This is a genomic window from Microbacterium sp. C23T (assembly GCF_053345975.1).
In genome coordinates, this window is record NZ_JBKFBD010000006.1 from 113,954 (window position 1) to 164,655 (window position 50,702).

At 71.8% G+C, this 50,702-nt stretch carries 45 protein-coding genes (1 of these 45 cut by a window edge); 25 read left to right on the forward strand and 20 right to left on the reverse strand.

The window, feature by feature from the left end:
• The 3 genes from ACLBXX_RS05270 to ACLBXX_RS05280 form a co-directional block, all read left to right on the forward strand.
• Positions 1-2,142 carry the 3' portion of a hypothetical protein gene (locus ACLBXX_RS05270; protein ID WP_447657134.1) on the forward strand. It extends 69 nt beyond the left edge of the window, so only the last 2,142 of its 2,211 coding nucleotides appear in the window; its start codon lies off the left edge, out of view; it ends in the stop codon at positions 2,140-2,142.
• A gap of 104 nt (positions 2,143-2,246) precedes the next feature.
• A complete protein-coding gene (locus ACLBXX_RS05275; protein ID WP_447657135.1) occupies positions 2,247-3,143 on the forward strand; it encodes an IclR family transcriptional regulator in 897 nt (298 codons plus the stop codon).
• 10 nt (positions 3,144-3,153) lie between these two features.
• Complete coding sequence (locus ACLBXX_RS05280) at positions 3,154-3,933, forward strand: DUF1932 domain-containing protein (protein WP_447657136.1); 780 nt, start codon at positions 3,154-3,156, stop codon at positions 3,931-3,933.
• 316 nt (positions 3,934-4,249) lie between these two features.
• Here ACLBXX_RS05280 and ligM read toward each other — a convergent pair whose 3' ends face one another.
• Complete coding sequence (gene ligM, locus ACLBXX_RS05285; protein ID WP_447657137.1) at positions 4,250-5,659, reverse strand: vanillate/3-O-methylgallate O-demethylase; 1,410 nt, start codon at positions 5,657-5,659, stop codon at positions 4,250-4,252.
• Positions 5,660-5,809: 150 nt separating this feature from the next.
• Between ligM and ACLBXX_RS05290 the strand changes: the two genes are divergently transcribed.
• Genes ACLBXX_RS05290 through ACLBXX_RS05305 form a run of 4 tightly spaced genes read left to right on the forward strand, consistent with a single transcriptional unit; the run spans position 5,810 to position 9,355 of the window.
• Entirely contained in the window at positions 5,810-6,568 is a 759-nt protein-coding gene (locus ACLBXX_RS05290; RefSeq protein ID WP_447657138.1) for a PIG-L deacetylase family protein, read from the forward strand.
• 16 nt (positions 6,569-6,584) lie between these two features.
• The gene (locus ACLBXX_RS05295) at positions 6,585-7,301 is read left to right on the forward strand and encodes a 4-carboxy-4-hydroxy-2-oxoadipate aldolase/oxaloacetate decarboxylase (RefSeq protein ID WP_447657193.1); all 717 of its coding nucleotides are present in this window, start codon (positions 6,585-6,587) and stop codon (positions 7,299-7,301) included.
• Entirely contained in the window at positions 7,288-8,367 is a 1,080-nt protein-coding gene (locus tag ACLBXX_RS05300) for a 4-oxalomesaconate tautomerase (RefSeq protein WP_447657139.1), read from the forward strand. The genes ACLBXX_RS05295 and ACLBXX_RS05300 overlap by 14 nt, the downstream gene beginning before the upstream one ends.
• 22 nt (positions 8,368-8,389) lie before the next feature.
• On the forward strand, positions 8,390-9,355 hold the full coding sequence (locus tag ACLBXX_RS05305; RefSeq protein WP_447657140.1) for a VOC family protein: 966 nt from the start codon (positions 8,390-8,392) through the stop codon (positions 9,353-9,355).
• A gap of 42 nt (positions 9,356-9,397) precedes the next feature.
• Here the strand turns inward: ACLBXX_RS05305 and ACLBXX_RS05310 are convergent, their stop codons facing one another.
• The 3 genes from ACLBXX_RS05310 to ACLBXX_RS05320 all read right to left on the reverse strand — a co-directional run bounded on the left by ACLBXX_RS05310 (position 9,398) and on the right by ACLBXX_RS05320 (position 13,610).
• On the reverse strand, positions 9,398-10,510 hold the full coding sequence (locus tag ACLBXX_RS05310; RefSeq protein WP_447657142.1) for a 5-methyltetrahydropteroyltriglutamate--homocysteine S-methyltransferase: 1,113 nt from the start codon (positions 10,508-10,510) through the stop codon (positions 9,398-9,400).
• A 159-nt stretch (positions 10,511-10,669) separates the two neighbouring features.
• A complete protein-coding gene (locus ACLBXX_RS05315; RefSeq protein ID WP_378904830.1) occupies positions 10,670-11,581 on the reverse strand; it encodes a serine hydrolase in 912 nt (303 codons plus the stop codon).
• Positions 11,582-11,645: 64 nt separating this feature from the next.
• Positions 11,646-13,610 carry a M13 family metallopeptidase gene (locus tag ACLBXX_RS05320; RefSeq protein ID WP_447657143.1) on the reverse strand — a complete coding sequence of 655 codons (1,965 nt, stop codon included), beginning with the start codon at positions 13,608-13,610 and terminating at the stop codon, positions 11,646-11,648.
• Between the two features lie 219 nt (positions 13,611-13,829).
• Between ACLBXX_RS05320 and ACLBXX_RS05325 the strand changes: the two genes are divergently transcribed.
• The 3 genes from ACLBXX_RS05325 (at position 13,830) to ACLBXX_RS05335 (ending at position 17,510) form a co-directional block, all read left to right on the forward strand.
• A complete protein-coding gene (locus ACLBXX_RS05325; RefSeq protein ID WP_387141804.1) occupies positions 13,830-15,149 on the forward strand; it encodes an MATE family efflux transporter in 1,320 nt (439 codons plus the stop codon).
• 91 nt (positions 15,150-15,240) lie between these two features.
• Positions 15,241-16,302: a semialdehyde dehydrogenase gene (locus tag ACLBXX_RS05330; RefSeq protein WP_447657145.1), complete on the forward strand. Its 1,062-nt coding sequence runs from the start codon at positions 15,241-15,243 to the stop codon at positions 16,300-16,302.
• Positions 16,299-17,510, forward strand: a complete 1,212-nt coding sequence (locus ACLBXX_RS05335) for an NAD(P)/FAD-dependent oxidoreductase (RefSeq protein WP_447657146.1) — start codon at positions 16,299-16,301, stop codon at positions 17,508-17,510. Before ACLBXX_RS05330 ends, ACLBXX_RS05335 begins: the two co-directional genes overlap by 4 nt.
• Positions 17,511-17,532: 22 nt before the next feature.
• On the opposite strand, the gene ACLBXX_RS05340 is transcribed toward ACLBXX_RS05335, so the two are convergent.
• Together ACLBXX_RS05340 and ACLBXX_RS05345 are read right to left on the reverse strand one after the other, a co-directional pair.
• Complete coding sequence (locus ACLBXX_RS05340) at positions 17,533-18,192, reverse strand: TrmH family RNA methyltransferase (RefSeq protein ID WP_447657147.1); 660 nt, start codon at positions 18,190-18,192, stop codon at positions 17,533-17,535.
• Between the two features lie 44 nt (positions 18,193-18,236).
• The gene (locus tag ACLBXX_RS05345) at positions 18,237-18,380 is read right to left on the reverse strand and encodes a hypothetical protein (RefSeq protein WP_447657148.1); all 144 of its coding nucleotides are present in this window, start codon (positions 18,378-18,380) and stop codon (positions 18,237-18,239) included.
• Between the two features lie 110 nt (positions 18,381-18,490).
• Here ACLBXX_RS05345 and ACLBXX_RS05350 point away from each other — a divergent pair, with 110 nt between their 5' ends.
• The 6 genes from ACLBXX_RS05350 (at position 18,491) to ACLBXX_RS05375 (ending at position 24,537) form a co-directional block, all read left to right on the forward strand.
• Positions 18,491-19,735: a PP2C family protein-serine/threonine phosphatase gene (locus tag ACLBXX_RS05350; protein ID WP_447657149.1), complete on the forward strand. Its 1,245-nt coding sequence runs from the start codon at positions 18,491-18,493 to the stop codon at positions 19,733-19,735.
• Positions 19,732-21,690, forward strand: coding sequence for a glycosyltransferase family 2 protein (locus tag ACLBXX_RS05355; RefSeq protein ID WP_447657151.1), 1,959 nt, complete (start codon positions 19,732-19,734; stop codon positions 21,688-21,690). The genes ACLBXX_RS05350 and ACLBXX_RS05355 overlap by 4 nt, the downstream gene beginning before the upstream one ends.
• Positions 21,687-22,019 carry an STAS domain-containing protein gene (locus ACLBXX_RS05360; protein WP_447657153.1) on the forward strand — a complete coding sequence of 111 codons (333 nt, stop codon included), beginning with the start codon at positions 21,687-21,689 and terminating at the stop codon, positions 22,017-22,019. Before ACLBXX_RS05355 ends, ACLBXX_RS05360 begins: the two co-directional genes overlap by 4 nt.
• Positions 22,009-22,422, forward strand: coding sequence for an ATP-binding protein (locus tag ACLBXX_RS05365; RefSeq protein ID WP_447657155.1), 414 nt, complete (start codon positions 22,009-22,011; stop codon positions 22,420-22,422). The genes ACLBXX_RS05360 and ACLBXX_RS05365 overlap by 11 nt, the downstream gene beginning before the upstream one ends.
• A 141-nt stretch (positions 22,423-22,563) precedes the next feature.
• Positions 22,564-23,877, forward strand: coding sequence for an Nramp family divalent metal transporter (locus ACLBXX_RS05370; protein WP_447657195.1), 1,314 nt, complete (start codon positions 22,564-22,566; stop codon positions 23,875-23,877).
• Positions 23,878-23,901: 24 nt separating this feature from the next.
• Complete coding sequence (locus ACLBXX_RS05375; RefSeq protein WP_447657157.1) at positions 23,902-24,537, forward strand: metal-dependent transcriptional regulator; 636 nt, start codon at positions 23,902-23,904, stop codon at positions 24,535-24,537.
• 101 nt (positions 24,538-24,638) lie between these two features.
• On the opposite strand, the gene ACLBXX_RS05380 is transcribed toward ACLBXX_RS05375, so the two are convergent.
• Positions 24,639-25,331, reverse strand: coding sequence for a VIT1/CCC1 transporter family protein (locus tag ACLBXX_RS05380; RefSeq protein ID WP_447657159.1), 693 nt, complete (start codon positions 25,329-25,331; stop codon positions 24,639-24,641).
• Between the two features lie 141 nt (positions 25,332-25,472).
• Positions 25,473-26,417, reverse strand: coding sequence for an SDR family NAD(P)-dependent oxidoreductase (locus ACLBXX_RS05385; RefSeq protein WP_447657161.1), 945 nt, complete (start codon positions 26,415-26,417; stop codon positions 25,473-25,475).
• 40 nt (positions 26,418-26,457) lie between these two features.
• Here ACLBXX_RS05385 and ACLBXX_RS05390 point away from each other — a divergent pair, with 40 nt between their 5' ends.
• Complete coding sequence (locus ACLBXX_RS05390; RefSeq protein WP_447657162.1) at positions 26,458-27,267, forward strand: HAD-IIA family hydrolase; 810 nt, start codon at positions 26,458-26,460, stop codon at positions 27,265-27,267.
• Between the two features lie 542 nt (positions 27,268-27,809).
• Here ACLBXX_RS05390 and ACLBXX_RS05395 read toward each other — a convergent pair.
• Entirely contained in the window at positions 27,810-28,823 is a 1,014-nt protein-coding gene (locus tag ACLBXX_RS05395; protein WP_447657163.1) for an aldo/keto reductase, read from the reverse strand.
• A gap of 69 nt (positions 28,824-28,892) precedes the next feature.
• Between ACLBXX_RS05395 and pdxR the strand changes: the two genes are divergently transcribed.
• Positions 28,893-30,332 carry a MocR-like pyridoxine biosynthesis transcription factor PdxR gene (gene pdxR / locus ACLBXX_RS05400; RefSeq protein WP_447657164.1) on the forward strand — a complete coding sequence of 480 codons (1,440 nt, stop codon included), beginning with the start codon at positions 28,893-28,895 and terminating at the stop codon, positions 30,330-30,332.
• A gap of 9 nt (positions 30,333-30,341) precedes the next feature.
• Positions 30,342-30,914 (forward strand): YdeI/OmpD-associated family protein, encoded by a 573-nt coding sequence (locus tag ACLBXX_RS05405; protein WP_447657166.1) that lies wholly within the window; start codon positions 30,342-30,344, stop codon positions 30,912-30,914.
• 150 nt (positions 30,915-31,064) lie between these two features.
• Here the strand turns inward: ACLBXX_RS05405 and ACLBXX_RS05410 are convergent, their stop codons facing one another.
• On the reverse strand, positions 31,065-31,928 hold the full coding sequence (locus tag ACLBXX_RS05410) for a helix-turn-helix domain-containing protein (RefSeq protein WP_447657167.1): 864 nt from the start codon (positions 31,926-31,928) through the stop codon (positions 31,065-31,067).
• A 93-nt stretch (positions 31,929-32,021) separates the two neighbouring features.
• On the opposite strand from ACLBXX_RS05410, the gene ACLBXX_RS05415 reads away from it, so the two are divergent.
• Both ACLBXX_RS05415 and ACLBXX_RS05420 read left to right on the forward strand, forming a co-directional pair.
• A complete protein-coding gene (locus ACLBXX_RS05415) occupies positions 32,022-35,297 on the forward strand; it encodes a DUF5107 domain-containing protein (RefSeq protein WP_447657168.1) in 3,276 nt (1,091 codons plus the stop codon).
• Positions 35,294-36,598, forward strand: coding sequence for a cellulase-like family protein (locus ACLBXX_RS05420; RefSeq protein ID WP_447657169.1), 1,305 nt, complete (start codon positions 35,294-35,296; stop codon positions 36,596-36,598). Before ACLBXX_RS05415 ends, ACLBXX_RS05420 begins: the two co-directional genes overlap by 4 nt.
• 24 nt (positions 36,599-36,622) lie before the next feature.
• Here the strand turns inward: ACLBXX_RS05420 and ACLBXX_RS05425 are convergent, their stop codons facing one another.
• The 6 genes from ACLBXX_RS05425 to ACLBXX_RS05450 all read right to left on the reverse strand — a co-directional run bounded on the left by ACLBXX_RS05425 (position 36,623) and on the right by ACLBXX_RS05450 (position 42,177).
• The gene (locus ACLBXX_RS05425; protein WP_447657170.1) at positions 36,623-37,510 is read right to left on the reverse strand and encodes an RNA polymerase sigma-70 factor; all 888 of its coding nucleotides are present in this window, start codon (positions 37,508-37,510) and stop codon (positions 36,623-36,625) included.
• A 10-nt stretch (positions 37,511-37,520) separates the two neighbouring features.
• A complete protein-coding gene (locus tag ACLBXX_RS05430) occupies positions 37,521-38,111 on the reverse strand; it encodes a carboxymuconolactone decarboxylase family protein (protein ID WP_447657172.1) in 591 nt (196 codons plus the stop codon).
• A gap of 76 nt (positions 38,112-38,187) precedes the next feature.
• The gene (gene pyrE / locus ACLBXX_RS05435; RefSeq protein ID WP_045299293.1) at positions 38,188-38,766 is read right to left on the reverse strand and encodes an orotate phosphoribosyltransferase; all 579 of its coding nucleotides are present in this window, start codon (positions 38,764-38,766) and stop codon (positions 38,188-38,190) included.
• Between the two features lie 38 nt (positions 38,767-38,804).
• Positions 38,805-39,101, reverse strand: coding sequence for a hypothetical protein (locus ACLBXX_RS05440; protein WP_447657174.1), 297 nt, complete (start codon positions 39,099-39,101; stop codon positions 38,805-38,807).
• 28 nt (positions 39,102-39,129) lie between these two features.
• On the reverse strand, positions 39,130-39,882 hold the full coding sequence (locus ACLBXX_RS05445) for a hypothetical protein (protein WP_447657176.1): 753 nt from the start codon (positions 39,880-39,882) through the stop codon (positions 39,130-39,132).
• Between the two features lie 39 nt (positions 39,883-39,921).
• On the reverse strand, positions 39,922-42,177 hold the full coding sequence (locus tag ACLBXX_RS05450; RefSeq protein ID WP_447657178.1) for a hypothetical protein: 2,256 nt from the start codon (positions 42,175-42,177) through the stop codon (positions 39,922-39,924).
• A gap of 197 nt (positions 42,178-42,374) precedes the next feature.
• Between ACLBXX_RS05450 and ACLBXX_RS05455 the strand changes: the two genes are divergently transcribed.
• Positions 42,375-43,214, forward strand: coding sequence for an exodeoxyribonuclease III (locus ACLBXX_RS05455; protein ID WP_447657179.1), 840 nt, complete (start codon positions 42,375-42,377; stop codon positions 43,212-43,214).
• A gap of 220 nt (positions 43,215-43,434) precedes the next feature.
• On the forward strand, positions 43,435-45,318 hold the full coding sequence (locus ACLBXX_RS05460; protein ID WP_447657180.1) for a sigma-70 family RNA polymerase sigma factor: 1,884 nt from the start codon (positions 43,435-43,437) through the stop codon (positions 45,316-45,318).
• Positions 45,319-45,327: 9 nt separating this feature from the next.
• Here ACLBXX_RS05460 and ACLBXX_RS05465 read toward each other — a convergent pair whose 3' ends face one another.
• The 4 genes from ACLBXX_RS05465 to ACLBXX_RS05480 all read right to left on the reverse strand — a co-directional run bounded on the left by ACLBXX_RS05465 (position 45,328) and on the right by ACLBXX_RS05480 (position 48,092).
• A complete protein-coding gene (locus ACLBXX_RS05465; RefSeq protein WP_447657181.1) occupies positions 45,328-45,945 on the reverse strand; it encodes a dihydrofolate reductase family protein in 618 nt (205 codons plus the stop codon).
• Positions 45,946-45,973: 28 nt separating this feature from the next.
• The gene (locus ACLBXX_RS05470) at positions 45,974-46,693 is read right to left on the reverse strand and encodes a winged helix-turn-helix transcriptional regulator (RefSeq protein ID WP_447657182.1); all 720 of its coding nucleotides are present in this window, start codon (positions 46,691-46,693) and stop codon (positions 45,974-45,976) included.
• Positions 46,694-47,131, reverse strand: coding sequence for a VOC family protein (locus ACLBXX_RS05475; RefSeq protein ID WP_310286497.1), 438 nt, complete (start codon positions 47,129-47,131; stop codon positions 46,694-46,696).
• A 103-nt stretch (positions 47,132-47,234) separates the two neighbouring features.
• Positions 47,235-48,092 carry an oxygenase MpaB family protein gene (locus tag ACLBXX_RS05480; protein WP_447657184.1) on the reverse strand — a complete coding sequence of 286 codons (858 nt, stop codon included), beginning with the start codon at positions 48,090-48,092 and terminating at the stop codon, positions 47,235-47,237.
• Between the two features lie 122 nt (positions 48,093-48,214).
• Between ACLBXX_RS05480 and ACLBXX_RS05485 the strand changes: the two genes are divergently transcribed.
• Both ACLBXX_RS05485 and ACLBXX_RS05490 read left to right on the forward strand, forming a co-directional pair.
• Positions 48,215-49,498 carry a sensor histidine kinase gene (locus ACLBXX_RS05485; protein WP_447657185.1) on the forward strand — a complete coding sequence of 428 codons (1,284 nt, stop codon included), beginning with the start codon at positions 48,215-48,217 and terminating at the stop codon, positions 49,496-49,498.
• Complete coding sequence (locus tag ACLBXX_RS05490) at positions 49,495-50,244, forward strand: response regulator (protein ID WP_447657187.1); 750 nt, start codon at positions 49,495-49,497, stop codon at positions 50,242-50,244. The genes ACLBXX_RS05485 and ACLBXX_RS05490 overlap by 4 nt, the downstream gene beginning before the upstream one ends.
• Positions 50,245-50,702 lie beyond the last annotated feature (458 nt).

The following is a 50,702-nucleotide window of genomic DNA, read 5'->3' on the forward strand; positions in this document are numbered from 1 at the left end:
GCCACCGCTGCGACCGAGCCGGAAGAGAACGTCTTCCTCAAGCCCTTCGTGCTGGACGCCTGGGCGCAGTACGCCGCCTCCGACACCTACGCCCTTCTCGAACAGCAGGGCAAGATGGCGACGCCGAACGTCTACCTCGCCGACGTGGCACGCGGCACGGACCAGACCGGGGCCGACCCGGCGGACTACTGGTACGTGCGCAACGGCGTGCCCGACGACGGCGTGACGCTCGCGCCCGAGGCGATCCTCTACGCCAACCTCGAGAACCTGAAGGCCGCCGGCAAGATCGACGATTTCAACTTCACGCTCGTGATGAATCTCCCGCACTCCGAGAACGTCAACACGGCCGAAGCCCACGCATGGATGCGGCAGATCCTCGCCGAGGCCGGGCCGTCCGTCCCCGCCGACATCGACCCCGCCACCGGATGGTGGGACGTCAGCACCTACGAGGGCGGGTCGATCACCGAGACCGCCGCCGGAGCCGTCTCGGCATCATCCGACACCGGCAAGAGGACGATCACGGTCACGCTGAACGGCCAGCCGTTCACGGTGACGCACTACTGGGGCTGGTACGCCGCGACGCCGAACAGCCCGAAGCAGAAGGTCAGCATCTACGTGCCGCAGAACGTCCGGCCCGACAGCCCGACCTACTTCCGCACGAACAACGGCGGATGGACGTCGAACAACTTCATCTCGACCGTGGTCCCCGGGGGTGCGTACACCACGGGCAACCTGGCGTTCAACACCGTCCAGGGCGGCGGGAACAACAACCCCAACGTCATCGGCGAGGTGCTCGACCAGGGCATGATCATGGTGTCGTACGGCGCCCGCAGCATGAATGACGCTCCGGTCGACGGCCAGTATCAGGGACACTCGCCGGCCACGATGACCGACACCAAGGCGGCGATCCGGTTCGTCAAGTACAACCAGGTCTACGGCAGCCTTCCCGGCGACCCGGAGCGCGTGATCATCACGGGCATGAGCGGTGGCGGCGGTCTCACCACGGCGGTGGCCGCCGGGGGCAACAGCTCCGACTACTACGACTCGCTCGCGCAGATCGGCGCGCTCGGCCTCACGCAGACGGGCGGCGCGTACGCGGATGACCCGGCCGTCGGCGACGACGTCTTCGCGACGTTCTCGAGCGCACCCATCATCGACTCCTTCCGGGCGGACCACCTCGCGGAGTGGATGTACAACCCCACACGCCAGAAGATCCGTGACGGCGTATACGCCGCCGAGACCGGGATCACGAGCGGGCGCAACAACCCCGCGGCCCTGGCGGAGTGGCAGTACCTCAGCGCCGCGGTCCTCGCGCAGAAGGGCGACGACTACACGTACGAACTCGGCCTCACCCCCGACCACGTCAAGCGGACCCTCCTCGACATGATGGAGACCTCGCTCGAGCTCACGGTGAACGAGAACAAGTCCTACCGGCCGACGCTGGCCGACGTGTCCTCGGTGACCACGCCGGAGCAGGCGAAGGCGGCGCTCGACACGTTCCTGCGTCAGCAGGACGCGAACCGCGCGGCGGCCTGGGCCGGGCTCCCGCTCGACTGGTACACCGTCTCCGGGAGCACCGGAGCCTTCGAGGTGACCATCGCCGACGCCGGCTGGGACCGCCTCACCGAGTACCTGTACTGGGTGTCGCAGTGGACCAAGGGCACGCCGATCTCGACCGCGCAGGGCCTGCCGGCCGGGCTCGGCAAGGGCGGGGCGTTCGCCGGCGGCGAGGGCCTGCTCTTCGGGGCGCTCGACGCCCCGTACAGCCACCTCAACCAGGTGTCGTGGGCGATGGATCCGCTGAACTGGCCGCTGTTCGGCGTCACCGCCAGCACGAACCCCAACACCGCCGCGCGACAGGCTGAGAACCGCGAGATCGCGAAGACGCTGTTCGACGTGCTCCCCGGCCCGAGCATCGAGGTCGTACTCCGGCACGTGGACCAGGCCGAGCGTGACGGCACGCTCACCGGCAAGGCGCTGAGCGAGGTGCGCAAGCACCTGGCTCAGGCCGAGAAGCTCGCCGCCGGCTCCGCCGCGAGCCGGGCCGTCGTGGCGCAGCTCGACAACGCCTCCCGCAAGTCGGGCCTGCCCGCCGACTCGAACGTCGTGAAGGCGATCGCGGCGCTCGCGGCCGCGAGCTGACACACCGGCGGAGGGGGAGGTCGGCGCGCGCCGGCCTCCCCCTCTGCACGGTCCGACAGGGTTCCGGCGCGGTTTAGCATGGCCGCGTCGTCGAGGAGGATGCTGTGGCACGAGGATCGGCCGGAGAGTCGGTGCTTCACCGGCACCTGCGCGTGCTCGAGAGCTTCGATGCGTGGCATCCGTTCCTCACCCTGACGGAGATCGCCGACGCATCGGGCATTCCGCCGTCGAGCGCGCACCGCCTCATCGCCGAGCTCGAGCACGAAGGGCTTCTCGAGCGCCTGCCGGATCGCACCTACCGCCTGGGAGTGCGACTGTGGGAGTTCGCGAGCCGCACGCCCGGCGCGGTCGGGCTGCGCGAGATCGCCCGCCCGTGGCTGGGCGCGGTGCACGAGCGAGTGCGGCAGCACGCGCAGCTGGGTGTGCTGAGCGGGCGGGATGTGCTCTTCATCGATCGGATGTCGACCCGCGACGCCGTCGTCAACGCGACGCTGATCGGGGGCCGCATCCCGCTGCACGCCTCGTCGAGCGGGCTGGTGCTGCTGGCCTATGCCGATGCGGCGCTCGTCGCCGACGTCATCGCCGGCGGTCTGCGGAGGTACACCGACCACACCATCCGCACCGGCCCCGAGCTCCGCGCGGTGCTGCGCCGGGTGCGGGAGGAGGGCTACGCCGTCACCGAGGGGCACATCCACCCCGAGTCGCGCGGGATCGCCGTGCCGGTCACCGGACCCGGCGGCACGGTGTACGCGGCGATCGGCGTCGTCCTGCCCAACGACGGCGGCCCGACGCACGCGTACGCCGAGCTGCTGCGCCGCGCAGCGGCTGGGATCGCCCGCGACCTCGCCGTCGCCTACCGGCCCGACGTCGACGAGCGGACCCATGGCATCCGCTCGCTGGTGAGCGGGTCGCGCCGGTCGCTCGAATACCTCGAGAGCCTCGACGCCGACCCACGCGGCTCGGGCGAGCTCCCCGCCCTCGGCCCCGCGCCGGTGCCCTAGGGTCTGCAGCATGACGACGATCGCGGTCCTCGGTCTCGGCGAAGCCGGGCGCCGCTACGCGCGCGGCCTCGCGCACGCCGGAGCGGAGGTGCGCGGCTTCGACCCCGCACACGACCTCGGCGACCCCGACGTCCCGCAGTTCGCGACCCTCGCCGACGCCCTCGCCGGGGCCGACGTCGCCCTGAGCCTCGTGACCGGCCATGCCGCAGCATCCGTCGCCCGCGACGCTCTTCCCCACGTGGCCGCGGGCGCCGTCTACGCCGACCTCAACACCGCCGCACCCGAGCTCAAGCAGCGCATCGCGCGGCTCGCCGCCGACCGCGGGCTCGCGATGGCCGACGTCGCGGTGCTGGCGCCCGTGGTGCGCGCGGGCCACCGCACGCCGCTGCTCGCGAGCGGACCCGGAGCCCGCGAGTTCGCCGCCCGGGTCGGGCCGTTCGAGGTGCCGGTCGACGTGGTCGACGGCGACGCCGGCGAGGCAGCCCGCCTGCGGCTGCTGCGGAGCGTGTTCATGAAGGGTCTCGCAGCGCTCGTGCTCGAGGGGCTCGGCGCGTCGCGCGCCGTAGGCGCCGAGGACTGGCTGCGTGCGCAGATGGCCCAGGAGCTCGGGCCCGACGGCGCGGCCCTCATCGACCGCCTCGTCGATGGCTCGACCACCCACGCGGTGCGCCGCGAGCACGAGGTGCGCGCGGCCCTCGCCGCGCTCGAGGCGTCGGGCCAGCCCGCCGACATGACCCGCGCGACCCTCGCCTGGTTCGAGCGGCTCGTCGCCGAGCGCGACCACGACTGAGCCCGCCCACGAAGGTGGCGTGCCACGCCGCCATCGCAGCGCGGACGCGACCAGAGTCGCCCCCTTCGCCCGACGGCCCCGCGCGGAGGTGGCGCGACACGCTGTCACCGGCACGGATGACGACCACGAGCGCCACCTCGGTGGCCCCGCACGACGCCAATCCGAGAAGGTGACAGCACGCGTCGCAATCGCCGCGCCTAGCCGACCACGCGTGCCCCCTTCTCACGGCGCTCGCCCACGGAGGTGACAGCAGTCGCTGCGACCGCCGCGCCGAGGCGTCCACACACGCCACCTCGGCGACGACGGCCCGCCGGGGCTACACCACCGCGGCGGCGGTGCGCCAGCCGCCGTGGTACTCCTGGCGGGCGGTCACGGCGTACGGCACCGGGCTCACCACGGCGCGCACGGCGAGCTGCTCGTGCGGCTCGACGGTGGTCTTGCGCGAGCCGCCGTCGGGCTCACCCCACACCACGCGCACCTCGGCGCCGATCGGCACGTCGCGGTCGACGGTCGCGAGCGACAGTCCGCGCTTCTCGTTCGCGGTGACGCCGGTGAACAGCGACAGGCCGACGGTGTCACCGTCGGCGTCGATCACGGCGTCGTAGTTCGACGAGCCGTAGTTCGCGTTCGGCAGGTCGAAGAACTGGTACCCGGGGCCTTCGCGGTCGATGACGCTCGTCAGGAGCTTGCTGAGGTCCTCGTCGTTCCACGCGAGGGTGACCTTCTTGCGCTGCGTCTCGGGGTCGACCTGCTCGAGGGCCTCCCGGCCGATGAAGTCGTGGTCGAACTTCACGAACGAGCCGTAGCCGAGGTCCCACGGGTTGAGGTAGTAATCCTCGATGTCGTCCGACACGAACGAGCCGGCGAGCGCGTTGATGGCCTCGTAGCTGTTCGCCGGCAGCCACTCGCGGTAGCGGCGCTCGATGTCGCCGCCGGTGTAGATCGCGGGCAGCGGCGACGGGATCCAGCCCGACTCGAGCGTGTTCGACGAGTACGCGCGCGAGCCGCACGGCTCGAGGCCGAACTCGCGGCCCGCCTCGAGCACCGCGTCGCGGATGCGGCCGTGCTCGGAGTACGGGCCCCAGATCTCGAGGCCCGGCGCTCCGGCCATGCCGTGGCGCAGCGTGCGCACCTGCTGACCCGCGATCTCGAGCTCGCCCATGTGGAAGAACCGCACCTGCTCGACCTCGTGGCCGGCGAGCTTCTCGATGATGGGCCACGCGTTCGGGCCCTGGATCTGGAAGCGGTAGAACTCGCGCGTGACGGCCTCGCCGTAGGGACGCGACGGCGAGCGGTCGTCGTAGCGGGTCTCGACGTCGTAGCCACCGGTCTCGGCGTGGAACTGCAGCCAGTTCGCCCCGGGCGCGCGGCCGACGTAGACGTACTCGTCCTCGGAGAGGTGGAAGAGGATGCCGTCGCCGATCACGCCGCCCGTCGACGAGGTCGGCACGAACTGCTTCGCCGTGTTCACCGGGAAGTTCGCGAACGAGTTGATGCCCGTGTCGGACAGCAGCTTGAGCGCATCGGGACCCGTCATGAAGAAGTTCACCATGTGGTGGGTCTGGTCGTAGAGCACCGCGGTCTCGCGCCACGCCTTCTGCTCGCGCCGCCAGTTGGTGAACTCGGCCGGAACCACCGGGTAGATGTACGTGCCCAGCTGCGAGTTGCGGAGCATCTCGACGATGCTCCCCCGTTCGTCCATCAGCTGCTGCAGATTGCTCGCCATGCCTGTCTCGACTTCCTCGTCCAGTGGTTCGTTCCGGGTGACCTGACCGCGATGCTACGTGGCGGCTATACCTACGTCCAGAGGTATTTGGTCGCCACGATTGTAGACAATTTGTTGACCATTTCGCCACGGGTATGGTTCGCTGGCCCCATGACAGACACCGCCGTCGACACCCTCCTCGTCGTGAGCGCCCACGCGGGCGACTTCGTGTGGCGGGCGGGCGGAGCGATCGCGGCCGCCGCCCTCCGCGGCGAGCGCGCGGTGGTCGCGTGCCTGTCGTACGGCGAGCGCGGCGAGTCGGCGAGCCAGTGGTTGGACGGCAAGTCGCTGGACGAGATCAAGCGCATCCGGCGCGACGAGGCCGAGGCCGCAGCATCCGCTCTCGGTGCAGAGATCGAGTTCCTCGACCTCGGGGACTACCCCCTGGTCGAGTCGCGCGACGCCGTCTCGCGCCTGGTCGATCTGTACCGGCGGGTGCAGCCCACCGTCGTGCTCACGCACACGCTTCGCGATCCCTACAACGGCGACCACCCGGCGGCGGCGCGCATGGCGCTCGAGGCCCGCGTGCTCGCTCAGGCGATCGGCGTCGCGAACTCGGACGGCAGCTACCCCGGCAAGGACGACATCATCGGCGCCCCGCCGGTGTTCTTCTTCGAGCCGCACCAGCCCGAGCAGTGCGACTTCACCCCCGACGTGCTCCTCGACATCACCGAGGCGTTCGGGCGCAAGCGCGCCGCGATGGAGTGCCTGCCCGCCCAGAAGCACATGTGGTCGTACTACACCGACCTCGCGGTCCGCCGCGGAGTGCAGCTCAAGCGCAACGCGGGCCCGAACCTCGGCCTTCCCCACGAGACCATGGGCGAGGCGTACATGCGGCACTTCCCGCAGGTCACCTCGGTGCTGTCGTGAGCGGGGTGCGTCCGTGATGAAGCCCGTCATCGTCACCGACATCGCGAGGACGGATGCTGCGACCGCCCGCGCGCTCGGATCCCACGGCGTCGCGACGGTGCACGAGGCGATGGGCCGCACGGGACTCGTGGGTCCCGGCATCCGTCCCATCCAGCACGACGTGCGCATCGCCGGGACCGCCGTCACGGTGCTGAGCCACCCCGGCGACAACCTCATGATCCACGCCGCCATCGAGCAGTGCCGCGACGGGGATCTGCTGGTCGTCGCCACGACCTCGCCGTCGAGCGACGGCGCGTTCGGCGATCTCTTCGCCACGGCCCTCACAGCCCGGGGTGTGCGGGGACTCGTCACCACGACCGGCGTCCGCGACACCGCCGACCTGCGCGAGATGGGCTTCCCGGTGTGGTCGAGCGCTGTGCACGCACAGGGCACGGTGAAGGCGACACCCGGCTCCGTCAACGTGCCGATCGTCGTCGCCGGTGCGACGGTGCGGCCGGGCGATGTGGTCATCGCCGACGACGACGGTGTGGTCGTCGTGCCGCGCGAGCGCGCCGCCGACGTCTTGTCGGCCGCCGATGCCCGCGTCGCGAAGGAGGCCGCGGACCGCGAAGCCTACGGGTCCGGCGCTGAACTGAGCCTCGACCGTAAGGGCCTGCGCCCCCTCCTCGCCGAGCTCGGCATCGAGTACGTCACGCAGGCCGAATACGAGGCGCGCGACGATGAGCGCGCCTGACCCGGTGCGCGACGGCGTCCGCTGCATGCTCATGCGCGGCGGCACGTCGAAGGGCGCGTACTTCAGCGCTTCCGACGTGCCGGACGACCCGGCCGAGCGCGACGACCTGCTGCTGCGGATCATGGGCTCGCCCGACCCCCGCCAGATCGACGGCATCGGCGGCGCGCACCCGCTCACCAGCAAGGTCGCGGTCGTCTCGCCGTCGGGCGCCGAAGGCATCGACGTCGACTACCTTTTCCTCCAGGTCGGCGTCGACACGGCGACGGTGGCCGACGCGCAGACGTGCGGCAACCTGCTCGCCGGCATCGGGCCGTTCGCCGTCGAGCGCGGCATCGTCGCGGCGACGGGTGCCCGCACGACGGTGCGCATCCGGCTCCTCAACACCGGGGACACCGCGACCGCGGTCTTCACCACGGCCGACGGCCGGCCCGACTACGACGGCGATGCCGCCATCGACGGCGTCCCGGGCACGGCATCCGCCATCGAGCTCGAGGTCGGGGGCGGCGAAGACAAGCCCCTCCTCCCGACCGGCAATCCCGCCGACGACCTGGACGGCGTCACCGCGACCCTCATCGACAACGGGATGCCGGTCGTGCTCCTGCGCGCCGACGACCTCGGCGTCGACGGCTCCGAGTCGCCCGCGGCGCTCGAGGCCGATGCCCACCTCGCCGCGCGCATCGAGCGGGTGCGGCTCGCGGCCGGTCCGCGCATGGGCCTCGGCGACGTGGCGGCGCAGACGGTGCCGAAAGTGATCCTGCTGTCGCCGCCGCGGGCGGGCGGCGCGATCTCGACCCGCGCCTTCATCCCGACGCGCGTGCACACGGCGATCGGCGTGCTGATGGCAGCATCCGTCGCCGCCGCCCTCCGGATCCCCGGCGCTGTGGGGCACGACATGGCGGGCCCGCTCGGCGACGAGGACACCGCGATCGAGCACCCGAGCGGCACCTTCCCGTCGCGCGTGCGGGTCACGCAAGACGACGGCGGCGCCTGGCGCGCGACCTCCTTCTCGCTGCGCACCGCCCGCAAGCTCTTCGACGGCACGGTCTTTCCGAGGCCGCGCCGATGAAACCCGTCAGAGAGGACGCCCCATGACCGCCGACACGTCGTTCGACGTCGCCCACCTCGCCCACGTCGAGCTGCTGACGCCCACCCCCGCCGAGAGCCGCTGGTTCTTCGAGGACCTGCTGGCGATGCGCGTCGTCGCCGAGGACGGCGACTCCGTCTACCTGCGCACGTGGGACGAGTACCAGCTCTACACGATCAAGCTGACGGCATCGGATGCTGCGGGCGTGGGTCGCACGTCGTTCCGGGCATCGTCGCCGCAGGCGCTGGAGCGGCGCGTCGCCGCGATCGAGGCGGCCGGGCTCGGCGTCGGGTGGACCGACGGCGACGTCGGCTGCGGGCCGACCTACGGGTTCACCGACCCCGACGGTCACGCGATGTCGATCTTCTACGAGGCCGAGCGGTATCAGGCCGGCGACGACGACAGGCCGGCGCTGAAGAACCAGGCCTCCCGCTTCCCCGGCCGGGGCGTCAACGCGCGCCGCCTCGACCACATCAACTACCTCGCCAAGGACGTCGAAGCGAACGGGGCGTTCCTGCGGGACGCCCTCGGCATGCGCGAGTCCGAGCGCATCCGGCTCGACACCGGCAAGTTCGCGGCGTGGTGGTTCCACTTCTCGCTGAAGTCGTACGACGTCGTCTACTCCGACGACTGGACCAAGCATGGCAACCGCCTGCACCACATCGCGTTCGCCCCCGACACGCGGGAAGACATCCTCAAGGCCGCCGACATCTTCCTCGAGAACGGCATCCACATCGAGTCGGGTCCTCACAAGCACGCCATCAACCAGACGTTCTTCCTCTACGTCTGGGAGCCCGGCGGCAACCGCATCGAGTTCGCGAACGCGGGCGCCCGCCTGCTGCTCGACCCGGATCAGCCCGTCGTGGAGTGGACCGAGGCCGAACGCCGCAAGGGCCAGGCCTGGGGCATGAAGACGATCGAGACCTTCCACACCCACGGCACCCCCGTGGTGGACTCTCCCGCCCACTGACCCGGGGCCGCCCTGGGGCGAAGGGCACCCGGCCGGGCAGGGTCAGCGCCAGACGTCGGCGGCGATGTCGACGACCTCGCGCACCTTGGCCCACTGCTCGTCCTCGGTGAGGACGTTGCCCTCCTCGGTCGAGGCGAAGCCGCACTGGGGGCTCAGGGCCAGCTGCTCGAGGGGGGCGAACGCCGCCGCCTCGTCGATGCGGTGCTTCACAGCATCCACGTTCTCCAGCTCGCCGCTCTTCGACGTGATGAGCCCGAGCACGACCGTCTTGTCGCCCTCCGGCAGGAACCGCAGCGGCTCGAAGCCGCCGGCGCGCTCGCTGTCGTACTCGAGGAAGTAGCCGTCGTACGCGGTGTTGCCGAGCAGCTGCTCGGCGACCGGCTCGTACCCGCCCGACGAGATCCACGTCGAGCGGAAGTTGCCGCGGCACACGTGCGTGGTGATCGTGAGGTCGTCGGGCTTGCCGTCGAGGATGCGGTTCAAGATGCCGGAGTAGCGCTCGGCGATGCCGTCGGTCTCGATGCCGCGCTCGCGCGCCTTCTCGAGCTCGACCTCGGAGCAGAGGTACGCCCATGCGGTGTCGTCGAACTGCAGGTAGCGGGCACCGGCGTCGTAGAACGCGGCGACGGCGTCACGGTACGCCTGCACGAGGTCGTCGACGATGTCGTCGCGGCCGTCATAGCCCGAGCCATCGAGGTGCCCCGGCTCGAGGCGGAAGTCGAGCACGGTGGGTGCCGGGATGCTGAACTTCGGCACCGCGCCGGTGGTGCGCTCGAGCAGGCTCTTGAGGGAGCGGAAGTGGTCGAGGAACGGGTGGGTGTCGCTGAAGCCGATCTTGCCCGAGATCTCGATGCCGCGCGGTTTGGTCTGCACGCCCTGGAACTGGATGCCGTGGTCGAGCTCCACGATCTCGACGCCGTCGAGCAGGCCGAAGAAGTCGAAGTGCCACCACGAGCGGCGGAACTCACCGTCCGTCGCGAGCTTCAGGCCGGCATCGGCCTCGCGCACGACGAGTTCGGCGATCGCCGTCTCCTCTGCGACGCGCAGCGCATCGGCGTCGATCTGGCCGGAGGCGAACCTGCGGCGGGCCTCGGCGAGCTCAGCGGGACGAAGGAAGCTGCCGACGATGTCGGCGCGGAACGGCGGTGTTGACACCCTCGCGAGCGTACCGGATGCCTTCCGCCATAGGTACTCGCCCGTCACCCGGCGTCATCACCGCCCACCCCGTGAGACGACAGCGCACGGACGAGCCCCCGGGAAGATCCCACCGTCTCCTCCGCCGACTGTCGTGTCACCGAGAGAAGAGGGCGCGGGTCAGAACACGTACTCCATGAGGTCGGTCCCCAGGATGCGGAACGCCTCGTGCGCCCGCAGCCGGTGCGAGATCGACAGGTCGTCGAAGCACACGATGAGCGCGTACGACACTCCGGCGCGGGGGCCCGCCAGCACACCCGCCTCGACACGGATGCCCGCATCCCGGCCGGTCTTGTTGATGAAGAGCAGCCCGTGCTCGTCGTTCTCGTGCGAGAACGGGTCGAGCCCGGTGGCGGATGCCACGAGCGACAGGTCATGGTTGAGACTCAGCCACTCCGCGACCTGGGCGCTCACGCTCGGCGAGACGACCTGCGAGTTCACCAGCGCCGCGAACACCTCGGCGAGCTCGCGCGCGGAGCCGAGGGCGAAGTGCGGGGCGTCATCGGGCCCGCGCTCGTCGCGGAACCGGTCGAGCAGCGCCGATCGGGCGAGCCCGAGATCCTCGATGCGGGCGCGCACGGCGGGCAGGCCCACACGGCGCAGCAGCGCGTTGGCGGCGAGCGCGTCGCCGGTCGACGCGGTGAGCACGGCGAGGTCGACGAGCGGCAGCGCAGGCGCCTTGAGGTGCTGCCACACTCCCCCGACCCCGACGGGCTCGATGTGCGCGCGATCGATGATCTCGAGCGGCTCGAGGCGCCCCGACTCGAACGCGGCCGCGACCTCGATGAGCAGCGGCACGACGCCGAGCCCGGCGACGGGCAGCGTCACGAAGTCGTCGCCCGACAGGACGGACGTCCCGCGGTCGAGGTCGGTGATGCGCACCGAGATCTTGGCCCCGGATGCGGCGAGATCGTCGAGCGCCTTCAGCGTCGACGTGAACGAACGACGACCGGCCGCTGCCCTCTTCGGCAGCCGCCGACCGGTGCTCCGTCGCGCCCCCCGCAGCGACTCGGCATCCTTTCTGGGCTCCATGCCCACGGAGTTTCCCTCCCCTTGACGTTGTTGCGGGGTGATCGGGCCGCACGCGGCCCGGCCGTCACCAGATGGTGACGCGCTGATCCTCGTCGAGCCAGAGAGCATCCGACTCGCTCACACCGAACGCATCGTAGAACGCGTCGATGTTGCGCACGATCTGGTTGCACCGGAACTCGTTGGGCGAGTGCGGGTCGATCGTGAGCAGACGGATGGTCTCAGCATCCCGTCCCTTCTGCTGCCAGATCTGTCCCCAGCTCAGCAGCAGTCGCTGGATGCCCGTGAAGCCGTCGAGCTCCGGGGCTTCGGCATCGCCCAGCGACAGGGCGTAGGCCTTGATCGCGATGCCGAGTCCGCCCAGGTCGCCGATGTTCTCGCCGATGGTGAGCGCGCCGTTGACGTTGTTGTCGTCGGCGAGCCCCTGCGGCACGAGGGCGTCGTACTGGGCGATGAGGTTCTTGGTGCGCTCCTCGAAGGCGGCGCGGTCGTCGTCGGTCCACCAGTCGCGCAGCGACCCGTCGCCGTCGAAGCGGCTGCCCTGGTCGTCGAAGCCGTGGCCGATCTCGTGGCCGATGACCGCGCCGATGCCGCCGTAGTTGGCGGCGGCGTCGCGCTCGACGTCGAAGAACGGGTACTGCAGGATCGCCGCCGGGAACACGATCTCGTTCATCAGCGGGTTGTAGTACGCGTTGACGGTCTGCGGTGTCATGAACCACTCGTCGCGGTCGATCGGCTGGCCGACCTTGGCGAGCTGGCGGTCGTGCTCCCACACGTGGGCGCGGCGGACGTTGCCGATGAGGTCGTCGCTCGCGATCTCGAGGGTGGAGTAGTCCTTCCACTTCACCGGGTACCCGATCTTCGGGGTGAACGCGTCGAGCTTCGCGAGCGCGCGCTCACGGGTCTCGGGGCTCATCCACTCGAGCTCGGCGATCGACTGGCGGTACGCCTCGATGAGGTTGGCCACCAGCTCGTCCATCGCCTCCTTGGCGGCGGGCGGGAAGTGGCGCTCGACGTAGACACGGCCGATGGCCTCGCCCAGGGCGGCCTCGGTGAGGCTGACGCCGCGCTTCCAGCGCTCGCGGTTGACCGGGACGCCCGTCAGCTGCGTGCCGTAGAACCCGAAGTTCTCGGCCACGAACTCCTCCGACAGGAACGGGGCGCCGGAGTGCACGACGGCGAAGCGCAGCCACGCCTTCCAGTCCTCGAGACGGTCCTCGACGAGCAGGGCGCCGAGGCCCTCGAAGAAGCTCGGCTGGTAGACGTTGATCTCGGTGAACGCGTCGGCGTGGTCGGGGGCCGCGCCCTCGCGCCACGGCGTCAGGTCGACGCCGACGAGCTCCTGGACCTCGTCCCACGTCTTGAGGTTGTACGTCTTGACCGCGTCGCGGCTCGAGACGTTGTCCCAGTGGTGGGTGGCGAGTTCCGTCTCGATCGCGACGATGCGATCTGCGGATGCCTCGGCCTCGGCCACGCCCGCGAGCTCGAGGATGCGCTGCACGTGGGTGCGGAACGCGATGCGCGTCTCCTGGAAGTTGTCGAGGCGGTAGTAGCTCTCATCCGGCAGCGACAGGCCGCCCTGGATGAAGAACGGGACGTAGCGCTCGGGGTTGCCCGGATCCGGCTCGAAGTAGAGGTGGATCAGCGCGGCGATGCCGTCGCGCTCGAACTCGCCGATCGTGCGCAGGAAACCGGGGATGTCTTTGATCGCCTCGACCCGGGCCAGCGAGTCCGCGAGAGGCGCGGCACCCTGCGCCTCGATGCGCTCGGTGTCCATGAAGCTCGTGTAGAGGTCGCCGATCTTGCGGGCTTCGGTGCCGGGCTCGGCCTGCTGCGACTCCTCGATGATCGCGTGCACGTCCTTCTCGGCCTGCTCCGCGATGAGGTGGAACGAGCCCCACCGTGCCTTGTCCTCCGGGATCTCGGTCCGGTCGAGCCAGCTTCCGTTGACGTGGCGGAACAGGTCGTCCTGGGGGCGGATCTCGGCGCTGAGTTCCTCGAGCGCGAGACCGGAGCGGGGGGCATCGGTCATGCGTTCCAGGGTAGTCGCCCGAAGCCTGGACAACTCTCGGGAGCGACCGGATCGCCGCTCGTGACGACATTGTGATGAACCTGCTCACTCCTCAATCGAGGAGCGTTGCCGAGCTGCGGATCCGACGGCGGGGATCGGCCCGCGTCTCGGCTCTCGTCCTCATCTGAGGAGCGATGGATGCTGCGCCCCGGCGTCGGCGCCCGGTCCTAGGCTTCTGGGGTGACGACCGACACCCTGAACCGCGACATCCTGCGGCTCGCGGTGCCGGCGCTCGGCGCCCTGATCGCCGAGCCGCTGTTCCTCATCGTCGACTCGGCGCTCGTCGGCCACCTCGGCGTCGAGCCGCTCGCGGGGCTCGGCATCGCGTCCGCCGTGCTGCAGACGATCGTCGGGCTCATGGTGTTCCTCGCCTATTCGACGACGCCCGCCGTCGCGCGCCGGTTCGGCGCCGGCGACCCGTCTCGTGCGGTGTCGGTCGGCATCGACGGCATCTGGCTCGCGCTCGGCATCGGAGCGGTGCTCGCGCTCGTCGGCTACGTCGCGACGCCGCTGCTCGTCGGCCTGTTCGGCGCGACGCCCGAGGTCGCCCAGCAGGCCGAGATCTACCTCGGCATCTCGATGTGGGGCCTTCCCGCGATGCTCGTCGTGTTCGCCGCGACCGGTCTTCTGCGGGGCATGCAGGACACCGTCACGCCACTGTGGATCGCCGGACTCGGCTTCGCCGCGAATGCCCTGCTCAACTGGCTCTTCATCTACGGCTTCGGCTGGGGCATCGCGGGCTCCGCGATCGGCACCGTCGTCGCGCAGTGGGGCATGGTCGCCGCCTACGCGGTCGTCGTCGGGCGGCTCGCGCGCAGGCACGAGGCATCCATCCGCCCTCAGCGCGAGGGTGTGCGCGGCTCCGCACGTTCCGGCGGCTGGCTGTTCCTGCGCACCGTGTCGCTGCGGTTCGCACTGCTGGCGACGGTCGCCGTCGCGACCGGGCTCGGCACGGTCGAGCTCGCCGGCTGGCAGGTCGCCTTCACGATCTTCTCGACGGCCGCCTTCGCGCTCGACGCGCTCGCGATCGCCGCGCAGGCGCTCATCGGCAAGGGCCTCGGTGCCGAAGACAGGCCTCTCGTCCGCCGCGTGCTCGGCCGCACCGTCGCGTGGGGCGCGTGGTTCGGGGTGATCACGGGTGCGATCATCGGGGCGCTGTCGGGCGTCATCGGGCTGGCCTTCACCGGCGACGCCGGCATCGCCACCCTCGTCCAGCCCGCGCTCATCGTGCTCGCGATCGCCCAGCCGGTGTGCGGAGTCGTGTTCGTGCTCGACGGCGTGCTCATCGGCGCCGGTGACGCGAAGTACCTCGCGATCGTCGGGGTGCTGAACCTCGTGCCCTTCGTCCCCGCGCTCGCGCTCGTCGCGTGGCTGCATCCCGTCGGGGCGGCCGGGCTCGCGTGGCTCGCCGTCGCGTTCTTCGGCGTCTACATGCTCGCCCGGCTCGCCACCCTCGGCTGGCGCGTGCGCGGTTCGGCCTGGCTGTCCGTCGAGGCCTGACGACGGGTTCCGCGCACCGAGGTATCACCCCCGCTGCCGACGGCTCCTGAGTCACATGGCGTCCATCCGCGGCCGCCGGAAGGAGCCTCCTGTGTCCGGCACCGGAACATTCGCGTTCACCGTCCACCCTCGTGCGCGTCTGCGCGAGGACCTCGCCCGCGCATGGCGGCCGCTCGGACTGGTGCCGGAGTCCGCCTACGACGCCGCCCTGCGGCGTCTGCCGCTGCCGCCGATCACGATGGCCGGCGTGCAGATCGGCGGCGAGCGCGTCGGTCACGTCGTACTGGTTCCCTTCGGCGCACGCCATCTGCTCTCCGACATCGAGGGCGGCCGGCGGCGCGTGACCCGCGCGGTCGACCGCGGCGCCGCGCTCGGCGCAGACGTCGTGGGACTCGGCGCTCTCACCGCGACGGTGACGGCCGGCGGAGCCACCCTGCGCGGACGCTCCGACATCGGGGTGACGAACGGCAACGCGTTCACGGCGGCGATCGTCGAGGACCAGATCCGGATGCTGCTCCTCCACGTCTCGGCGCGTGTCAGACGTCCGCACATCGCGATCGTGGGCGCCAGCGGCAGCGTGGGCAGCGCGGTCACCAAGCTGCTCGCCCGCGACCCCGCGGAGGCACGGCTGACGCTGATCGCCCGCACCGCACCGCGCCTGGAGGCGCTCGCGGCGTCGGTCGCCGGCGACGTCGACGTGACGGTCGCGCTGTCGATCGATGCCGTGCAGGGCGCCGACCTGGTCGTGCTCCTCACGGCCTCGGCCGACACGATCCTCGGCCCCGACCACCTCGCACCCGGCGCGATCGTGCTCGACGCGACCCAGCCGCGCAACACGTCGCCCGCCCTCGCCACCGCGCGGCCCGACGTGCTCGTCGTCGACGGCGGCATCGTCTCGATCCCGAGCCTGCGGCTCACGGGTGGCGAGATCGGCCTGCCCGACGGCCGCTCCTACGCCTGCTTCGCCGAGACGGCGATCCTCGCCCTCACCGGCCACCGCGGCCACTTCTCGATCGGCAACCCCACCCTTGAGCAGATCGACGACATCCGCGCTCGGGCTGGCGAGCTCTCACACCTCGGCTTCCGCGTGGCCGCCCCGACGAGCTTCGGCGCACCGGTGGTGCTCGAGCGAGGCGCGACGGTGATCGCATGACCCGCGTGGTGCTGCTGGGCGGGGGCTACGTCACCCTCCACGCCTACGCGACCCTGGCGCGCCGGGCCGGGCGACGACTGCGGCGAGGCGACGTCGAAATCGTGGTCATCTCGGCCGACACCGCGCACCGCTTCCACGGCTTCACCGGCGAACTGCTGGCGGGGATGATCGACCGCGACCGCGTGGCCACGCCGCTGGCCGAGGCCATGCCGCACGCGCGCATCATCGAGGGCCGCGCGGTGCGCATCGACGCCGCGGGCCGGTCGGTGTCGTACCGACGCCACGACGAGGGCGACGTCCAGACGCTGGCCTACGACCACCTCGTCGTCGGCACCGGAGCGAGGGAGCCGGTCGCCGAGGTCCCCGGGCTCGCCGAGCACGGCTACGCCCTTCGGGGCCCGGACGAGATCGCCGACCTCGCGGACCACCTCGCGACTGTGCCCGGATCGCCGGTCGTCGTCGCCGGCGGCGGGATCGCGGGCGCCGAGCTCGCGGCGGCCATCGCCGATCGCGGACACCCCGTCACCCTCGTGCACTCCCGCGCTCGCCTCGTCGGCGAGTGGTCCGATCAGCCACGACTGGCGGCCCGCGCCGCGCGGGAACTCGAACGACTCGGGGTACGGGTGGTGACCGGCGTTCGGCTCACCGAGGTCACACCTACCGCGGCGCAGTTCTCCGACGGGTCGTCGCTCGCGACGGCGACGGTCGTCGCCACGACCGGCCAGCGTCCCGTGCGCATCCCTGGGCTCGACCCGTGGCGCGACGAACGCGGTCGCCTGCGCACGCAGCCGACGCTCGCGGTCCGGTACGGCGTGTGGGCGGCGGGCGACGGCGCGCGGGTCGAGCATCCGGTCACGGGCGAGCCCGTGCCCGCCAACGCGCTGTGGGCGATGAAAGGCGGCGACCACATCGGCCGCGCGATCGCAGGGCGACTGCGCGGACGGACGGCGGGGCGCTTCACCTACCGAGGGCTCGGGCGCGCGGCCTCGTTCGGCTTCGGTCGCGGCATCTCGGAGCTGTACGGGGTGCCGTTCACCGGAACACTCGCGTGGATCCTGCGCCTCGGATTCTTCCTCCGCTTCATGCCGTCGCGTTCGCGGGCGGCGGGCGTCGTGGCGGACCTCTCACGCTTCGCGTTCACGCCGCGTCGGCGCGCCGCGAGGACCCCTCCTCAGGCCGTCTCCGGAATGAGGACGTCTGCCGCCTGAGCGTTTCGGCTCGCAAGCTCGCTCAACGACCGGTGGACGCCCAGCGGCGGCACCACTCGTACATGACGACGGCCGCGGCGGCACTGGCGTTGATCGAGCGGGTCGAGCCGTACTGCTCGATCTGGACGGTTCCGGATGCTGCCGCCAGCGCCTCCGGCGACAGCCCGGGTCCTTCCTGGCCGAACAGCAGCACGCACGCCTCGGGCAGGTCGGCGGCCGGCAGTGGCAGCGACCCCTCGACGTTGTCGATCGCGATGACGGGCAGGGACGCGGCATCCGCCCACGCGGTGAACGCCTCGACGGTCTCGTGATGGCGCACGTGCTGGTAGCGGTCGGTCACCATGGCTCCGCGGCGGTTCCAGCGGCGCTTGCCGATGATGTGCACCTCGGCGGCGAGGAACGCGTTGGCGCTGCGCACGATCGAGCCGATGTTCATGTCGTGCTGCCAGTTCTCGATCGCCACGTGGAACGCATGGCGGCGCGTGTCGAGGTCGGCGACGATGGCGTCCATCGTCCAGTACCGGTAGGGGTCGACGACGTTTCGGGCGTCGCCGTTCGCGAGCAGCTCGCGGTCGTACCGCGGATCGTCGGGCCACGAGTCCGGACCACCCGGCCACGGCCCCACGCCGACCGGCAGCGTCGGCTCGGCGGGCTCGGCGGCGCTCGGGTCGGGCGGGTTCACCGGCCCAGGCTATCCGCCGCGGCGCGCACCCGGCGATCGGGCGATCAGGCGTGCGGTGCCTGGTGCCACTGGCTGCGGCGCGTGTCCGCGAGCGACGCCCGCCACGCGCGGTGGCTCCGGCGCGAGCCCCGGCACTCCCGCATGCCTTCCATCGCGCGATGGATCGCCGCGACCAACTTCGTCGTCATCTGCACCGCCTCCTCTCCGGATATGTCGAGTCAGGCATATCGCCGATCGCCCCCGCAACGACCGGGGGTTGACAGGCCGTCACCGACGTGCCGGGGGCGTCCCACGCGGCGTGTCGGCGGCCGATGTCCTCACATTGCGGTGTTCGACTCGACTGGGAAAGCGCACGCCGGTAATACTGGAAAAGACCGTACGACCGGGGGGCCAGTTGTTCGACGACGAGAAGCGTCAGCGCGCCATCGAAGCACTAGGGGTTCTCGACACCCCTCCGGATGAACGCGTCGACCGCGTCGCCCGGCTCGCCCAGGAGATGTTCGGCGTCCCTATGGTGAGCGTCACGCTCATGGACGGCGGCCGGCAGTTCCGCAAAGCCCAGATCGGCCTCGGCGGACACGAGGCTCCACGCGCCGACTCCTTCTGCGACCTCACGATCCGGCAGGAGGGCACGCTGGTGATCGAGGATGCCGCCACCGACGACGCCTTCGCCGAGAACCCGTTCGTGGTCGGCGACCCGCACCTGCGCTTCTACGCCGGGCACCCGCTGCGTGCGCCGGGCGGGGAGCAGGTCGGCACACTCTGCATCGTCGACACCCAGCCGCGCACCCTCGACGATCGCGGCAGAGAGCTGCTGCGCGAGCTCGCCCTGTGGGTGCAGGCCGAGATCATGGACGCGGACGAACTGGACTACGCGTCCGTCGTCCAGCGGTCGATGCTCCCCTCGCGCACGCCGGAGGTAGCGGGCTACACGCTCGCCGCTGCGGCGGCCCCCGCAGGTCACCTCCTCGGCGACGTGTACGACTGGCAGGTCGTGGACGGGCGGCTGCGGGTCACCCTCGCCGACGTCATGGGCAAGGGCGCCGGACCTGCGATCATCGCCTCCGCTGTGCGGGCTTCGCTGCGCACCGCCCCGCAGCGCCCGCTCACCCAGGCCGTGAGCGAGATCGACCGCATGCTCGAGGACGACATCGGCGGGTCGAACATCTTCGTGACCGCCGTCGCCGCCGACATCGACATCGCGTCCGGCACGATGGCCTTCATCGACGCGGGACACAGCCTCGCGTTCGTGCTGCGCGCCGGAGGGACGTGGGAGCCGCTGAGGTCGACGGGCCTGCCGCTCGGCATGGGATTCGACGAGACCCGCACGGCTTCGGCGACGCGGCTCGATCCGGGTGACGTATTCATGATCTGCAGCGACGGGCTGCTCGACGTGCTCGACACCGACGACCCGTTCGGTCACGTGCACGACACGCTGCGCACCCTCGGCCCCGCCGGGGCCGTGCAGGAGGCGACGGCCCTCGCGGCGCGGCGCGGCGCGCCCGACGACGTCACGGTGCTCGTCGTGAGGAGGGACGCGTGACCGCACGCTTCGTCTGGATCCGCATCCTGGCGCTGCTGTCGGTGCTGCTCGGCGTTAACTACATCGTCTGGCGCTGGCTCGACTCGGTGAACTGGGCGGCGTGGTGGATCGCGGTGCCGCTGGTGATCGCCGAGACCTACAGCCTCATCGACACCTTCCTGTTCTCGGCGACGATGTGGCGCGCCCGCGAGCGGCCGGCCCCGACCTCGCCTCCCGAGGGCACGGTCGACGTGCTCATCACGACCTACAACGAGCCCGTCGACATGGTCATCGCGACCGCCCGGGCCGCCAAGTCCATCGCCTATCCGCACGAGACGTGGATCCTCGACGACGGTGCGCGACCCGACATGGCCGCCGCGGCCCGGCGGCTCGGTGTCGGCTACATCACGCGCTCCGCCGACTGGGCCGGCAAGCCGCGGCATGCGAAGGCCGGCAACCTCAACAACGCGCTCTTCCAGACGGAGGGCGAGTTCCTCCTGATCCTCGACGCCGACCAGGTGCCCGATCCGCTCATCCTCCACCGCACTCTGGGCTACTTCGCCGACGACCCCGGGGTCGCCCTCGTCCAGACCCCGCAGTGGTTCGTCAACGTCGACGACGCGGATCCGCTCGGCAGTCAGGCGCCGCTGTTCTACGGCCCCATCCAGCAGGGGAAGGACGGCTGGAACGCGGCGTTCTTCTGCGGCTCGAACGCGGTGCTGCGCCGCGACGCGCTCATGCAGCTGGGCATCGTCGGGTACGTCCGCAGCCTCGAGCAGTCGACAGCGCGCACGCTGAAGGCCTCCGAATCACTGCTCGCGCATGCGGCACGCGACCGCGAGGCCGACCCCGCGGTGCGTCAGCAGCTGCGGGTGCTGCGCGGCGAGGTCGCGCAAGCCCGAGCCCGGCTCGACGAGGGTGACCCGATCGCGGACGTGACCTACCGCGTGCAGTCCGCCGTCGACACGGCCTCGCGCGAGCTGGTCCGCGGCGACCTGTCGCGCGTGCGGGCCGACCTCGCGTCGATCGGCGAGCTGCCGGTGCAGCGAGACGTCGAGATCGACGCGATCGTCATCGACGACGCGGGCCTGGACGCCCTCGCCGCGCGCGAGCTGTCGCCGCTCGGAGCCATCGACTCGGTGTCGGCCCTGCTCGAGGCGCTGCGGGTGGACCGCCCCGACGAGGCGCAGCCTGTGCAGCCGATGGCCACGATCTCGGTCACCGAAGACATGGCGACCGCGATGCAGCTGCACTCGCTCGGCTGGAAGAGCGTCTACCACCACGAGATCCTGGCGCACGGGCTCGCTCCGGAGGACCTCCGCACGATGCTCACGCAGCGCCTGCGCTGGGCGCAGGGCACCCTTCAGGTGATGCTGCGGGACAACCCGCTCGTGAAGAGGGGCCTGTCGGCCGGCCAGCGGCTGATGTATTTCGCGACGATGTGGAGCTACCTGTCGGGCTTCACCGCGATCATCTACCTCGCTGCGCCCGTGATCTACCTCGTCTTCGGCGTCATGCCCGTCACCGCGTGGAGCGTCGACTTCTTCGCGCGCTTCCTGCCGTACTTCATCATCAACCAGATCCTGTTCCTCGTCGTCGCGAAGGGGATCAAGACGTGGCGCGGCCAGCAGTACGCGCTGGCGCTCTTCCCGGTGTGGATCAAGGCCTGCACGTCGGCGTTCTCGAACGTGGTGCTGAAGCGCCCGCTCGGCTTCGCCGTGACGAAGAAGGACGGCCGCGACGAGTCCGGCCCGCCGTGGCGCGAGATCTGGCCCCAGCTGACGGCCATCGTCGTGCTCGTGTTCGCGCTGGCGATCGGCCTCTCACGCCTGGCGGTCGGAACGGCCGACGGCACGGGCACCCTCGTCAACACCGTCTGGGTGATCTATGACCTGGCGGTGCTGAGCGTCATCATCCAGGCAGCCCTGTACAGCGGGCCCGCGCGGCCCGCGCCCGAGCCCGAGGAGGCAGCGTGAATCTGATCGTGACACCCGGCGAGGCGTTCGCCGTCGTGCGACCGGAGGGGCGCCTCACTGCGACCTCGGTCCCGCGACTCAAGAAGGCCGTCGACGACCTCGTCGGCGACGGCAGCACGCGCATCGTGGTGGATCTCTCGGGAACCGAGTTCGTCGACTCGTCCGGACTCGGCGCGCTGATCGGCGGCCTCAAGTCAGCCCGGCTCGCCGGCGGCGACCTGCGCATCGCCGCCGCCACCGAGCCGGTGCGGCGGGTGCTCAAGCTCACCAACCTCGACCGCGTGCTGCGCGATCACCCGACGCCGGAGTCGGCGTTCGATGGCGACTGAGCCGACCCTCCGCCTCGAAGGCGTGGCCGACGACGCGCTCGTCGACCGCGTGCACGATGCCCTCGACGAGCTCCTCCGCCGCTTCCCGGACGTCGGCGACGAGGACGCGATGCTGTTCCGCCTCGCGGTCAGCGAGGTCGCCACGAACATCGCCGCGCACGCGCTGGCGCGCGAGCCCGTCCGCGTGACGGTCGAGCTCGACGCCGACACCGACGCGCTCTCGGCCGTCTTCACCGACACGGCCGAGCCTGCCCTCATCGACCTCGGCTCGGTCTCGATGCCGGGGGCCGACGCCGAGTCCGGGCGAGGGCTCGCGATCGCCCTCGCCACCCTCGACGAACTCGTCCACGAGACCGAGCGCGGCAACATCTGGCGGCTGCGCCGCCTGCGCCACGACGACTGACCTGCTCCGCCACCGCGAGAAGCAGCATCCGTGCGCGTTCGCGGACTTTTCGGTGCGCCGAAAACAGGGTACGTTTTCGGTATGCCGAAAACTGCCGAGGACGTCAGCACGCCGACGCCGCTCCTGAGCCGGCGCCTGTCGATGCCGCGCCTCGCGTGGCTGATCGGCCCGGCGCTCGTCGCGGGGGTCGCATACCTCGACCCCGGCAACGTCGCGAGCAACATGACGGCGGGCGCCCGGTACGGGTACCTGCTGGTGTGGGTCGTGGTGCTCGGCAATGTGATGGCCTGGCTCATCCAGTACCTGTCGGCCAAGCTCGGCATCGTCACCGGCCGCAGCCTGCCCGAGACCCTCGGCCGACGCATCGGCAACCGCTGGGGCCGCCGCGCGTACTGGCTGCAGGCCGAGCTCGTCGCGATGGCGACCGACATCGCCGAGGTGATCGGCGGGGCCGTCGCGCTCAACCTCCTGTTCGGCGTCCCGCTCCTGTGGGGCGGCGCGATCACCGGCGCGGTGTCGATCGCGCTCCTGCTCATCCAGTCGAGGCGGGGTCCGCGAACGTTCGAGTTCGTGGTGATCGGCCTGCTCGCCATCATCGCGATCGGCTTCTCGTTCGGCGTGTTCGTCGCCCCGCCCGACGGCGCGAGCGTGGTGGCAGGCCTCGTGCCCCGCTTCGAGGGCACCGACTCGGTGCTGCTGGCGGCCTCGATCCTCGGCGCCACGATCATGCCGCACGCCATCTACGCGCACAGCGCCCTGGCCCGTGACCGCTTCGCCCCGGCACCGGCGACGGCCGGCGCGGCCCTCGGCGGCGACCGACTGATGCCGCGCGGCTCCCGCGCTGCCGACGCCCCGATCGGCGCCCCGGCAGACCCGACGCTGGCCGAGCTGCGCGGCATCCCCACCCGCCGCCTGCTGCGCGCGACGAAGTGGGACGTCACGATCGCGATGCTCATCGCGGGCACGGTGAACCTCTGCATCCTGCTGCTCGCGGCGGCGAATCTGGCCGGCGTCCCGGGCACCGACTCGCTCGAGGGGGCGTACGCCGCGCTGTACGCCGGGCTCGGGCCGCTCGTCGCGACGCTGTTCGCCGTCGGGCTGCTCGCCAGCGGCCTCGCCAGCACGTCGGTCGGCGCGTACGCCGGCGCCGAGATCATGCACGGCCTCCTGCACATCCGCGTGCCGCTGCTCGCCCGCCGGCTGGTCACGCTGATCCCGGCACTCGTGATCCTCGCGATCGGCTTCGACCCGACCGTCGCGCTCGTTCTGAGCCAGGTCGTGCTGTCATTCGGCATCCCGTTCGCGCTCATCCCGCTGGTCGCGCTCACCGCGAACCGCGAGGTTCTCGGCGGGTACCGCAACCGCGTGTGGACGACGATCGCGGGGATCGCAGCATCCGTGTTCCTCATCGCCCTCAACGGCGTGCTGCTGTACCTGGTGCTGACGGGCGCGTGAGAGGCCGGCCGGTACCCTGAAACCGTGGCCTCCCCTGCGATCGACGACTACCTGAAGACGATCTACCACCACACCGAGTGGCAGGACGACCGCATCACGCCGTCGCAGCTGGCCGCCGAGCTCGGCCTCGCGCCGTCGAGCGTCACCGAGATGGTGCAGAAGCTCGCCGCCCAGGGTCTCGTCACGCATCGCCCGTACGGTCCGATCGCGCTGTCGGAGGAGGGCGAGCGCCGCGCGGCGGCGATCATCCGTCGTCACCGCCTGATCGAGACGTGGCTCGTCAGCGAGTTCGGCTACGCGTGGGACGAGGTGCACGACGAGGCCGAGGTACTCGAGCACGCGATCAGCGACCGGCTGCTCGAGGGCATCGACGAGCGGCTCGGGCGCCCCCGCTTCGACCCGCACGGCGACGCGATCCCGGATGCTGCGGGCCACGTCCACCGCGAACCCTTCGTGCTGCTCGCCGCGGCGCCGGTCGGACACGTGGGCCGTGTGCTGCGCGTGAGCGACCGCGACCCCGAACTGCTCCGGGCCGTCGAGTCGGCCGGCGTGGCCGTCGGCACGACCGTGACGGTGACGGATGCTGCCGCCCTCCGCATCGGCACCGCTGCGGTGTCTCTTCCCGACGCCGCGGCCGACGCCGTCTGGCTCAGCGCCTGACCCGCTTCCCCTTCCTCGAGTCGCCACAACACGCGGGTGTCGAACCCGGCCCACGGCGTGTCGTGGCGACTCGGGAGAAGCCCGGACCGGGTGCGGGCAAGTCAGAAGAAGATCACGCCCGCGAGGTAGCTGACGCCCATCGTGCCGAGGCCGACGGCGAGGCTGCGGATGAGCATGCGCAGCGCCGACAGGCGGCCGACGCCCGCCGCCACCAGCGAGGTCAGCGCGAGCGACACGACGACGGCGACGATGATCGCCCACGTCTCGATCGCGACGGGGGCGTAGTAGGTGATGAGCACGGGGATCGCCGCGCCGATCATGAAGGCGATGGCGGTCTCGAGCCCGGCCCACCAGGGCGCCGAGCGGTGCGTGATCTCCTCGAGCCCATGCTCCGCGTCGAGCTGGGCGCCGAGCGCGTCGCGCGCCGTGAGTTGCTGCGCGACCTCGAGCGCGAGGTCCGGCGCGAGCCCGCGCGACTCCCAGTGGGCCGCGAGCGTCGCGAGCTCCCCCGCCGGGTCCCGCTGGAGCTCCTCCTGCTCGCGCGCGGCGATCCCGAGCTCGGACTCGCGCTCAGCCGCGACCTCGGCCCACTTCGCTCCGCCGGCGCTCAGTCCGCCGGCGATCATCGCGGCGATCGCGGTGAACAGCAGCAGGCGGTCGCCGGCGCCGGCACCCGCGAAACCCTGAAGCAGACCCGCGGTCGCGATGATCCCGTCGTTCGCGTCGATCGCCCACGAGGTCTCGCGCACGCGCGCGACGAAGCGCGCCCACAGCGACGGGGCGACCTCGGCCATGCGACCTCCCGCGGTCAGTCTGACAGCCGGGGTCGCGGCATCCGTGTCCCGACACAGAATCGGAGATCCACGACGACGCGCCGGGGGTGGATGCTGCGCGCCCGCGTGTCGCGCAGAACCTCCGATGCTGTGCGCGCCGGGTCAGCGGCGCGCCGCCACCTCGAACGGCCAGCGCACGCCCGTGGCGGTCTCGGCGACGTCCCAGAGGCGCGCGGCCACGACGGGATCGCGCGTGATCTTCGAGGCGGTCTGCTTGCGGGGCTCGCCGCGCGAACCGGTGCGCGGACCCCAGAACTCGCCGCCCTCGATGTCGGGGTCGGTCAGTGCCCGCACGAGCGGCCAGGCGCCGTGCTCCTTCGACTGCGTCATGGCCGCCTGCAGGTTGTCGCGGAACCGCTTGGCGCGCGACGGCTCGTTGACGCCGACAATGCCGGGCGTGCGGCCGCCGGTCGAGTAGCCCGGGTGGGCGACGACGCTCGCGACCGGGATGCCGGCCGCGCGCAGTCGCCGGTCGGCCTCGAAGCCGAGCGCCGTCGTCGCGACCTTCGACTGCACGTACGCGCGCCAGGCCGAGTAGTCGTCGACGAGCTGCGGGTCGACCGGGTCGTAAGGCGTGAGGGAGGTCGACATGCTCCCCACCCACACCATGCGCCCGTGAGCGTCGGCGAGGGCCGGCAGGAGCTCTCCGGCGAGCGCGTAGTGGCCGAGGGCGTTGGTCGCGAACACGACCTCGTGCCCGTCGATCGTGGTCTCGCGCGACTTCGGTGCGTGGACGATGCCGGCGTTGAGCAGCACGCCGTCGAGGGGGCCCTTGCCGCGCACGCTCGCGGCGGCCGAGCGCACCGACGCGAGGTTCGAGGTGTCGAGGATGAGCGGCTCGGTCGCGTCGGGTGCAGCCTCCGGCACCCGGCGGCGGATCGCCGCGCGCGCGGCCGACAGCCGGTTCGGATGGCGCGCCGACATGAGCACGTGCGCGCCGGCGCGTACGAGCTGCTCGGAGGCGAAGTAACCGAGGCCGGCATTGGATCCGGTCACGAGGTACACGCGTCCGGAAAGGTCTGGGAGGGTCCGGGGGTCCCACGTCACGGGAACGACCCTACGCCTGCCCGCCGCCTAGTCTGGACGCATGCGGACCCGCGCGGACATCGAATGCTGGCTCACCGACATGGACGGCGTGCTGGTCCACGAGAACACCCCCATCCCCGGGGCATCGGATCTGCTGCAGCAGTGGACCGATCAGGGCGTGCCGTTCCTCGTCCTCACCAACAACTCGATCTTCACGCCGCGCGATCTGTCGGCCCGGCTGCGGGCGTCCGGACTCATCGTTCCCGAGGAATCGATCTGGACCTCGGCCCTCGCCACCGCCGACTTCCTCAAGTCGCAGATGCCCGGCGGTTCAGCCTTCGTCATCGGCGAGGCGGGCCTGACGACCGCCCTCCACGAGGCCGGCTTCATCATGACCGAGACCGACCCCGACTACGTCGTCGTCGGCGAGACCCGCAACTACTCGTTCGAGGCGATCACGAAGGCGATCCGCTTCATCAACGCCGGCGCCCGCTTCATCGCGACCAACCCCGACGCCACCGGCCCGTCGACCGAGGGCGTGCTGCCGGCGACCGGCGCGATCTCGGCGCTCATCACGAAGGCGACCGGCATGGAGCCTTACGTCGTCGGCAAGCCGAACCCGATGATGTTCCGCTCGGCGCTCAACCAGATCGGCGCCCACTCCGAGAACACCGGCATGATCGGCGACCGCATGGACACCGACGTCGTCGCCGGCATCGAGGCTGGCCTGCACACCGTGCTGGTCCTGACGGGCATCAGCGACGCCGCCGAGATCGCCCGCTATCCCTTCCGCCCCGACGAGGTGCTGAACTCGGTCGCCGACCTCCTCGACCACGAGCCCGTCGAGTCGGAGGACCCCGAGCTGCTGTAGGCCCACCCGCACCTCGGATTCTGGCGACTCGCCAGATCGGGTGCGGTTGTCCACAGTTCTCTGGCGGCTCGCCAAAACTTGCGCGTCAGGCACGCCGGTCGAATCCGGCGCGCCACCCGCACCTCGGATTCTGGCGACTCGCCAGATCCAGTGCGGTTCTCCGCGGTTCTTGGCGACTCGCCAAGAACCGGCGCGCGCAAATGCGCTGACTGTGGCGATTCACCAAAAGCGGCCGCGCGAGGCGACAGCGGGAGAACGGATGCCTCGGGGCGAGGCATCCGTCCCGCTGCGACAGGTCAACCGGGCTTCCGCAGGAGAGTTCAGGCATGAACGGCCCTGTCGAGCCCCGGTTGACCTGTCGAACATGCGGCGAGGGACGGATGCTGCGGCCCGGGGCCTGCGCCGGGTGAGGTGCGGCGGGCTTCCGCAGCGGCCGCCGCACCCGGTCAGGCCGCGACCGCCGCACCCGGTCAGGCGGCGACCGCGGCGCCCGGTCAGGTCGCGACCGCCGCACCCGGTCAGGCCGCGCCCGCCGCACCCGGTCAGGCGGCGACCGCGGCGCTGACGTCGAGGTCGGCGGCGTCGAGGCGGGCGCGCACGTCGGCGTCGAGGACGAGCTCGGACGCGGCGAGCGCCTCCTCGAGCTGCGCGACGCTCGAGATGCCGACCACGGGGATCACGGGCACCTCCCCGCCCAGCAGCCACGACAGCGCGACCTGGTTGGGGGTCGCGCCGATCTCGGCGGCGACGTCGTGCAGTGCGCGCACGCGCTCCCGGTTCGACGCGTGCCGCATGGGCGCCCACATCGGCTTGTCGTCGCGGGCGAACGCCCCCTGGTGCAGCGGCGAGTACGCCGTGACGGTGAGCGGCGGACGCCCGTCGGCGCCCGCGGCGGCGACGTAGTCCAGGAGCTCGACCGACACGTCGTTGGTGCGCCCGAATCCCGGGCTCGGGTAGACGTAGCTGTAGCCCTGCTGCACGACGCCGTACGGGTCGACGCCCTGCCGCAGCGCCTCGTCGCGCGCCTCGATCAGGCGCCACAGCGCGACGTTCGAGATGCCCGAGATGCCCACGAGCCCCTCGCGCTGCAGCTGCCCGAACGCGGCGACCGTCTCGGCGATCGGCGTCTCGCGGTCGTCGACGTGCCCGTACAGCACATCGATGCGGTCGACGCCGAGGTGCTGCAGGCTGAGCCGCGCCTCGCGGGCGACGACCTCGGCCGACAGCCCCTGGAAGTTCGTCGGCTCGACGTTCTGCAGCGGCAGCGCCGGGTCCTTCTTCGCGGCGCCGAGCTTGGTCGCCAGGCGCACATCGCCGAGGCCGCCGCGGCGGCGGATCCACGCGCCGAGCACGTCCTCGCTGTCGCGCCCGTGCCCGCCGACCCAGGCGTTGTAGTTGTTCGCGGTGTCGACGAAGGTGCCGCCCGCGTCGGCGAAGCGGTCGAGGATCTCGAGCGACGTCGTGGTGTCGGTGCGCGTGCCGAAGAACATGGTGCCGAGGCACAGGGTCGAGACCTCGAACGAGGTCGTGCCGTTGGAGATGGTGCGGTACCGCATGAGGTGCCCTTTCCGTGGTTCGTGGTCCCATCGTGGATCGCGAGCGGTCTGGGAGTACGATCCGATGACATGGTGGAAACCCAGACCAATCCGGTCGCGTGGGAGACGCTCCTCGACCTCGCCGCGTACGACGGCCCGCGTCACGTGCGGCTGGAGCAGGCGGTGAGGGATGCTGTGGCCACCGGCCGTCTGACGTCCGGCGCCGCGCTTCCCCCGAGCCGGCTGCTCGCGACGTCGCTCGGCGTCTCGCGGTGGGTGGTGACCGAGGTGTACGGGCGGCTCACGGCGGAGGGCATCCTCGAAGCCCGGACCGGGTCGGCGACGCGGGTAGCAGAATCCTTTCGCGCCACCGCTTCGCGACCTGAACCGGAGCCCGTCGAGCCGCTCCGCCGACCCCGTTACGACCTCGCCCCCGGAGTCCCCGACCTGCGGAACGCACCCCGCGCGCTGTGGCTGCGCGCCATGACCGAGGCGCTGACCGAAGCCCCCGACGCCGAGCTGTTCCGGCTCGACGGCGACGTGCCGGCCGCGCGGGCGGCGCTCGCCGCCTACCTGTCCCGGTCGCGCTTCGCGCGCGCCGACGCGGACGCCGTCCTCGTCACGCACGGCGCCACCGACGGCATGCGCCGCGTCGCCCGGGCACTGCGCACCCTCGGCCACACCGCGCTGCTCGTGGAGGACCCCTCCTGGCAGCGCATGCGGCAGGTCGCCGCGGCGGAGGGCCTCACCTCGGTGCCCGTTGCCGTCGACGGCGACGGGGTCGACGTCGCGGCGCTGGTCGAGGCATCCGTCCGCACCGGCGCGCGCGCCGCCCTCGTGACGCCCGCGCACCAATTCCCTACCGGCGTGCCGCTGTCGGCCGAGCGCCGGGAGGGACTCCTCGCCTGGGCGCGCGCCCGCGACGGGGTCGTGATCGAGGACGACTACGACGCGGAGTTCCGCTACGACCGGCGCCCGATCGGCGCGCTGCAGGCGATGGCGCCCGACCGCGTCGTGCTCGCGGGAAGCCTCAGCAAGACCGCGACGCCCGCGCTCGGGATCGGCTGGCTCGTGCTGCCGCCGTGGCTCCGCGACGCCGTGCGCGACGCGGGAGCGGCGGCGCCGTCGACACTCGATCAGCTCGCGCTCGCCCGCTTCCTCACCTCCGGCGGCCTCGACCGGCACCTGCGCGGCGCCCGCACCCGCTACCGGCGCCGGCGCGAGGCGCTGCTCGCTACCCTCGAACGCGCGCTGCCCGAGTGCCGCGTGTCGGGCATCGCGGCGGGGCTTCACGTCGTGCTCGACCTGCCGTCGGGCGTTCGCGCGGCCGACGTGGTGCGCGCGGCGGAGCCCCGCGAGCTCGGCCTCACCGACATCCGCCGCTACCGCGTCTCACCCGACGCACCCGCGCCCGAGCGCCTCGTGCTCGGCTACGGCGACCTCGCCGATCCCCTCGTCGACGAGGCGGTGCGCGTGCTCGCCGACACGGTGCGCGAGGTCGCCGCGCGCGACGTCACCGGCTCCGGGTAGGGTCGCGGCATGGGTGCGCTCGACGACGGCGAGATGGTGGAAGTGACGGATGCTGCTGCCTGGCGCGCGTGGCTCGACGCCCACCATCGCACCTCCAAGGGGGCGTGGCTCGTGCGGGCGCGACCGGGCTCGGGGCTCGAGGTCATCGGCTACGAGGACGCGATCCTGCAGGCCCTCTGCTTCGGGTGGATCGACGGCCCGGTGCGCTCGTTCGACGAAGAGCGCGGGGGCCTGTGGTTCGCGCCACGGCGTGCGACGAGCGGCTGGGCGGCGACGAACAAGGCGCGCCTCCTCCAGCTCGAAGAGGCCGGCCTGATCACCGAGGCCGGCTACCGCGCGGTCGAGGTCGCCAAGGCGAACGGCGCGTGGACGGTGCTCGACAACGCCGAGGCGCTGCGCGAGCCCGACGACCTCGCCGCGGCACTCGACGCCGAACCCGCTGCGCGCACCGCCTGGGACGCGTTTCCCCCGTCGAGCCGCAAGCTGGGCATCTCGAACGTCGACATGGCGCGACGACCCGACACCCGGGCCGCGCGCGTCGCGAAGATCGTGGCGGACGCCGCGGAAGGCAAGCGCCCGTGATCTCCGAGACCGAGCAGACGCTCCTCCTCGTGACGGCCGCGATCATCACGCTCGGCACGCTCACGGTCATCATCTGGCAGTGGTGGCGGGGGCGCGGCAAGCGCGACTGAACCCGGTACGCCCCGACGGCTGACCCGGCCCCGCCGCCCGTCAGCCCTTGTGCTGCTCGCGGTAGGCGCGAGGACTCATGCCGTGCGTGCGGCGGAACTGCCGCGAGAAGTAGAACGGGTCGTCCAGCCCGATCCGGCGCCCGACCTCGGCGACCGGCAGATCGGTCGTGTCCAGCAGCGCCCGGGCACGCGCCATCTTCAGGGCATGGTGGTGTGCGTGCACACCGCCACCGGTGGCCTGGCGGAACAGCGCGGCGAGGTGCGACGGCGACACCCCGACCATGGCGGCGAGCTCCGCGACCTGCACGCGCCCGTCGACACGCTCCTCGAGATAGCGCATCGCACGCTCGACCGGCGCTCCCTCGCTCGGAAGGGCCCGATCGACGACGAGCTGGGTGAACAGGCGCCAGGCCATTCCCGACGTCGCGACGAGACGCGCTGGCGTCGGCTGGAGAGCGAGCGACACCGAGATCTCGTCGAGCAGTGCGGTGACGCGCTCGACCTGGCGCAGCGACAGCGTCAACCGGTCGGGACGGATACCGGCCGCCTCGGTGAGCTCGAGCACGTCGGTCCCGCGCACGTGGCACCACCAGATCGTCCAGGGATCTGTCGCATCGGCGCCGTAGGAATGGGCCACGCCGCCCGGGATGACGATCGCCGTCGAGCTCCCCACGCGCGTGCGGATGCCATCCGCCTCGACCCATCCCGACCCGGCGACGCACACGATCACGATCGTCTCCGCCGCCCCGCCGGGGCGATGTCGCCCGTGGTGTCTCGCATGCGGGAAGTACCCGGCATCCGTCACCAGCATGCGCCGCGTCACCGGGCGCACGAGCGCGGCGTCGACAAGAGGCCGCGGGACGACGCTCAGCCGCTCCCGCTCGAACCCCTCCGCACGCTCCATTCCGGCATCCTGTCACGAATCGCCGTCGGATCGTCCAGGTCGATGCGACGATCCGACATGGCCGCAGGACTCCCGCGCGCGTAGCTTTGCCAGGTGACCGACGACGACACCCGGAGCCGCATCGAGCTCCCCGACGCTCCCGCAGATCAGGCTGCGATCCTCGCGGCGGGCGGAGTCGCGTGCTGGAGTGAGCCCCTCTGGATCGACACCTACGAGCCGGGCGAGCCGGATCCCTACCCGCTGTTCCTCGACCGCCGCGTGTACCAGGGGTCGAGCGGCAAGGTCTACCCGCTCCCGATGATCGACAGCGTCGCGCACGAGAGGGCGCCGCGGCGGTGGCAGGCCATCCACCTCGAGAACGCCTACGTGCGCCTCACGCTGCTGCCCGAGATCGGCGGCCGCATCCACATCGGCTACGACAAGGTCGCGGGCTACGACTTCTTCTACCGCAACAACGTCATCAAGCCCGCGCTCGTGGGGCTCGCCGGTCCGTGGGTCTCGGGCGGCGTCGAGTTCAACTGGCCGCAGCACCATCGGCCCGCGACGTTCCTCCCGGTGGACACCCGCATCGAGCGGGAGGCTGACGGCGCCGTCGTCGTCTGGCACAGCGACCTCGACCCGCTGCAGCGCATGCGCGGCGTGCACGGGGTGCGGCTGCGGGCGGGATCGTCGCTGATCGAGCTGGAGGCGGCACTGCACAACCGCACCGACGTCCCGCAGACGTTCCTGTGGTGGGCCAACGTCGCCGCGCGTGCGCACGAGAGGTATCAGTCGTTCTTCCCCGACGACGTCGCGTTCGTCGCCGACCACGCGCGGCGTGCGATCACCGCGTTCCCGCGCGCCGACCGTCCCTACTACGGCGTCGGCTACCCGGCGCTCGCGGCGGAGCGGCCGGACGCCGACCGCATCGACGTGTACAGCAACATCCCGGTGCCGACGTCGTACATGATCACCGACACCGACGACTCGTTCTTCGGCGGCTACGACCACGCGGCCGATGCCGGTTTCGTCCACTGGGCCGACCGCGCGATCTCCCCCGGCAAGAAGCAATGGACGTGGGGCGACGGGCCGATCGGGCGGGCGTGGGACGACCAGCTCACCGACGACGACGGCCCGTACGTCGAGCTCATGGCAGGCGTCTACACCGACAACCAGCCCGACTTCAGCTGGCTGCTCCCCGGCGAGACCAAGCGGTTCCGTCAGTACTGGTTCCCGATCCACGGCACCGGAGCCGTACGGCAGGCGACGACGGATGCCGCCATCGGCGTGCACGCCGACAGCGACGGCACTCACATCACGGCGATCGCGACGCGCGCGTTCCCGGCGGCGGTGGTCGAGGTATGCCGAGGCGGCGAGACGGTCGCGCGCTGGACCGCCGACCTCGGCCCCGACGCGCCCTTCACCGCCGTCGCGGACATCCCCGTCGATGCGGCAGGCATCGAGGTGCGTGTCCTCCACGCGGGCGAGGCCCTCGTAGCCTGGCGGGCCCGAGCCGGGAACGCGGGCGAGCCCTGGGTCGCGACCGCGCCGCCCCTGCCCGAAGACATCACGTCCAACGACGAGATGTACTCGACGGCCGTGCACCTGCTGCAGTACCGCCACCCGACCCGCTCGGCGGTGTCGTACCTGCACGAGGCGCTGCGACGCGATCCGGGCGACGCCCGCGCGGCGACCGCGCTGGGATCGTGGCACCTCGCCCGCGGCGAATATGCCACGGCACGTGATCTGCTCGAGGCAGCAACCGCGCGGCTCACCCGACGCAACCTCAACCCGCGTGACGGGGAAGCGGCCTACCTCCTCGGCCTCGTTCACGAGCGTCTCGGCAATGACGACGCCGCGGACCGCTCGCTGGCGAAGGCGGCGTGGAACGCGGCGCTCGCGCCGGCCGCGATGCTCGCACGGGCACGCATCGCCCTCCGCACCGGCGCGGCGGCCGCCGCGCTCGACCTCGCCCGCTCGGCCGCGCCGATCCCCGAGGCGGGGCGGGTCGAAGCCTTGGCTCTCGCCCGCCGCGGTGAGGTCGCAGCATCCGTCGCCCGCGTAGCCGAACTGCTCGACGGCGACTCGCTCGACCCGGCGACCCGTGCGCTCGCGGGCGAGCTGATCGACCGCGACGCCCGCACGGCGCTGGACGTGGGTGCCGAGTTCGCGCGAGCAGGCGCCGTCGACGAGGCGCTCGCGGCCACCGCAGCCGCCGTCGAGCGCACGCCCTCGGCGGGTCTCGCAGGCCCGCTCCGCCACTACCTGCGCGCGCACTGGCTCGAGCGAGCCGGACGCGCCGACGAGGCTGCAGACGAGCGCACCCGCGCGCGCGGCACCTCCACCGCGCTCGCGTTCCCCGCCGGGCTCGACCAGTTCGACGCGCTCATCGCCGCGGTTGCCGCCGACCCGGACGACGTCGTCGCCGCGGGGCTCCTCGGCATGTGGCTGCTCGACACCGGCCGTCACGCCGACGCGCTCGCCCACCTCCGCTCCGCGACCGAGGGCGGCTCGACAGACCCGGTGGTGTGGCGCAACCTCGCGATCGCGCTCGTCGCGGTCGACGGCGAGGAGGCGGCGGCCGACGCGGCCCTCGCCCACGCCCTCTCGCTGCGCCCGGACGCGCGGCTGCTGCTCGAGCGCGACGTGCTCGCAGTGCGGAGGGGGACGGATGCCGCAACCCGGCTCTCACTGCTCGAGACCCACGCCGTCCTGCTCGATGCCCGCGACGACCTGGCGGTGCGCCATGCGAATCTGCTCCTCGATGTCGGGCGCACCGACGAGGCGTGGATCCTCCTCACGACCCGCCGCTTCCGTCCGTTCGAAGGCGGCGAAGGTCTCGTGATCGCGGCGTTCGACCGCGCCGCGTGCCTGCGGGCGGAACGGCTGCTCGAAACAGCGCCGTCCGACGCGGTCGCGCTACTGGAGTCCGGCTTCGTCCCGCCGCGCACCCTCGGCGAGGGACGCCACCCGGCCGAGCGCCCGGTGCAGCGGTGGGTGCTGCTGGGCGTCGCGCGCGCGGCCGCCGACGACCCGGCAGGTGCGACCGAGGCCTGGCGCACGGCCGTCGCGCCGTCGCCGCTGGCGGTGGCGCCGCGCGCGGCCGACGAGTCGACGTACTGGACCGGAGTTGCCCATCTGCATCTCGGCGACGCGACCAGCGCAGCAGCCGCGTGGGACGCGTTGGACGCGCGTGCGACGGCGCTGCGCGCCGCGAGCGACGAGGTCGACTACTTCGCCACCTCGGTACCCGAACTGACCTCGTTCGACGCCGCCACCGCGACGGCGCGAGCGGCCATGGCGAAGACTCTCGAACGGCTGGCGGAGCGCGGACGCGCACAGCAGCTCGCGGCGCGGTCGGCCGAGGTTCCGGAGAGGACCGGCGCATGACCGAGCGATACCTGGGATCCGGCACGATCGAGCAGGACGAGTCCGCCCTCACCGGACCCGTGCCGGAGCATCTGCCGCAGCGGCTCACCATCACCCTGTGGGACTTCTCCTGGTACACGCAGGCGGGTCCCGGCGAGCCGTACGCCGACCTCGACGCGGCGGTGGCGGAGGCCGCCTCCCTCGGCTACAACGCCATCCGCATCTGCGCCGCCCCGGTGCTGCTGTTCGGCGGGCTGGGGCTCTACGACGTCGCCCGCGACCTCGAGATCGAAGGGCTCGGTCCGTCCCCGCTCGGCGGATACTTCGGCCGGCGCACCCGGTGGTATGACACTCCGGGCGGCTACCGCATCGACCTGCGGGCGCGCCTCCTCGCGCTCTTCGAGTCCGCCGCCGCGCACGGCATGGTCATCATCCTCGCCAGCTGGGAGTACCAGCAGTCGACCGCGTTCGCCGCCTCGCCGGCATGGTTCGACGCGATCGACGCCGTGCCGCTCGCCGATCGGTACGGCGTCCTCTCCGACGCCTGGGACGCGATGATCGAGTGGCTCACCGACCACGGGCACCGTGATCGCATCGCCCTCGTCGAGCTGCACAACGAGGTCGACTTCTCGATCCTGCCCGCACTCGAGGACGGCGGAGCGGAGGAGGTGGCGCGGCTGAGGGCGCAGCATCCGGATCTCCTCATCACCGCGAGCTACGGCAAACCGCCCCACCTCGCCATGCACCGACTGCCCGACGGACTGGGCGCGGCGCAGTTCCACGTGTACAGCTACGGTGTACTGGACGCGCTGCAGCAGCGCATCGACATCCGCTCGGAGGGCAGCGAGGGCTTCCCCAACACGGCGCTCCGGGAGCTGCTGCGCCGTGACGCCCCGTCTCTCGCGGAGTACGGTCGCGCCGCCGAGTGGAAGTACCGCGCGACGGTCGTCACGGACCAGATGATCTACGGCTACGACTGGATCGACCCCGTCGCGTGGGATGCCTGGCTCGTCGACCACTACCCGCCGTACGAGCACCTCATGCGCCGCGAGATCGCCTCGCGGACCATCGCCATCGCCGCGTGGGCGCGCTGGCAGGGCGTCCCGGCGATCGTCGGCGAGGGCTGGGTCGGCTACACGCCCCTGTACGGCACGTTCGAGGAGGGCCCGATCGGCCGGGCCCTCGCCGAGCACGGCGTGCGCACGGCTTTGGACCACGGGATGTGGGGCGTCGTGCTGTCGTCGAACGCCGCCCCGCACCACCCGATGTGGCAGCTGCGCGACTGGCAGCGCGAGCTCAACGCCGAGATCCTCGCCCGCTGAGCGGCGGGACGCCGGGCCTGCCGCTCAGCGCCCCACCACCGCCTCCTCGTCCACCCGTCCGAGCTTCTCGGGGTTGGCGATCGAGTACACCTGCGTGATGCGCCCGTCCACGACGGTCAGGCTGACGACGCCGACGAGGACGCCGTCGAGCTCCATGCGCACCCCCGGCTGGCCGTTGACCCACGTCGACGACGCCAGGAGCCTGCCCTCGACCTTCGCCATGCCGCCGACGAGGTAGCGCGCGAGCCGATCCGCGCCGACGATCGGCCGGCGGGCCGCCCCGCGGACCTTGCCGCCGCCGTCGGCGACCGACACGACGTCGGGCGCCAGCACGTCCATGAGGCCCTGCAGGTCGCCGCTGTTGAGCGCCACGACGAGCCGCTCCACGACCTCCTCGTGCTCGGTCGGCCCGACCGTCACGCGAGGCCGGCGCGCGGCGACGTGGTCCTTCGCGCGGTGGGCGATCTGCCGCACGGCCGCAGGCGTCTTGCCCACCGCATCCGCGATCTCGTCGTACGGCACGTCGAACACCTCGCGCAGCACGAACACCGCCCGCTCCGCCGGGCCGAGCGTCTCGAGGACCGTGAGCATCGCGATCGAGAGGTTCTCTGCGAGCTCGACGTCGTCGGCCACGTCGGGGCTCGTGAGCAGCGGCTCGGGGAGCCATTCGCCGACGTACTCCTCGCGCCGCCGCGACACCGTGCGCAGGTGGTTGAGCGCCTGCCGCGTCACGATGCGCACGAGGTAGGCGCGCGGCTCCTGCACGGTGCGGTGGTCGACCGCCGCCCACCGCAGCCACGACTCCTGCAGCACGTCCTCGGCGTCGGCGGCCGAGCCGAGCATCTCGTACGCGACGGTGAACAGCAGGCTCCGGTGCGTGACGAACGGGTCGTCGACGGCGGCGGTGCTCATGGCCGGGAGCCTACGCGGAAGCGCCGACGGCCGGCCGCGCGGCGAGCGGAGGCAGGCCACAGGCATCGGCGAAGTGCTCGGAACGGATGCCGAGCGCGATGTTCATGCGCGCCGACATGTTCATGAACGCCACCCTGGCGGCCAGTTCGACCAGCCCGGCCGGGCCGAGATCCTCGAGCAGCGCATCCGAGAGCTCGTCCGTCACCGCAGGCGGCGTCTGGCTCGCCGCCTCGGCGTACTCCATCACGCGGCGCTCGAGCGGCGTGAACAGGGTGGAGTCCCGCCACCGCGGCACCTCGCGCACCTTCGCGGCGTCCACCTCGCGGTTGCGCGACATGAAGTAGTTGAAGTCCAGGCAGAAGCTGCAGCCGATGGTCGCCGCCGACGCCATCGCGGCGAAGGTGGCGAGGCGCGGGTCGAGCTCGTGCCAGCGCTCGACCTTCTGGCCGATGCCCATCGAGTCCTTCATCACGCGGCGGTGGTGCCACAGCACGCAGAGCGAGTCGGGCACGCGGCCGACCATCTTGCGCGCGGCGAACTTGATGATGGCGCCTTGCGCGCCGGTGACCTCTGCGGTGGGGATGCGGGTGTCGCTGCTCATGTCTACCTCCGTGTCGATTCGGTCCTTCGACATGGAGACACCGGCCGCCGACGGCGTGTGACAGACCCCTGAAGTTCTACTGCGGGTCGAGGCCCAGGTCGTCGAGGTCGATGGCCGCGAGCCACTGCAGGCCCTCCGCCTCGACGGCCGCTTGCGCCCCGGTCTTGCGGTCCACGATGACGGCGACGGCGACGGGCTCCGCGCCCTCGCGGCGCAGCGCCTCGACCGCCTTCAGCGCCGACTGGCCCGTGGTCGAGGTGTCTTCGAGCACGACGACACGCTTTCCCGCGACGTCCGCTCCCTCCACCTGGCGTCCGCGGCCGTGGTCCTTCGGCTCCTTCCGCACGACGAAGGCGTCGAGCGGCTTGTGGGTGCGCGCGGACTCGTGCATCACGGCGTTGGCGATCGGGTCGGCGCCGAGGGTCAGGCCGCCGACGGCGACGATGCCGTCGACGTCGCGGATGAGGTCGAGCATGATGCGGCCGATCGAGGGCGCCGCTCGGTGGTCGAGCGTGAGCTTGCGCATGTCGACGTAGTACGTCGCCTTCTTGCCGCTCGAGAGGGTGAAGTCCCCGTGGAACACCGCCTCGTCCTGGATCAGCGCGATCAGGTACTGGCGGTCGGCTTCGAGCTGCGGCGTGGAGGCGGCGGTCATGCCCTCGATTTTACGGATGCTGCGCCCCCCGCGCCCGCTCAGGAGCCGAGGGGGACCAGCTTCTTGTACGTCGTCGAGAAGCCCCACTTCTGCGCCGAGCCCCAATAGCCGCAGGCGTCGCCGGCGTAGATGACCCCACCGGAGTTGGTGATCGACCACGACGTCGCACGCTGCGCCGCCAGGCAGGCCGTCGATGTCGTGTAACCCGTCTTCGTGATGGTGTACGACTTCCAGGTCATCGTCGCGGCCTGGGCAGGTGCGGCGGCGGCGATGCCCGCACCCGAGGCGACGCAGACGGCGAGGACACCGGCGAGCACGCGATTCTTGATGGTCATGACGGCCCTTCTCGTGGCTGTTGGCGCCTCAGTCTTCCACAGCCGCGTCGGTTCCGTCTTCGATCGGTCGCCCGCTGAGCATCGCGACGTCGCGCGGTGCCGCGCCCGACGCGATCGCCTCCCGCCTCTCGTCCTGGCCGGTCGCGCCCGGCGGCAGCAGCGCCGCCACAGCTCGCGACACCGCGGGATCGGCGTCGGCCGCCTCGAGGGCGTCCGTGCGCGAGAGCGCCAGGCGGGCGGCAGCGGCGGTGCCCGCGTCCTCCGACTCGGCGAGACGCTCGAGCGCCGGCTCGGCGGCGCCGATGACGCCCGCTCCGAGCAGGCTCTGCACGACATCGCGATCGCGGAGGTCCGCGGCGAGCGCGGCGTCCGCGCCCGCGGTCCGTACGAGCACCGCCGTGTTCGACGTGAGCGTCTCGCGCGGTCGCGCGGCGAAGAGCGCCACCACCTCGTAGCGACCGGTCACGGGGAAGAGCGGCTCGCTGCCCTGGGATACGAGGGGCACCCCCGCAACCAGGCGCTCCCCCGCGGCGAGCTCGACCGACCGGGGCGCCGAATCAGCAGGCCACGGCCAGGTGGCGCGGGCGACGCGCCTGTCGGGCCCCGTCACCTCCACCTCGAGGTCGCCCTCGATGAGGTTGAGCCGGGCACTCACGGTCGCCGCACCGTCGATCGCCGCGACCTCCACCTCGGCGAAGGCGACGCGGTCGAGCGGAACGGTATCGGCCGCGAGCCGGAGCCGGAGCTCCAGCCCGCCGCCGGTCTGCCCATCGGACCTCACACGTCGATCCTTCCTCCGCGCAGCGCCGGTGTCACCGGGTCAGCGTCCCTGCGGGAAGGCGAAGTCCTCGGCGATCTGCTCGGCCGCCGCGACGTCCTTCCCGGCCGCCGACCTTGCGCCGCCCTTCGTGCGCGCCTTGAGCGCCGCCACCGTGTCGGCGACGACGGGCGCGTTCCTCTCGGTCGGGCTCGCGACCGTCACGGCGAGAGCGGCGACGCGTTCCGCCGACCGGCCGGCCAGTGCGAGCTCGAGGAAGTGCGCCGCTTCGGCCGGCGCCGCGTCCCGCACGCCGCGGGCGCGGACGTCGGTGAACGAGCGTGCCAGCGAGTTCGCGAGCACCAGGGCCCCGGCGGCGCCCGTGTCGGTGTCGCTGTGCTGCTCGGCCAGGGCGGTCAGCACACTTCGGGCGGCAGCATCCGTCGCGAAATCTCCCAGGGCGATCGCGCGACCAACACCCGGCGTGAGCGTCTTCGCGCTGATGTCGACCTCGGCGTCGGACGCCGGTCCGCGCACGTCGACCGTCACGGGCGCCGAGCGGACGGTGGTCACCGGATCCACCTCGAGCTGCGCGGCGACGGTGTGGCGGCCCGGCTCGGTGAAGGTCACGCCCTGGTTCGTGAAGAACACCTGCACGTGGCCCCGGATCGACTCCCCGGGCTGCAGCACGGTCGTCGGCCGCGGACCGCAGCCGATCGCGACGTCGACGAGGTGCTCGAGCGAACGGTCGGGCGAGGTGTGGAGGAAGACGAGGTCGCCCTCCGACAGGTTGATCAGCGTCGTGACCGTGCGGGGCTGGTCCGACACGTTCGTGAGCGCGACCTCGGCGGTGACGTACTCGCCGACGAACGCCTGCGCGGGCATCGTGACCGTCAGCTGCAGCGCGTCGTCGCCCGTGTCGCCCGCGAGACCCGCGACGTCGACCGGCGCGGGGAGCCCCGCCGAGAGGCTGCCGTGGCCCCAGCCGAAGTTCTTCCAGCCGGGCCGCACCTGCGGGTCGGGCGAGTGGATGAGGGACGTGCGGTCGTGCTCCGAGAACACGAACGCGGCGTTGCCCGGGTAGGGGTTGGCTACCGTGGCGAAGCCCATGACGTCGCCCGTCTGGTTCATGATCTCGATGCCGATGCCCGGGTTGTGGACGTCGTGCTTGGGGTGCCACAGGTTGAACGCGTGGCCCGCCTCGTGCACCAGCGTGCGCAGGAAAGCAGCCGGCACCTCGTCCAGCGGACGGTTCCGTGCGGCCGCAGCGATGAACGAGTCGTTGCCGAGCACGACGTCGGCGAACCCTGCGGCGCCCTCGCGCGGCACGGTGTCGTCGTCGAACATGATCCCGAACAGCCCGCCCTGCGACGAGCCCACGAACAGCCACAGCCGCCACTGCTCACCGGCCACCGTCTGCCGGTGCCCCGACATCAGGGTCGCGAGCTCGGCGTTCGTGAGATCGGCGTCGTTCGGCACGTCGATCTCGTCGGTGACGACGGTGACGTCCCAGCCGGCCGAGGCATAGACCGAGCGCACGTTGGCCGCGGCTCCCGAGCCGATGGTGGCGGATGCCGGGAACACGCGGTTGACCATGGCATCCACCTCGATGCGGCACCCGCGGTACATCGGCGACGTCTTGCCCGCCGTGACGTTGGTGACCGTGCCGCCGATCGAGAGCGTCCCCGTCATGCGCTGCGAGGGCGCCACGAGCGCGGACGCGGGCGCCAGCACGAGCGGCCGTCGGCAGCGGAGTGTGAGCGTGCCGGTGTCGGTGGAGACGAACTCCTGCGTCGTGCGGTTCCAGAGGTGCCGCACGATCTGAACGGTGAGGGTGCCGTCGACGTAGGTGGCGCCGTTGGAGCGGAAGTACCAGGAGTACTCCGTCTTGGGGAACGCGGGGTAGGTGCGCAGGCTCACCGGGAGGACGTCGGCGACGGCCGCATCGTCGGCCGCGGCGAGATCGCGGACCACCGCGTCGGCACCCGCGGCCGGTCCCGGATCCGGGATCGGGACGGGTCGCTGCACCTCGCCGAGCACCGGTGGGAAGACGCGCCGGGAGTACATGTCGCCCGAGATGCGCAGCGAGGAGGCGCCGACCTCGATGCGCAGCGCGCCGCGTACCTCGGGGGCGAAAACGGTGCGCCGTTCGAGCTCGAGCAGCCAGGAGCCGTCGAGCGTGCCGATGGGGCACGGCCGGGTCGGCAGCTCGGGCCGGATGATCGGCCCGGCGACGAGCTCGCCGTCGGCGTCGAACTCGAGGGGCATGTCGTCGTGCGCCGCGGAGGCCGCGTGGCCGCAGCCGCAGTCGTGGTCCATGGTGGGTTCTCGCTCTCCCGACCGCGGACGCGGCCGCTGACACAAAGGAGAATCCTCCTCGGAGCGCTGATACGCCAGGGGTCGAAGCTGGGCCCACGCGCCCCGAGGCTCCGCGCAGCGCGAAGCGATGCGTGGAGTGGGCGTGGGGACCGAAGCGGCGCCGTTCGACGTCCGCCGCCCCGCCTAGGCTTGATCCCATGCGCCTGGCCACCTGGAACGTCAACTCGATCCGTGCGCGGGTCGACCGCATCGTCGACTTCGCGGTGCGCGAGCACATCGACGTGCTCGCGATGCAGGAGATCAAGTGCAAGACCGAGCAGTTCCCGTTCGACCGGTTCGAAGAGGCCGGCTACCACGTCGAGGCGTACGGCTTCTCGCAGTGGAACGGCGTCGCCATCGCCAGCCGCGAGCCGCTCACGAGCGTGCGCACCGCCTTCCCCGGCATGCCCGGCTTCGAGAAGGGGCACAACGGCCCCGACGCCCCGCAGGAGGCGCGGGCGATGGGTGCGACCATCGGCGGTGTCGAGGTCTGGAGCCTGTACGTGCCCAACGGCCGGTCACTCGGCGACCCGCACTACTACTACAAGCTCGACTGGCTCTCGGCGCTCGAGCAGTACACAGCGGAGTCGCTGACCGCGAACCCCGACCTCCCGCTCGCACTGGTCGGCGACTTCAACATCGCGCCGACCGATGCCGACAACGGCGACCCCTCCGTCGTGCAGGGCTTCGCGACCCACGTGTCGCCGCCCGAGCGCGAGGCGTTCGCCGCCCTGGAGGCGGCGGGACTTCAGGACGTCGTGCGCCCGCTCATCCCGACCGGGTTCACCTACTGGGACTACAAGCAGCTGCGCTTCCCCCGCAACGAGGGCATGCGCATCGACTTCATCCTCGGCTCGCACGCGATCGCCGACGCCGTCACGGGGGCGACGATCCACCGCAACGAGCGCAAGGGCGAGGCCCCGAGCGACCACGTGCCGGTCGTCGTCGACCTCGACCTCGAAGGCCCGGACGACGACGATCGCCCGATGATCTTCTGAGATCCGGATGCTGCGGCCTGCGGCATCCGTGATCTTCGGAGGATCTCCGCGAGAATTCTTCGCGCCGCGCGTCATGATTTCGTGTCGGCGTCGTCTTGCTTGTTGTACCCCCGTACCGCGCGGTGCCGGACGCCCCTCCCGAGGAGCTTCCCGGAACGCGTCATCACGCCGTCACCGCACCGCGGCCGGCTGACATCCGAAGCCCCCGGCGAGGAGAGAAGTGTCGACCCACCAGAGCGCCGTCGTCGACGGCCCGCTCGCCGAGCGCTCCGACGAGGATCTCGTCGCGGCGGCGCGCTCCGGCGACGATGCGGCCTATGCCGTGCTCTGGGAGCGTCACGTCCCGAGTGCGCGCAGCGCGGCGCGGGCGGTGAGCCCGCACCTCGACCCCGACGATCTGGTGTCGGAGGCGTTCACCTCGATCCTCTCCACGATCCGCAAGGGCGGAGGGCCGCAGGACGGCTTCCGGCCGTACCTGTTCGCCACCATCCGCAACGTCGCCGCGTCGTGGGGGCGCCGCACCGCCGAGACGCCGCTGGACGATCTCGACGAGCGGTCCGCGGACTCGGCGGCGGAGTTCGCCGAGGTCGTCGCCGATCGCTCCGTGCTCGCGCAGGCGTTCCGCGAGCTGCCCGCCCAGTGGCGCACGATCCTCTGGTACCTCGAGGTCGAGGGGATGAAGCCACGCGAGGTCGCGCCGCTCCTCGGCATGAGCGCCAACGCGGTGTCGGCCCTCGCGTACCGTGCGCGGGAAGGCTTCAAGCAGGCGTGGCTGCAGGCTCACATCAGCGACCCCGCACGGCCTGCGGAATGCCGCTGGGTGTGCGAACTTCTCGTCGCGAGCGAGCGCAAGCCCGTCACGCGCCATGACCGCCGGCGCCTGGACGCGCACCTGCGCACCTGCCGGGCCTGCCGCATCGTCGCGGCCGACATCGAACATGTCTCGCAGAAGCTCCGCATGGTGCTGCTGCCTCTCGTCCTCGGCGGGGCTGGGGCCCTCGCCTATACCGCCGATGCCACTCCGGCCGTGGCAGCGGTGATCGCCGGAACGTCCACCGGGGGTGGCGGGGCGTCCGGCTCTGGGGAAACAGGCGTCTGGGGCGCCTCTGGCGGGGGTGCCGGCGCGGGGGGCGCCGGCACTGCCGCCCTCCCCCTCACGGGGATCGCGATCGGCGTGGGCGCGGTGGCCGTGGCCGCCGCCGCGGCGGTCGCGATCGCACTCGCGCCGTCGTGGGGCGCGCCGGCGCAGGAACCCGCGTCGGCCGTCGAGGCGGACGGGAAGACGGATGCTGCCGCCGACCCGGTGACCGCGCCCGAGGCCGTCGAGGCCGAACCGGTCGAAGCCGCGGTCGTACCGGAGGTCGATGCGTTCGAGACGATTCCGGAGCCTGCACCCGCACCCGCGCCGCGAGCGGAGCCCGCACCGGCGCCGCAGCCGACCGCGCCGGTGGCGACGAGCCCGTCGCCTGATCCGAACCCGAACCCGAACCCGAACCCGACGCCGACCCCGACCCCGACCCCTGACCCGGAGCCCGTCGTCAGCGCGTCACCCGCGCTCGACGCGGCTCGCGACCTCGATGCGCCGGTTCCGTCGGCGATCACCGGCACCGGCACGCCGGGTTCCTCCGTCGCGCTGATCGACGAGACGGGCGCGACCCTCACGACGACCGCCGTCGCCGCCGACGGGCGGTTCTCCGCGGTGATCCCCGGCGACCTGCTGCGCGTCGGTCTGACGGTGCGCGCGGTCCAGACGGCGCCAGGCGCCGAGGCGTCGGCCCCGAGCACCGCGATCGGCCCGTTCACCCTCCCGGTGCCCACCGTGACCGCCTCGAACGGCTCCCTCGTCGCGCCGCTGCAGGACGCGGACTTCGACGGTCGCGCCGACGACCTCCACCTCCTGCTCGACGGGCGGCGCGGCCAGACCGTCGAGGTCGCGGTCGACGGCGTCTGGACGGGCAACCTCCACATGCTCACGGGCACGCCGCTCCTCCGCGTCGTGCACGACCTGGCGCCCGGCGAGCACGTGATCGGCCTCCGGTACGTCGACCCGGCCTCGGGCCGCGAGGGCCGCCTCGCGGCGGTCACGATCCGCGCGACCCGCTGACCTGGCTCCTCAGTCCTCGGGACCCATCTCGCCGGTCTGCGGCTCGCCTGGCGCCGGCCCGTACCGCAGCTGCAGCACGCCGAGCGGGCCGGTCACCGCCGGCTCGAGCAGCCTGACGTTCGCGGGATGCGCGCCGTCGGGGAACACCTTCTTGCCCTGCCCGAGCACGACCGGGTACACCCACAGCGTCAGCACGTCGAACAGCTGCTCCTTCAGCAGGGTCTGCACGAAGTCGACGCTGCCGATGACGTGGATGTTCTCGTGCTTCTCGCGCAGCGCCTCGACCTCCCGGTTGAGGTCCATGCCGAGCTGCGTCGAGCCCTCCCACTCCAGGGTGGGCAGACCGCGCGAGGCGACGTACTTCGGCGCGCTGTTCAGGGCGTCGGCGATCTTGCCGGACTGGTGCGGCCAGTAGCCGGCGAAGATGTCGTAGGTCCGTCGCCCGAGCAGCAGCGCGTCGAGCTCGGAGATGCCCTTCCCGATCGAGGCGCCGATGGTCTCGTCGGGGAACGGCGCCTGCCAGCCGCCGTAGGGGAACCCGTTCGACGGATCCTCCTCCTGGCCGCCGGGCGCCTGCGCGACGCCGTCGAGGGTGGTGAACAGGTCGATGTAGATGCGACCGGTCATGGTCGCCTCCTTCCATGGCGGAACGCGCTCAGGCGACGAGCACGACCCCGGGGTCGATGGGGATGTGGAATGTCTGGGCGAAGCGTTCGAGCAGGGTGCCGTCGCCGGCGACGACGGCCAGCACGTCCTGGTCGATCGCGGCGGCCGGGGTCAGCTCGCCCGAGATGAGGCGGCGGATGCCGGGACCCGCCGCGAAGACGAGGTCGGGCTCACCCGAGGTCGAGGCCTGCGTGCCGAGCCGCGGGTCGATGGGGCGTCCGGCCGGCTGGAGCTGCGCGATCCGCAGCCCGGACGTGTCGACCTGCACGCGCAGCACGACGTCGGCCACGTGCAGCTCGTAGTCGGCGGGCGGCAGGGTGGCCGCAGCATCCGTCTGAAATGCCGTTCGCAGCGCCATCGTGAGCGAGTCCGCCGTCACGACGTCCTCGGGCTGGGGGTCGCCCATCTCCTGGAATCCCCACCGGCCGAGGGCGAGCACGATCGGCTCGAGCAGGCGCCCGTACGGCGTCAGCTCGTACACGAGCCCGCAGTGCAGGAGCGGCACGCGGCGCACGACACCGCCCTCCTGCAGTTCCTTGAGCCGCGTGGAGAGGATGTTGGTCGGGATCTTGGGCAGCCCCTGCTTGAGGTCGGTGTAGCGCCGGGGGCCGACGAGCAGATCGCGGACGATGAGCAGCGCCCACCGCTCGCCGATCAGCTCGACGGCCGTCGTGACCCCGCAGTACTGCCCGTAGCTGCGGGACGCCACTTACGCCTGCGCCTGCTCCGCCATGTAGGCCTCGGGACCCTTGGCGGCCGCCTCCGGGTCCATCCACATGAACTGGACGCCGTTGCCGTCCGGGTCGATGAGGTCGCGCGCGTACATGAAGCCGAAGTCCTGCGGCTCGCCCGGTGCGGTGCCGCCGGCGGCGACGCCCGCCTCCACGATCCGGTCGACGTCCTCGCGGGTCTCGCGGCTGATCGACAGCAGCACCTGGGCGTGCGTCCGAGGGTCGGCGAACTCCTTGTCGGTGAACGTCGCGAAGTACTCCTTCGTGAGGACCATGAAGAAGATCTGGTCGCTCCACACGACGCACGCGGCGTTCTCGTCGGTGAAGAGCGGGTTCAGCGCGCAGCCGAGGGCGGTGTAGTACGCCTTCGAGCGCTCGAGGTCGTTCGTCGGGATGTTGACGAAGATGTGCGTCATTGCCTTGCTCCTTGTCACCGTGTCGACCGGACCGCCGACATCACGATGGTTGCAAAAAACAAGCTTGCTTGTCAATAGCAAGTACCTGAACGGATGCTGCGCCTCACGGCTTCGCGTGCGGCACGGGGCATCCGGGCGCGAACGTCCCCATCTGCTCGATGTCGAAGCCGTTCGGATAGCTGCGGATGCGGGGCAGGTCGATCACGTGGAGCGGGGCGCGGCGCTTCGGCAGCACCGCGACCGCCCGCGCTCGCAGCCGGAGCGCGCCCGCGGAGAGGCGGCGTGCGATCCGCCCCGGGTCGCGGTAGCCGAACGCCCGCAGCAGCGGCGGATCCATGAGCGCCCGGCTGAAGACCTCCACGACCGGAGCGAAGAGCCGCGGGTAGAACGAGACCAGCAGCGCCAGGGTGCGATCGGCCACCCGCGCCGATGCGGCGTCGTACGCGAAGTGCGCGCGCTCGTAGTCGTCCATCAACGTGGCGAACTCCGCGTAGGTCTCGGGGATGTCGGTGATCCCCATGTGCCGGCCGAGGCTCTGGTAGTACCGCACCGATGCGAGCCGCTCGTCGGGCGTGAGCGGACGCCACCCGAACGCGTGCAGCCAGCGCACCGGCACGACGACGAACGTCGACAGCACGTAGCGCATGTCGTCGTTCGAGATGTCGTACATCCGGTGCATCCGGTTGATGCGCCGGATCGCCGCGCGAGCGCGAGGGCTCTCGAACCCCTCGAGGAGCGGCACCTCGAGCAGCAGCGAGGTGTCGTCGTACCGCCTCTGCGTCGCGCGCTCGAACTCGCCGGTCTCGTCGAGCAGGCGGCCGATCGACGGCACCGCGTAGGTGCGGAACAGCGCGAAGCTCAGCGACTGGTTCAGGTCCCACGCGAAGTCGTAGGTGCCGAGGTTGCGGTAGATCTCGACGAACTGGGTCTCGGGGTCGAGCCCCGCGTTGCGGTCGTGCACGGGATCCCCTGTCGACGCGAGGTGAACGCTCGCTAACTTACCCGGGCGGGCGCCTGCGGCGCAGCATCCGTCTCCGTCTCGCGGGGGATGCCGCAGGACCCGCACCCCCGTAGCGTGGAGGGATGTCCGACCTGCCTTCCGCGCACCCCGCGCGGCGCCCGGCGCCGACCGCGGGCGAGCTGCGCAACGACGTCTGGCTCGCGGGTGCCCTCTTCGTCGCCGCGGTGATCAGCACCGCGCTCGGCTCGGTCGCCGGCGTCTACGGCGCCGACGCCAACGCCGGCATGCAGTGGGCACTGCTCTACAGCCTCGGCCTGACCGCGCCGCTCGCGGTGCGGCGGCGGTTCCCCGAGCTCGTCGTGATCGCGATCGCCGTGGTGTTCTTCATGGGCGTGACTTTCCGCATCCCCGACCTCTACGTCTCGAACATCGCCATGTTCATCGCGATGTACACCGTCGGCGCCTGGGTCGACGACCGCCGTCGCGCGATGTGGGTGCGCGTCGGCGTGATCGTCGCGATGTTCGTGTGGCTGCTCATCACGATGTTCCAGGCGGCGATCGACCCGTCCGACGAGAGCCTGTCGCGGGCGGGGCTGTTCTCGCCGTTCGCGGCGATGATGCTCATCCAGCTGCTCATCAACGCCGGCTTCTTCGGCGGCGCGTACTACATGGGCGATCGCGCCTACGCCGCGGCGATGGCGCGCGCGGTGCTCGAGGAGCGCACCAGCGAGCTCGAGCGCGAGCGTGAGGTCACCGCGGCGCAGGCCGTGGCGCTCGATCGCGTGCGCATCGCCCGCGAGCTGCACGACGTCGTGGCGCACCACGTCTCGGCGATGGGCGTCCAAGCCGGTGCCGCCCGCGCCGTGCTGGACCGGGATCCGGATGCTGCGCGCACCGCGCTGCTCGGAGTCGAGTCGTCCGCCCGCTCCGCGCTCGTCGAGCTGCGCCAGCTGCTCGAGACCCTCCGCACCTCCGGCGGCGACGCCGAGGCGGCCGGGTCGACGGTGCACCTGTCGGCCCTCACGGACCTCGTCGCGCACGCGAACGACAACGGTCTCCCCACGACCCTCACGATCGTCGGCGACCCTGTCGAGCTGCCGGAGCTCGTGCAGGTCAACGCTTTCCGCGTCGCCCAGGAGGCGCTCACGAACGCCCGACGCCATGGGGGACCGGATGCTGCCGCCGACGTCCGTCTGCGCTACGCGCCCGATGCCGTCGAGCTCGAGGTCGTGAACAGCGGCCGCGCCGTCGCCGCGCCGATGCGGCCGGGTCTCGGCCTCGTCGGCATGCGCGAGCGGGCAGCCGCCTCGGGGGGCGAGCTCGAGGCCGCGCCGCGCGCCCGCGGCGGGTTCCTCGTGCGCCTGCGCGTGCCCCTGGCCGTGCCGGTAGAGGCGGTCGGCGCGTGATCCGGGTCCTCCTCGTGGACGACCACGCCGTGATGCGGGCCGGCTTCCGCATGATCCTCGAGTCCGCGGGCGACATCACCGTGGTGGGCGAGGCATCGACCGGCGTCGAGGCGGTGGCGGCAGCATCCGATCTCCGTCCTGACGTGATCTGCATGGACGTGCAGATGCCCGACATGGACGGCCTCGAGGCGACGCGGCGCATCGTCGGGTCGGTGCAGACCGCCGTGGTGGTCGTGACGACCTTCGACCGCGACGACTACCTGTTCGACGCGCTCGCCGCAGGCGCGAGCGGGTTCCTGCTGAAGAACGCCGGCCCCGAGGAGCTCATCTCGGCCGTGCGGGTCGCTGCGGCCGGCGACGCGCTGCTGGCGCCCGAGGTGACCCGCCGCGTGATCGCCCGCTTCGCCTCCGCCCCCGGCTCGGCCGGCTCGAGCCCCTCCCCCGACCGCGAGAGTACAGCTGGTGGACGAGAGGGTGGCTCGTTCCCTACGTCTCGGCGACCAGCCGTACTCTCGCGGGAAGAGGCGGGGGTCGGGGCCGATGCGCCGCCGGCGGTCGAGCTCACCGACCGCGAGGCCGAGGTGCTGCAACTCGTCGCACAGGCGATGAGCAACGCCGAGATCGCGCAGCGCCTGTACATCGGCGAGGCCACCGTGAAGACGCACGTCTCGAACGTGCTGCAGAAGCTCGGCGCCCGCGACCGCGTCGCCGCCGTCGTCTACGCCCACCGCCACGGCCTCGCCTGACCTGCCCCCCTGCAGCCTTCGCCGGCTTCCGCGTTTTGGCGAGTCGCCAGAAGCCACCCGAACAGCAGCCGTTCTTGGCGACTCGCCAGAACACGCCGTGCCCGCACGGGACCGTGCGGCGTGTCATGGTGACTCGGAATGCGACGGCTCCGGACCGCCCGGGCAAGGGAGCACAGGTCCGCGCGACTCCCAGAAGCCATGCTGTCGGAGGGCGAGCGGACGCCCGAGTCAGTGGCGAGTCGCCAAGAGCTCGCCCGAACACGCCCGGTTTTGGTGACTCGCCAGCACACGCCGGTCGGGCATGGCAGCGTCCGGCGTGTTTTGGCGACTCGCCAGAAACCACCCGAACAGCAGCCGTTCTTGGCGACTCGCCAAAACGCGGTGCGGGCGGTGCCCAGGGCGGGGAATGACGGATGCCCCGGACCGGCGCCGCGAGGGGCGGGTCTGGACGTAGCCCT

What these genes read in the sequence shown, in the direction of transcription:
- ACLBXX_RS05280 (WP_447657136.1), top strand. Translation starts at nt 3,154, where the DNA reads ATGACGACGATCGCGGTCCTCGGTCTCGGCGAAGCCGGGCGCCGCTAC.
- ligM (WP_447657137.1), bottom strand. Translation starts at nt 5,659, where the DNA reads ATGGCGAGCAATCTGCAGCAGCTGATGGACGAACGGGGGAGCATCGTC.
- ACLBXX_RS05290 (WP_447657138.1), top strand. Translation starts at nt 5,810, where the DNA reads ATGACAGACACCGCCGTCGACACCCTCCTCGTCGTGAGCGCCCACGCG.
- ACLBXX_RS05295 (WP_447657193.1), top strand. Translation starts at nt 6,585, where the DNA reads ATGAAGCCCGTCATCGTCACCGACATCGCGAGGACGGATGCTGCGACC.
- ACLBXX_RS05300 (WP_447657139.1), top strand. Translation starts at nt 7,288, where the DNA reads ATGAGCGCGCCTGACCCGGTGCGCGACGGCGTCCGCTGCATGCTCATG.
- ACLBXX_RS05305 (WP_447657140.1), top strand. Translation starts at nt 8,390, where the DNA reads ATGACCGCCGACACGTCGTTCGACGTCGCCCACCTCGCCCACGTCGAG.
- ACLBXX_RS05315 (WP_378904830.1), bottom strand. Translation starts at nt 11,581, where the DNA reads ATGGAGCCCAGAAAGGATGCCGAGTCGCTGCGGGGGGCGCGACGGAGC.
- ACLBXX_RS05320 (WP_447657143.1), bottom strand. Translation starts at nt 13,610, where the DNA reads ATGACCGATGCCCCCCGCTCCGGTCTCGCGCTCGAGGAACTCAGCGCC.
- ACLBXX_RS05335 (WP_447657146.1), top strand. Translation starts at nt 16,299, where the DNA reads ATGACCCGCGTGGTGCTGCTGGGCGGGGGCTACGTCACCCTCCACGCC.
- ACLBXX_RS05345 (WP_447657148.1), bottom strand. Translation starts at nt 18,380, where the DNA reads ATGACGACGAAGTTGGTCGCGGCGATCCATCGCGCGATGGAAGGCATG.
- ACLBXX_RS05365 (WP_447657155.1), top strand. Translation starts at nt 22,009, where the DNA reads ATGGCGACTGAGCCGACCCTCCGCCTCGAAGGCGTGGCCGACGACGCG.
- ACLBXX_RS05370 (WP_447657195.1), top strand. Translation starts at nt 22,564, where the DNA reads ATGCCGCGCCTCGCGTGGCTGATCGGCCCGGCGCTCGTCGCGGGGGTC.
- ACLBXX_RS05380 (WP_447657159.1), bottom strand. Translation starts at nt 25,331, where the DNA reads ATGGCCGAGGTCGCCCCGTCGCTGTGGGCGCGCTTCGTCGCGCGCGTG.
- ACLBXX_RS05390 (WP_447657162.1), top strand. Translation starts at nt 26,458, where the DNA reads ATGCGGACCCGCGCGGACATCGAATGCTGGCTCACCGACATGGACGGC.
- ACLBXX_RS05395 (WP_447657163.1), bottom strand. Translation starts at nt 28,823, where the DNA reads ATGCGGTACCGCACCATCTCCAACGGCACGACCTCGTTCGAGGTCTCG.
- pdxR (WP_447657164.1), top strand. Translation starts at nt 28,893, where the DNA reads ATGGTGGAAACCCAGACCAATCCGGTCGCGTGGGAGACGCTCCTCGAC.
- ACLBXX_RS05405 (WP_447657166.1), top strand. Translation starts at nt 30,342, where the DNA reads ATGGGTGCGCTCGACGACGGCGAGATGGTGGAAGTGACGGATGCTGCT.
- ACLBXX_RS05410 (WP_447657167.1), bottom strand. Translation starts at nt 31,928, where the DNA reads ATGGAGCGTGCGGAGGGGTTCGAGCGGGAGCGGCTGAGCGTCGTCCCG.
- ACLBXX_RS05420 (WP_447657169.1), top strand. Translation starts at nt 35,294, where the DNA reads ATGACCGAGCGATACCTGGGATCCGGCACGATCGAGCAGGACGAGTCC.
- ACLBXX_RS05425 (WP_447657170.1), bottom strand. Translation starts at nt 37,510, where the DNA reads ATGAGCACCGCCGCCGTCGACGACCCGTTCGTCACGCACCGGAGCCTG.
- ACLBXX_RS05430 (WP_447657172.1), bottom strand. Translation starts at nt 38,111, where the DNA reads ATGAGCAGCGACACCCGCATCCCCACCGCAGAGGTCACCGGCGCGCAA.
- pyrE (WP_045299293.1), bottom strand. Translation starts at nt 38,766, where the DNA reads ATGACCGCCGCCTCCACGCCGCAGCTCGAAGCCGACCGCCAGTACCTG.
- ACLBXX_RS05440 (WP_447657174.1), bottom strand. Translation starts at nt 39,101, where the DNA reads ATGACCATCAAGAATCGCGTGCTCGCCGGTGTCCTCGCCGTCTGCGTC.
- ACLBXX_RS05450 (WP_447657178.1), bottom strand. Translation starts at nt 42,177, where the DNA reads ATGGACCACGACTGCGGCTGCGGCCACGCGGCCTCCGCGGCGCACGAC.
- ACLBXX_RS05455 (WP_447657179.1), top strand. Translation starts at nt 42,375, where the DNA reads ATGCGCCTGGCCACCTGGAACGTCAACTCGATCCGTGCGCGGGTCGAC.
- ACLBXX_RS05465 (WP_447657181.1), bottom strand. Translation starts at nt 45,945, where the DNA reads ATGACCGGTCGCATCTACATCGACCTGTTCACCACCCTCGACGGCGTC.
- ACLBXX_RS05475 (WP_310286497.1), bottom strand. Translation starts at nt 47,131, where the DNA reads ATGACGCACATCTTCGTCAACATCCCGACGAACGACCTCGAGCGCTCG.
- ACLBXX_RS05485 (WP_447657185.1), top strand. Translation starts at nt 48,215, where the DNA reads ATGTCCGACCTGCCTTCCGCGCACCCCGCGCGGCGCCCGGCGCCGACC.